The sequence below is a fragment of the Pseudonocardia oceanicola genome (genome assembly GCF_047200735.1).
Classification (GTDB): domain Bacteria; phylum Actinomycetota; class Actinomycetes; order Mycobacteriales; family Pseudonocardiaceae; genus Pseudonocardia.
Map to the genome: position 1 here is coordinate 1 of NZ_JBJZON010000030.1, position 57,382 is coordinate 57,382.

General features: G+C 67.7%; 55 protein-coding genes. 30 read left to right on the forward strand and 25 right to left on the reverse strand.

Features of this window, described 5'->3' with window-relative positions; all coding sequences use genetic code 11:
• From ACL02T_RS29700 to ACL02T_RS29710, 3 genes are all read left to right on the forward strand, one after another.
• Positions 1-481 (forward strand): hypothetical protein (locus ACL02T_RS29700; RefSeq protein WP_412834104.1); only part of this gene is annotated, 481 nt, incomplete at its 5' end.
• A 271-nt stretch (positions 482-752) separates the two neighbouring features.
• Positions 753-1,127 carry a histone-like nucleoid-structuring protein Lsr2 gene (locus ACL02T_RS29705; RefSeq protein ID WP_412834105.1) on the forward strand — a complete coding sequence of 125 codons (375 nt, stop codon included), beginning with the start codon at positions 753-755 and terminating at the stop codon, positions 1,125-1,127.
• A gap of 695 nt (positions 1,128-1,822) precedes the next feature.
• Entirely contained in the window at positions 1,823-2,563 is a 741-nt protein-coding gene (locus ACL02T_RS29710) for a phosphotransferase (RefSeq protein ID WP_412834106.1), read from the forward strand.
• Between the two features lie 205 nt (positions 2,564-2,768).
• Here ACL02T_RS29710 and ACL02T_RS29715 read toward each other — a convergent pair whose 3' ends face one another.
• Positions 2,769-3,329: a hypothetical protein gene (locus ACL02T_RS29715; protein ID WP_412834107.1), complete on the reverse strand. Its 561-nt coding sequence runs from the start codon at positions 3,327-3,329 to the stop codon at positions 2,769-2,771.
• A gap of 247 nt (positions 3,330-3,576) precedes the next feature.
• Here ACL02T_RS29715 and ACL02T_RS29720 point away from each other — a divergent pair, with 247 nt between their 5' ends.
• Positions 3,577-3,828 carry a hypothetical protein gene (locus ACL02T_RS29720; RefSeq protein ID WP_412834108.1) on the forward strand — a complete coding sequence of 84 codons (252 nt, stop codon included), beginning with the start codon at positions 3,577-3,579 and terminating at the stop codon, positions 3,826-3,828.
• A gap of 554 nt (positions 3,829-4,382) precedes the next feature.
• Here ACL02T_RS29720 and ACL02T_RS29725 read toward each other — a convergent pair.
• Complete coding sequence (locus ACL02T_RS29725) at positions 4,383-6,425, reverse strand: hypothetical protein (RefSeq protein WP_412834109.1); 2,043 nt, start codon at positions 6,423-6,425, stop codon at positions 4,383-4,385.
• Between the two features lie 675 nt (positions 6,426-7,100).
• On the opposite strand from ACL02T_RS29725, the gene ACL02T_RS29730 reads away from it, so the two are divergent.
• From ACL02T_RS29730 to ACL02T_RS29790, 13 genes are all read left to right on the forward strand, one after another.
• The gene (locus tag ACL02T_RS29730) at positions 7,101-7,271 is read left to right on the forward strand and encodes a hypothetical protein (protein ID WP_412834172.1); all 171 of its coding nucleotides are present in this window, start codon (positions 7,101-7,103) and stop codon (positions 7,269-7,271) included.
• Positions 7,220-7,711 (forward strand): response regulator transcription factor, encoded by a 492-nt coding sequence (locus ACL02T_RS29735; protein WP_412834169.1) that lies wholly within the window; start codon positions 7,220-7,222, stop codon positions 7,709-7,711. Before ACL02T_RS29730 ends, ACL02T_RS29735 begins: the two co-directional genes overlap by 52 nt.
• Complete coding sequence (locus ACL02T_RS29740) at positions 7,657-8,535, forward strand: NAD(P)/FAD-dependent oxidoreductase (protein ID WP_412834110.1); 879 nt, start codon at positions 7,657-7,659, stop codon at positions 8,533-8,535. The genes ACL02T_RS29735 and ACL02T_RS29740 overlap by 55 nt, the downstream gene beginning before the upstream one ends.
• 364 nt (positions 8,536-8,899) lie before the next feature.
• On the forward strand, positions 8,900-9,031 hold the full coding sequence (locus tag ACL02T_RS29745; protein WP_412834111.1) for a keywimysin-related RiPP: 132 nt from the start codon (positions 8,900-8,902) through the stop codon (positions 9,029-9,031).
• Positions 9,032-9,364: 333 nt separating this feature from the next.
• On the forward strand, positions 9,365-11,017 hold the full coding sequence (locus ACL02T_RS29750; protein ID WP_412834112.1) for an asparagine synthase-related protein: 1,653 nt from the start codon (positions 9,365-9,367) through the stop codon (positions 11,015-11,017).
• A gap of 34 nt (positions 11,018-11,051) precedes the next feature.
• A complete protein-coding gene (locus ACL02T_RS29755) occupies positions 11,052-11,312 on the forward strand; it encodes a lasso peptide biosynthesis PqqD family chaperone (RefSeq protein WP_412834113.1) in 261 nt (86 codons plus the stop codon).
• Positions 11,309-11,776, forward strand: coding sequence for a lasso peptide biosynthesis B2 protein (locus tag ACL02T_RS29760; RefSeq protein WP_412834114.1), 468 nt, complete (start codon positions 11,309-11,311; stop codon positions 11,774-11,776). Before ACL02T_RS29755 ends, ACL02T_RS29760 begins: the two co-directional genes overlap by 4 nt.
• A 575-nt stretch (positions 11,777-12,351) precedes the next feature.
• Complete coding sequence (locus tag ACL02T_RS29765; protein WP_412834115.1) at positions 12,352-13,104, forward strand: hypothetical protein; 753 nt, start codon at positions 12,352-12,354, stop codon at positions 13,102-13,104.
• 93 nt (positions 13,105-13,197) lie between these two features.
• A complete protein-coding gene (locus ACL02T_RS29770; RefSeq protein ID WP_412834116.1) occupies positions 13,198-15,168 on the forward strand; it encodes an ABC transporter ATP-binding protein in 1,971 nt (656 codons plus the stop codon).
• Between the two features lie 268 nt (positions 15,169-15,436).
• Positions 15,437-15,799 (forward strand): hypothetical protein, encoded by a 363-nt coding sequence (locus tag ACL02T_RS29775; RefSeq protein ID WP_412834117.1) that lies wholly within the window; start codon positions 15,437-15,439, stop codon positions 15,797-15,799.
• Positions 15,800-16,833: 1,034 nt separating this feature from the next.
• Entirely contained in the window at positions 16,834-17,193 is a 360-nt protein-coding gene (locus ACL02T_RS29780; RefSeq protein WP_412834170.1) for a pyridoxamine 5'-phosphate oxidase family protein, read from the forward strand.
• A 295-nt stretch (positions 17,194-17,488) separates the two neighbouring features.
• Complete coding sequence (locus tag ACL02T_RS29785) at positions 17,489-17,695, forward strand: hypothetical protein (RefSeq protein WP_412834118.1); 207 nt, start codon at positions 17,489-17,491, stop codon at positions 17,693-17,695.
• A gap of 890 nt (positions 17,696-18,585) precedes the next feature.
• Positions 18,586-18,840, forward strand: coding sequence for a hypothetical protein (locus tag ACL02T_RS29790; RefSeq protein WP_412834119.1), 255 nt, complete (start codon positions 18,586-18,588; stop codon positions 18,838-18,840).
• Positions 18,841-19,327: 487 nt separating this feature from the next.
• On the opposite strand, the gene ACL02T_RS29795 is transcribed toward ACL02T_RS29790, so the two are convergent.
• From ACL02T_RS29795 to ACL02T_RS29840, 10 genes are all read right to left on the reverse strand, one after another.
• Entirely contained in the window at positions 19,328-19,975 is a 648-nt protein-coding gene (locus ACL02T_RS29795; RefSeq protein ID WP_412834120.1) for a hypothetical protein, read from the reverse strand.
• On the reverse strand, positions 19,972-20,547 hold the full coding sequence (locus ACL02T_RS29800; RefSeq protein ID WP_412834121.1) for a hypothetical protein: 576 nt from the start codon (positions 20,545-20,547) through the stop codon (positions 19,972-19,974). The genes ACL02T_RS29795 and ACL02T_RS29800 overlap by 4 nt, the downstream gene beginning before the upstream one ends.
• Positions 20,547-25,361, reverse strand: a complete 4,815-nt coding sequence (locus ACL02T_RS29805) for a DUF8841 domain-containing protein (RefSeq protein WP_412834122.1) — start codon at positions 25,359-25,361, stop codon at positions 20,547-20,549. The genes ACL02T_RS29800 and ACL02T_RS29805 overlap by 1 nt, the downstream gene beginning before the upstream one ends.
• A 175-nt stretch (positions 25,362-25,536) precedes the next feature.
• Positions 25,537-25,773, reverse strand: a complete 237-nt coding sequence (locus ACL02T_RS29810; protein WP_412834123.1) for a hypothetical protein — start codon at positions 25,771-25,773, stop codon at positions 25,537-25,539.
• Positions 25,774-25,842: 69 nt separating this feature from the next.
• Entirely contained in the window at positions 25,843-26,718 is an 876-nt protein-coding gene (locus ACL02T_RS29815) for an HNH endonuclease family protein (RefSeq protein WP_412834124.1), read from the reverse strand.
• On the reverse strand, positions 26,657-28,729 hold the full coding sequence (locus tag ACL02T_RS29820) for an ATP-binding protein (RefSeq protein WP_412834125.1): 2,073 nt from the start codon (positions 28,727-28,729) through the stop codon (positions 26,657-26,659). Before ACL02T_RS29820 ends, ACL02T_RS29815 begins: the two co-directional genes overlap by 62 nt.
• 97 nt (positions 28,730-28,826) lie before the next feature.
• A complete protein-coding gene (locus ACL02T_RS29825) occupies positions 28,827-29,393 on the reverse strand; it encodes a hypothetical protein (RefSeq protein WP_412834126.1) in 567 nt (188 codons plus the stop codon).
• A complete protein-coding gene (locus ACL02T_RS29830) occupies positions 29,393-29,569 on the reverse strand; it encodes a hypothetical protein (RefSeq protein ID WP_412834127.1) in 177 nt (58 codons plus the stop codon). Before ACL02T_RS29830 ends, ACL02T_RS29825 begins: the two co-directional genes overlap by 1 nt.
• Positions 29,562-29,813 (reverse strand): hypothetical protein, encoded by a 252-nt coding sequence (locus ACL02T_RS29835; protein WP_412834128.1) that lies wholly within the window; start codon positions 29,811-29,813, stop codon positions 29,562-29,564. Before ACL02T_RS29835 ends, ACL02T_RS29830 begins: the two co-directional genes overlap by 8 nt.
• Positions 29,813-30,907 (reverse strand): DUF2637 domain-containing protein, encoded by a 1,095-nt coding sequence (locus ACL02T_RS29840; RefSeq protein WP_412834129.1) that lies wholly within the window; start codon positions 30,905-30,907, stop codon positions 29,813-29,815. Before ACL02T_RS29840 ends, ACL02T_RS29835 begins: the two co-directional genes overlap by 1 nt.
• Positions 30,908-31,095: 188 nt before the next feature.
• Here ACL02T_RS29840 and ACL02T_RS29845 point away from each other — a divergent pair, with 188 nt between their 5' ends.
• Positions 31,096-31,335, forward strand: a complete 240-nt coding sequence (locus ACL02T_RS29845) for a helix-turn-helix transcriptional regulator (RefSeq protein WP_412834130.1) — start codon at positions 31,096-31,098, stop codon at positions 31,333-31,335.
• A gap of 168 nt (positions 31,336-31,503) precedes the next feature.
• Positions 31,504-32,772 (forward strand): helix-turn-helix domain-containing protein, encoded by a 1,269-nt coding sequence (locus ACL02T_RS29850; protein ID WP_412834131.1) that lies wholly within the window; start codon positions 31,504-31,506, stop codon positions 32,770-32,772.
• Between the two features lie 11 nt (positions 32,773-32,783).
• Here ACL02T_RS29850 and ACL02T_RS29855 read toward each other — a convergent pair whose 3' ends face one another.
• From ACL02T_RS29855 to ACL02T_RS29880, 6 genes are all read right to left on the reverse strand, one after another.
• Complete coding sequence (locus ACL02T_RS29855; RefSeq protein WP_412834132.1) at positions 32,784-33,821, reverse strand: C40 family peptidase; 1,038 nt, start codon at positions 33,819-33,821, stop codon at positions 32,784-32,786.
• 4 nt (positions 33,822-33,825) lie between these two features.
• Positions 33,826-34,398 carry a hypothetical protein gene (locus tag ACL02T_RS29860; RefSeq protein ID WP_412834133.1) on the reverse strand — a complete coding sequence of 191 codons (573 nt, stop codon included), beginning with the start codon at positions 34,396-34,398 and terminating at the stop codon, positions 33,826-33,828.
• Positions 34,395-36,506 carry a hypothetical protein gene (locus ACL02T_RS29865; RefSeq protein WP_412834134.1) on the reverse strand — a complete coding sequence of 704 codons (2,112 nt, stop codon included), beginning with the start codon at positions 36,504-36,506 and terminating at the stop codon, positions 34,395-34,397. Before ACL02T_RS29865 ends, ACL02T_RS29860 begins: the two co-directional genes overlap by 4 nt.
• Before the next feature lie 119 nt (positions 36,507-36,625).
• Positions 36,626-39,427 (reverse strand): ATP-binding protein, encoded by a 2,802-nt coding sequence (locus ACL02T_RS29870; protein WP_412834135.1) that lies wholly within the window; start codon positions 39,425-39,427, stop codon positions 36,626-36,628.
• Positions 39,424-39,804 carry a hypothetical protein gene (locus ACL02T_RS29875; RefSeq protein ID WP_412834136.1) on the reverse strand — a complete coding sequence of 127 codons (381 nt, stop codon included), beginning with the start codon at positions 39,802-39,804 and terminating at the stop codon, positions 39,424-39,426. The genes ACL02T_RS29870 and ACL02T_RS29875 overlap by 4 nt, the downstream gene beginning before the upstream one ends.
• Before the next feature lie 7 nt (positions 39,805-39,811).
• Entirely contained in the window at positions 39,812-40,063 is a 252-nt protein-coding gene (locus ACL02T_RS29880; protein WP_412834137.1) for a hypothetical protein, read from the reverse strand.
• Between the two features lie 475 nt (positions 40,064-40,538).
• On the opposite strand from ACL02T_RS29880, the gene ACL02T_RS29885 reads away from it, so the two are divergent.
• The 5 genes from ACL02T_RS29885 (at position 40,539) to ACL02T_RS29905 (ending at position 46,466) form a co-directional block, all read left to right on the forward strand.
• Positions 40,539-41,027, forward strand: coding sequence for a helix-turn-helix domain-containing protein (locus ACL02T_RS29885; RefSeq protein WP_412834138.1), 489 nt, complete (start codon positions 40,539-40,541; stop codon positions 41,025-41,027).
• 683 nt (positions 41,028-41,710) lie between these two features.
• On the forward strand, positions 41,711-42,172 hold the full coding sequence (locus ACL02T_RS29890) for a hypothetical protein (RefSeq protein ID WP_412834139.1): 462 nt from the start codon (positions 41,711-41,713) through the stop codon (positions 42,170-42,172).
• A gap of 25 nt (positions 42,173-42,197) precedes the next feature.
• Positions 42,198-43,385 carry a glycoside hydrolase family 16 protein gene (locus ACL02T_RS29895; RefSeq protein ID WP_412834140.1) on the forward strand — a complete coding sequence of 396 codons (1,188 nt, stop codon included), beginning with the start codon at positions 42,198-42,200 and terminating at the stop codon, positions 43,383-43,385.
• 135 nt (positions 43,386-43,520) lie between these two features.
• The gene (locus ACL02T_RS29900; RefSeq protein ID WP_412834141.1) at positions 43,521-45,047 is read left to right on the forward strand and encodes a transglycosylase family protein; all 1,527 of its coding nucleotides are present in this window, start codon (positions 43,521-43,523) and stop codon (positions 45,045-45,047) included.
• A 51-nt stretch (positions 45,048-45,098) separates the two neighbouring features.
• Positions 45,099-46,466: a nucleotide-binding protein gene (locus tag ACL02T_RS29905; protein ID WP_412834142.1), complete on the forward strand. Its 1,368-nt coding sequence runs from the start codon at positions 45,099-45,101 to the stop codon at positions 46,464-46,466.
• A gap of 105 nt (positions 46,467-46,571) precedes the next feature.
• Here ACL02T_RS29905 and ACL02T_RS29910 read toward each other — a convergent pair whose 3' ends face one another.
• Entirely contained in the window at positions 46,572-47,726 is a 1,155-nt protein-coding gene (locus ACL02T_RS29910) for an MAB_1171c family putative transporter (RefSeq protein ID WP_412834143.1), read from the reverse strand.
• Positions 47,714-48,271 (reverse strand): hypothetical protein, encoded by a 558-nt coding sequence (locus tag ACL02T_RS29915; RefSeq protein ID WP_412834144.1) that lies wholly within the window; start codon positions 48,269-48,271, stop codon positions 47,714-47,716. The genes ACL02T_RS29910 and ACL02T_RS29915 overlap by 13 nt, the downstream gene beginning before the upstream one ends.
• A 161-nt stretch (positions 48,272-48,432) precedes the next feature.
• On the opposite strand from ACL02T_RS29915, the gene ACL02T_RS29920 reads away from it, so the two are divergent.
• Positions 48,433-48,825, forward strand: coding sequence for a nuclear transport factor 2 family protein (locus ACL02T_RS29920; protein ID WP_412834145.1), 393 nt, complete (start codon positions 48,433-48,435; stop codon positions 48,823-48,825).
• Positions 48,826-48,878: 53 nt separating this feature from the next.
• Here the strand turns inward: ACL02T_RS29920 and ACL02T_RS29925 are convergent, their stop codons facing one another.
• Both ACL02T_RS29925 and ACL02T_RS29930 read right to left on the reverse strand, forming a co-directional pair.
• Positions 48,879-49,343 (reverse strand): hypothetical protein, encoded by a 465-nt coding sequence (locus ACL02T_RS29925; protein WP_412834146.1) that lies wholly within the window; start codon positions 49,341-49,343, stop codon positions 48,879-48,881.
• A 67-nt stretch (positions 49,344-49,410) separates the two neighbouring features.
• The gene (locus ACL02T_RS29930; protein ID WP_412834147.1) at positions 49,411-49,839 is read right to left on the reverse strand and encodes an XRE family transcriptional regulator; all 429 of its coding nucleotides are present in this window, start codon (positions 49,837-49,839) and stop codon (positions 49,411-49,413) included.
• Positions 49,840-50,053: 214 nt separating this feature from the next.
• On the opposite strand from ACL02T_RS29930, the gene ACL02T_RS29935 reads away from it, so the two are divergent.
• Positions 50,054-50,392: a hypothetical protein gene (locus ACL02T_RS29935; protein ID WP_412834148.1), complete on the forward strand. Its 339-nt coding sequence runs from the start codon at positions 50,054-50,056 to the stop codon at positions 50,390-50,392.
• A 40-nt stretch (positions 50,393-50,432) separates the two neighbouring features.
• Here ACL02T_RS29935 and ACL02T_RS29940 read toward each other — a convergent pair whose 3' ends face one another.
• From ACL02T_RS29940 to ACL02T_RS29950, 3 genes are all read right to left on the reverse strand, one after another.
• On the reverse strand, positions 50,433-50,663 hold the full coding sequence (locus ACL02T_RS29940; protein ID WP_412834149.1) for a hypothetical protein: 231 nt from the start codon (positions 50,661-50,663) through the stop codon (positions 50,433-50,435).
• Positions 50,664-51,099: 436 nt separating this feature from the next.
• The gene (locus tag ACL02T_RS29945; protein ID WP_412834150.1) at positions 51,100-51,624 is read right to left on the reverse strand and encodes a pyridoxamine 5'-phosphate oxidase family protein; all 525 of its coding nucleotides are present in this window, start codon (positions 51,622-51,624) and stop codon (positions 51,100-51,102) included.
• Positions 51,625-51,904: 280 nt separating this feature from the next.
• The gene (locus ACL02T_RS29950) at positions 51,905-52,465 is read right to left on the reverse strand and encodes a hypothetical protein (RefSeq protein ID WP_412834151.1); all 561 of its coding nucleotides are present in this window, start codon (positions 52,463-52,465) and stop codon (positions 51,905-51,907) included.
• Between the two features lie 452 nt (positions 52,466-52,917).
• Between ACL02T_RS29950 and ACL02T_RS29955 the strand changes: the two genes are divergently transcribed.
• The 4 genes from ACL02T_RS29955 (at position 52,918) to ACL02T_RS29970 (ending at position 57,342) form a co-directional block, all read left to right on the forward strand.
• A complete protein-coding gene (locus ACL02T_RS29955; protein WP_412834152.1) occupies positions 52,918-53,673 on the forward strand; it encodes a ParA family protein in 756 nt (251 codons plus the stop codon).
• On the forward strand, positions 53,673-54,266 hold the full coding sequence (locus ACL02T_RS29960; protein WP_412834153.1) for a hypothetical protein: 594 nt from the start codon (positions 53,673-53,675) through the stop codon (positions 54,264-54,266). Before ACL02T_RS29955 ends, ACL02T_RS29960 begins: the two co-directional genes overlap by 1 nt.
• Before the next feature lie 1,247 nt (positions 54,267-55,513).
• Positions 55,514-56,536 (forward strand): MBL fold metallo-hydrolase, encoded by a 1,023-nt coding sequence (locus ACL02T_RS29965; protein ID WP_412834154.1) that lies wholly within the window; start codon positions 55,514-55,516, stop codon positions 56,534-56,536.
• Positions 56,533-57,342 carry a DUF2207 domain-containing protein gene (locus ACL02T_RS29970; protein WP_412834155.1) on the forward strand — a complete coding sequence of 270 codons (810 nt, stop codon included), beginning with the start codon at positions 56,533-56,535 and terminating at the stop codon, positions 57,340-57,342. The genes ACL02T_RS29965 and ACL02T_RS29970 overlap by 4 nt, the downstream gene beginning before the upstream one ends.
• The last annotated feature ends 40 nt before the right edge of the window (positions 57,343-57,382 follow it).

Consider the following 57,382-nt stretch of genomic DNA (forward strand, 5'->3'; position numbering starts at 1 on the left):
GGTGTGGATGCTGTCCCCGTCGAACCGGAACCAGCGGGTGCTGCGCTGCATGCAGCACATGGTCCGGGACGCCATCGACGGAGAGAACGCAGCGACCGGGATGGGGCTGACTACACAGAAGCCGTTGGAACAGCGGCGGGCGGAGATCAACAGGCGGGCCCGCGAGATCACCGGCGACCCGGAGCTCAAGGTCAATCCGGAATCCAGCACGAAGATCGTGAAGGACGCGGAGGCCGCTGCCGGTCTCCTGCTGGGCCCGCTCTCGGCATGGCAGACCTGTTCGGGCTTCGCCCACGGGCGGCTCTGGGCGACGTTGAGCGTGCTCGAGAAGCGGGAGTTGCCGGGTGCCGAGGAGGGCATGCATCGGCTCCTCGTGACGACGCCTCTCGACCGGGTGTTCTGGGCGGTGGTCGCCGCGACCGACTTGACGGACTACGGGTTCGACCTGCTGCGGAAGCGGTCGACGGCGCTCTACCGGTAGCGATCACGCTTGCCGTGAACGCCGGGCGCGCTCGACGACATTGGCCGCCCTCAGACCCTCGTGAGTCTCACCCTTGTAATCCCCGGCCTGCTCAGCTCACCATGGAGATTGACGGCGCTCAACGGTCCCCAGGCGGTCCAGCCCGTGTCCAACACTAGCCCCGCCGAGCGCGGATCCCTTCCGTCTCCACCGTCTTCCCTCCACGCACTGCGAACACGCACCCTATCGAGACCTTGAACGTGTCGATGGCGGATTTCCATTTCCCGCCAGCATGCGGTACAAATATCGTTGCTTGTTGAATACAGTAGAGGAGGTGCCCGAATTGCGGCAGACTCAGGTGACCCTCGTTGACGACCTGGACGGCGGCCAGGCCGACGAGACAGTGGTCTTTCAGCTCGACGGCAGGTCCTACGAGATTGACCTTTCAGCTGCTAACGGAACCCGACTGCGCGACTCACTAGCTCCATACATCGCCGCAGCTCGCGGTGCCCCGAGTGGGCGACGGGCGATTACACCTCGAGCCCCCGGGAACGATCGCGCACAGACCCAGGCAATCCGCGCATGGGCCCGCTCCCAGGGGCTCAAAATTGCAGATCGAGGCCGCATCCCGGACGAGATCCGAATCCGACACGCCAACCGGACCTGACAGACCTTGAGTTGTGCCGAGCTAAACGACTGACCCTCGCGAGGCCGACAACCCGGCGCACCTGGTCCTATACGACCGACGCCGCGCCAAGCGCTATGCCCCGGAGCAGAGCCAGTACCGGGGAGAGCTCCGCGGGGCCAAACACCCGACCGTCGCGCTGGCCGCCATCGGCGGCATCATCGGTCGCGTCCGGACCGCGATGACGGAGATGGTGGCCGAACTGCTCCGCCGCCGTCCCCGACAACGGAACGGCGCCGTCGAAAGCGCAGGTCGACGGCGCGGGTGGTGGGGGCTCTTGCGGGATGCGCGGGCGTCTACGTCGCCGCCGCGGCCATCCTCCGTTGGTGGCCGTTCTGACGGCTGGCGCCGCCGTTACGCCTCGCGCTCCGCTGCCCCATCCGCGAGTGACCAGCGTGGCCCTCGACGAGTGCTTGCCGGGCTCAACGACCTCCTGAGATCGCGACCGTGCACCGCAGCAGTCGCCGACGCCTCTCGCGCGGCGTCCTAACCAGCTTCCAACTCCCGCGGAGAAGGGGAGCGAGTGGTCTGCTCTCGAGAGCGGGCGACTCGCTAAACGTGATGCTGCGTTACGCGCTGGAGGGATTCGGCCGCGGCCGCCTCGGCGGACGCGACGGGCACCATAGGGGCATGGTCATCAACGCTCCCGCGATCATGCAGGGCCCCCGGACGACGACGTGCCGGTCCCCGAGGCCGTCAACCGGCTGGCCGCGGGCCATCCGCTTCGCCCCGTCTGGCAGAACATCCTTGGCGGTCTGACCTACGAAGTCCCTGGGCTCTGCTTCATCAAGTGGGCGCCACCCGGGATCGACCTCAACCCGGAGGCCGAACGGCTGGCATGGGCCGCCCAGTTCACGTCCGCGCCGCGGCTGCTCGACCACGGGGCCGACGACACCGGTTCCTGGTTGGTCACCAGACCGCTGGCCGGCACGAGCGCCGTCGAGGGGCGCTGGCAGGCTGAACCGGAGCGGACAGTCGAGGCGGTCGGTGAGGGTTTGCGTGCGCTACACGACTCGCTTCCGGTCGCCGATTGCCCCTTCACCTGGGACGTCCCTAGCCGTCGTGCCCGCATACAGGCACCCGAGGATCCGGGGCGGTGGCGAGACGAGCACGACGGGCTCACCCTCACCCAGGCCCTACGGATCCTCGAGGACCCACCCGAGCCGGACCGGCTCGTCGTGTGCCACGGCGACGCTTGCGTACCGAACACCCTCATCGCCGATGACGGCCGCTGCTGCGGGCACATCGACCTCGGCAGCCTCGGCGTCGCGGATCGCTGGGCAGACCTCGCAGCAGCGAGCTGGAGCACCGTCTGGAACTACGGGCCGGGACACGAGCGCCGCCTGCTCGACGCCTACGGCGTAGCGCCCGACCCCGAGCGCACCTACTTCTACCGGCTACTGTGGGATCTCACCTGACGCTCCCTGGATGTGCCAAGTTCAGTCACTTAGCCCGCGCCGTAGCGTTCCCCGCCGCCAATGGGACCGTCCACCCTCCAAACCGCCAGGCCCGCAGCCTCACTGCTGCCTTCCCCCAAGATGGGCAACATCACAGTCTCGCCGTTAGGGCCATTTTCCGCTATTTGAACTACTAGCGTGCCTGGCTCCTTTGGTTCTGATACGTCTAGTCGTACACTGCACAGGGGAGATCCTGGTAGTCAGTCGTCAGCGTTGTCGAATCATCGATAATTCCGACCAGGTCAACGTCGACGACGGTACGCCAGCTAGCCATGAAAGAAGTATCTTCGCAAGTGGCACGCGCCGTTGCACGCTTCCCGCGTCCGCCGCCTGACAGCACTGTAGCCTCTCCTTCGCTGATATCGTGCCACGTGCCATCGGCGAAATACTCTTGCAGAGTGACGGTTACGGTCGCATACTCCGTATCGCAATCTCCGTTGACCCACCATCCGTGGCCAGACGCATCACCAGAGGAGACGTGCACATAGTCACCGTTGGTGGTGAAGTTGCACAGCGCGGCGCGGGAGGCTGCCCCTTCTTCGGGCGACCCGGTATTTTGCAGGACCAGTCCTCCCGTCGTCTTCGCCGAATCAGGTGCGACAGTTGGACGTGGCTTGGCTGGCGGATTCGGTTGCGGCGTCGCCGACGCTGCCTTTTCCTCCACTGCAGGCGCAGCAGACGCAGCTACCTGCGGCACGAGCAACGACGTTGTCACGATTCCAGCCATGAGAAGGGGATAGATGGTTCGACGCAACGAAGCCTCCGGAGAACATGCAATCAGACTGTGAGCAGCCGCTCGCCAGACAAAGTCATGCTCGCCAACCATGACATCCTGTGCAATAAGACGTTCGTTGATCAGTCTTTTGTCTAAGTCTCGCCGAGACGGAATTCCGCGCCACCCCTCCTTGACTAGAGCACGTAGACTTGGTAGACGAAGCGCTCAGACCAGGTCTGTCGACAGAAGCGGAGGATGCATGGCTCAGCATGAAGGCGTTGGGCTCGAAGAAGGACCAACGGTGGTCGTCGTTGACGGGCAGGAATTCATCGTCCAACAACGCTCCATGGAGCAGGGCACCTACGACTTTAACTGGACCACGGGACCAAACCCGAACTATGGGTTCAGTTCATCTGGGTGGAACCGCAGGATCACGCTTGAAGATGCCACAAGGGCTATCCGTGACTTCCTTCGACAGGTAAATCCCCAAACGGGATACATCGAGGACTGAACATTTCGATGGCCGCTATAAGCTCCGCGGGACTGGCTGGCGATCTCCTCTCCAGCCCGTAGTCAGCCTGACAGTGGCCGGAACACAAGCAATGGTGCGAGCGACCCGATCCGGACCCGTCACATGCTTTCTTATCGTTGGTTGACTCCGCAAACTGTGAATTACCAGATGAGCACGCGTTCCGAGAGGCACTCGTAGGTGCTGGCGGACAACCAGGCTCTCGCGGGCGCCCACCGGTGGAAGAAGCGGGCGGCGAGCAGACCGAGAACCGACGCAAGCGAGGACCCGCACGGCGAGTACCACACCTCAAACGGGCTAGTGAAATCGTTCTGCAAGGACGGCAGCGGTCAACGCTCGCAGCTGGGACCTATCGAGCACGCGCCTGCCGGCGCTTCCTGCCACCTTTCTGCCTCTGACGTCTTGTGCCCTTGCAGGGTCCTCCCGCACTGGGGAGACCGGTATAGGAACCCGTGGTCTGGTGTCCAAAGCGGGTCACGAGGGTGACGCCCTCGTGACCCGCCTTTGATCCCCTGAGATCACCCCGATGCGCCTGCTCACCCCGGTGCCTCGGCTGCGGCTCCGGGTAGTACGGGCGCACCGACCTTACGGAGCACGTAGTCGAAGGGGTCGTCTGAGCTCTGATACCAGAAGTAGTATTTGCCCTGCTGGACCAGTGTGTTCGCAAGGTTTAGTGACCAGCCGTGGGGCTTTCCATTGAGAACGACGCCCTGGGCCTCGATAGAGCCGAAGTTCACGATGACGTCCGGGGCGATCTTTTCTGTGCAGCCGACAGGATCATCGGATGCTGCAAGCCGACCACAACCAGGCACGCCGCCCCCGCGCTCGAAAAGAGTGAGCCCCTCGATGGCGAACGGGCCCGGGTCCGAGACCGGCATAACATTCTGGCCCGGCGGAGTCGTGGCAACAACCGACCGGTACATTGCGGCGTCCTCCGGATACACGACCTGGTAGGCGTCGTTACCGCCTCGTAGAAATATGAGCGTACCGAACAGTACTGTCATGCCCACGGCAAGCACAGGACGCATCCACCGGCGCCGACGCACCAGCCAACGCAGAAGGTCTGTCCCGAGGATGGTCAGGATCGGCAGGCCGAACAGTACGATCCGGAGGAATCCCTCTCCGCCGTAGCCTTGCGCGGCAAACGCCATCGGCACCACAGCTAGTCCGATCGGCACGAGGTCTCGGCGGCGGCGCCAGTACACTATTGCGCCGAGAAAGCCGATGATGTAGGTCAGGCCCGCCATCACCATCCGGCCAGAGGTGCCTGCTAGATGCCCTGCATCCCCGGTGAGTCGGTCAGCGACTCCGGACTCGAGTGCCGCACCCGCACCTCCGTCTCCGATGAACAGGCCGATTTGGGTGGTCCAGATTGGGCGGGCTGCGATGAGGATGAACAGGATCAGCCCGACGATCCCGATCAACACCAGCCCCCGACCACGATAGCGGCCCACAACTGCGAGCAAGGCCAGCTGGCCCAGGATCGCGAACGGGGTGAGCTGGTGGGTGGGGATCACCGCGAGGATGCACAGCGCCGCACAAAAGTAGACCAGCAGCAGCTGCCGCGGAGGCAGCGTCGGCCGGTTCGGCGGCGTCATGGCGGAGATCAGCCAGCGGTGCAGCAGCGGCAGGCGCTTGGCACCGCGGTGTGGCGCGGGCCAGCCCGGGACCCCGCTCGGGTCGGTCCGACGGGTCGCCAGCGGGCCGAGGGCGAAGGTCAGCACCGTGAGCAACAGGCAGATACCGGTGGCCTGGGGCGAGAAGTAGTCCTGCTCGATCCAGTTGAGGCCGACGAACAGCCAGGCCGCGGCCCACGGGGCGCGGGTGCCGCCCAGCATCGAGCGGGCCAGCGCGTAGATGCCGATCGCCCACACCGTGACAACGGCCGGCGGGAACCAACGCAGCACCTCGTCGAGCTGGTCGGCGCCGCCGGCCTGGCGGAACCACGCCCACTGGGCGAAGAACGCGGGCCAGGAGAACCGGGCGTCCAGTCCTTGAGGTGGAATGCCGTTGGCGACTGCCACCGCGTCGACGAAGCCCGTGATGGTCCAAGCTGTTCCGAACCGAGCGGCGGGCTGGACCACCGACGGCAGCCCTGTTGAGCAGAGGATCAACACGCCGGTGGCGAAGCCCAGCATCGGGACCCGCGGACGCCGCGCGTGCAGCTCGGTTACGCAAGAGCTGATCGCGAACAACAGCGCTAGCCACGCCGGCAGGCCGAGTACTTTGACCAGGCCCCAGCCGTCGAGAGCTGACAGGTCTGTGGTGGCCACCGCGAGCGGCAGCATGACGAGCGCCAGCAACGTGAGCGCGGGGGCTAACCAGCGCTCGATCAGACTCCGGTGCCGGTCGAAAAACGACGACAGGAAGCCACCGGGGCGCGACACCGGGCCCGCCGCCGCCTGACCCGCGATCGGGTCGTCTCTCAGAACCGGAATTGACGTCGTCGGCGGGTCAAGTGGAACTTGCTCGGAAGCGGGCTGGCCCGGCAGCAACGCGCCGATCGGCTCCAGTATCTGCGTGCGTTCGGGATCGGCGGGGCTGCTCGAGCCGCTTCCGCGTGTCTCCTGCGATGTCACTTAGCGGCCACCTCCTGCCGGAACAGGAACCGAACTAAGTAGGCCACGCCGAGCACGAGGGTCGCACTCTGCCGTGTACGAGCTCGAGCCAGTCCCGCAGTAGCGGACATGCTCACCGCATCTACTCCATCCCCGTTCCTCGCCCACCGATGGCGTGGGCGCTAACCAGGAACCCTGTGGCAACGTCTGTCCTCCGCCTGCTCACCCTCCGTGGCCGAGCCGGACCGTGTCCGCCCACCCCATGGAACGACACGCGCACCGCCGACATGTACGCCGGCACACTCACCGAGTATGACCGGAGCCGATCTCCAGCAGGATCCGGCCCGCCGACAGGAGCACTTCCGCGCCGAGAGACTCCGGGACCCCGGAAGCGCGCGACGCACCGCTCAGTACATGCACGAACGGGCTGGCGGCTGGCACTCCCACGCTATCGCTGAGTGGCGCAAGCCACACGCAGAGGCCGGCCAGACGATCTCACGCTAGGTATTCAGCTGGACGCTCCTAGTAACCCACATGGCGCCTGCCACCTAATACTCCTGTTATCGAACCGCAATCTTCTACTACTTAGCGTGCTCATCGGCGAAGCAGCTGCGCGTCTTGATCACTCGATGTGATTACGTTGCGCGTTCACGTAGTTCGTCCGGATCATCTACTTGGCGGCTGCACCTTCCATGGATGGCCACCAGAATCGTCAGTCTCGACAATTGCGCGACGAGGCCGATGGAGGTTTTTGCGGCAACAACATCGCTGATCGATCTGCAATATCCAGTCTCGCTCCAGATTTGGCTGCCAAGATGCCCGAAAAAGGCTCCCCACAACACTCCGGCGGCGATTTTGCGTGGTTGATAAGCGCGCTCAGGAGGATCGGATCATTGAGTGACCGACAACGTGAGGTACTCCTACTCTTAGCTGGCGGCCGTGATACGCGATCCATTGGCAAGGCGCTGCGAATCTCCGAACATACGGTGAAGGTGCACACATCAGCCCTCATGCGAGCGCTCGGAGTGCGCTCACGACTGCAAGCTGGCATCGCTGGCTTTGCATACCTTACCGCTACTCCATCAGGAAGCCAGCCGAGCTTCCTGCACAGCACAAGTCCCATAGGTGCACCCGCTGCCGGGGCGCCTGATGGCTTGCCAATCACCGGTTCGCTGTTGGCGGATCCTTCGCCAGAAACCATACCTGCTGGGCCACAGCCTCTTACTAACACTGACGATACTTGGGAGAACTCATGCACACCATCACGATTGTCGGGGGCGGCCCCGCCGCCCTCGCGGCATCTCTAGTTCTGAGTCGATCCTGCCGTAAGCCCGTCGTCATATGCGGCGATCTCACCGTGGAGGCACCCGAGGTCTCTGCTCGCGAAAGGATAGCGGCGTCCTGGACAAAACTGAAGGATTTTGGAGCAGAAGTAATACCGGAACGAGCCATCGCCGTCTCACAACTGGAGTCCGGAGCGTTCTCACTTCGACTAAGCAGTGAAAGAATCCTACGCTCTCGAGCGTTGCTTCTGTGCACCGGCATTACCGAAAAACCCCCACAGATAGAGGGCATCCACGAATTGTGGGGCACTTTGGTCCATTCTTGTCTGTACTGTCATGGCTGGGAAGTCCAGGGAGAGCCACTAGCTGTAATCGGCCACGGTGATCGGGGTGCGCACCTTGCGATCCGCGCTCGCGGGTGGTCACACGACGTCACCTTGTACACCGACGGTGCTCAGCCGTCCGCAAGCCTGATCACAGACCTCACAAACTTAGGCATCAACCTTCAGTCTGCCCCGGTATTATCCGTTGACAAAGCCCCAACAGGTCTGAACGTCACTACTAAATCGTCAACAGCGGAGCACCGCTGCATGTTCGTCGTCCCGACCGTTCGGCAACAGAGCAATCTTGCCGAACAACTTGGCTGTCGGATGCGGCATGTGGAGGAACTCGACCTGGCAGAAGGCGCTGTCGCAACCGACACCGCAGGGCAAACCAGCGTCCGCATGGTATTTGCAGCTGGGACCTTGGTCGATCCAACTCTTCGAGTTGCAGGCGCAGAGGGCCAGGGCAATATAGTAGCCATCGCTACGAATGAGGAACTCATGCGCGCTGGCTTCCTCTACTGACAGCTCGCTCGTCCGCAGAGCCGGGCCTGCAGCCGAGCCTTGGCAGTAACGCTGTCATCACTTGCACGCCTTGGTTCGGCTATATCTCGAAGCTTGGGCAATCCGCCTGAAACAGACTCGGCAGAGCAACGTGAGTTGCTCCGCCACGTTTTGCTGGCTGTTTCCTCTCTCGCCCGCCCTCACTACCACACCTTCCATCATGATCACCAGGCCGAGCCTGCTTGGGCCTCAACAATAATACAAACGAGTAGGACGACTAGTACCAAAGCATGAGCCTCGTGAGAACCGCATCTCTTGCTTTGTGTCACCTTCTAGCGCAACGTAATAGTGGGCGATCAACGCCCCGAACAACGAGGAGGATGCAGTGAACAACGCGTTCGAGCAGGGCATGACCGACGTGTACGTGGCCCCTGCGCTCGCCGAGGTGGGCGAGTTCAGTGAGGACACCCTTGGCTGTTTCGGCGGCTGGGCCGACAACTTCCTCTGGCTGTGCTGAGGATTCAGCCTTAACGAATCCTAACCTCGATCCTCCTCGGCCCAAATATGCTCCGCGATGGTCCGGCGCCGAGTAATTGTCGGTGTCGGTCTGAAGGAATCCTTGGGAGCCGTGACAATGTTAGGTGGGTTCATTGTTCTGCCGGACATGCCCGTCGCGGAGGGTTTGAGTGCGCTGCTCCCCTTCGAGTCACCCACAGTACGCTCGCATTCTTCGGGGCGACCGTGGTTGATAAGTGAGCAGTCCGAGGAGCGGCTGACCACCGTCGCAGCCGGTCGGGCTCGACTGGCGGTGATCGGGCCCTGCCCGGTCACCGCCGGTCGGCTCGAGACCTTGGCCGAGCGCCTCACGACTCACGCCGACCTCGATGGGGTGTTCCAAGCACTTGCCGGCGCGGCCTACCTCATCGGCTCCGTCGATGGTCACGTCCGCATCCAGGGCAACGCCACGGGCCTTCGCACCGTTTTCCACACCAAGCTCAACGGAGTTCCAGTCGCAGCGGATCGCGCAGACATTCTCGCAACCCTGGCCCGAGCCGACATCGACGAGGAAGTTCTCGCACTTCGCGTCGTCTGTGGCGGTCAACTCCCGTCACCCGCTGCTGAACGGCCAATTTGGTCCGGCATCTCAGCAGTGCCAGCCGGCGACTGCTTGCTCTGGAACAGAAACAACGAACGAATCGCAAACCACTGGCGGCCACCGGCCGCCGAACTCTCCGTGGCAGAGGCCGCAGTTGGCCTACACGATGCATTAAAGGCAGCTACACGGCCACAATCGGCGACCGCCGGACGTCTGAGCACCGACCTTTCCGGCGGAATGGACTCAACTTCTCTGGCCTTCCTAGCTGCGCCCGACAGCCCAGATCTGTTGACGTTCCGACTCGGAGAGGCTGAAGCTGGCAACGACGACAGCATCTATGCCGCTCAAGCAATACAAGCACTGAAAAGCGCCGAGCATCTAGTCCTCTCACCGCAAGAGCTACCAGCGGTGTTCTCCGAGCCGGGCGCTTACTGGGACCCCGAGCAGCCATATCCCCTCACCCGTACCGCGGCCCGGACGCTACATTGCGTCAGAGTCCTTGTTGAGCATGGGTCCCGTCGACACCTAGCCGGCCACGGGGGCGATGAGCTCTTCTCTCCTCAACCCGGCTATCTCCATCACCTGCTGCGGCGGCGCCCCCTCACCGCGCTCCAGCATGCACGCGCACAGGCCGCAATGCGGCATTGGCCGCTGTTGTCGATGCTACGCGCCATCACCAGTCCGACCGGCCCCGCAGAATGGTGGCGTACCCAGGCAGAGCAACTGACCGAACCCTTGCCGCCCCTCCGACAGCCGATGATGGGCTGGGGGCTTGGTGCACTACGTGCCCTCGGGTGGGTCACCGATGCCGCGATAGAACTGAGCCGTACAGGCTTACGACGGGCAGCTGACGATGCCCGGCCACTCGGTAGCCATCCTGGCACCCACCAGCTGCTGCTCCTTACCAGAACGAATGCCTTGCACTACCGGATGCTCAGCAGGTTGTACTCCGCAGCAGGCGTGGAACTGGACCTGCCCTTCTACGACGATCGAGTACTCGACGCAGTGCTGAGGGTGCCGATCGAGGACTACGCCGGTCCGTGGCGCTACAAGCCGCTGCTCGTTGAAGCCATGCGAGGAATTGTCCCGCAAGGGATCTTAGGGAGATCAACGAAGGGAGAGTTCAGCGAGGAGATCCGAACCGGCTTGCGGGCCAACTTACCCGAAATCCTCGCGGTATTTAGCGACTCGACCTTAGCGGCACGGGGGCTGATCGATCCCGACCAACTGCGTATTCGCCTGACCGCGCCCCAGCAGGACAACCGAACAGTATTTGCTCTCGAGTACCTCCTCGGCTGTGAGAACTGGCTTCGCGCCGTCACCACCACTCCTCCTCCTGCTCATCCTCGGTCAGGCACCACCATACTTGCTAACGCCCAGGCCGATAATACGAACAGATACCGATAGGCCACCCCTGACCTAGTTCAATTTCAGGAAGAGGATGCTGATGCGTTTGCACCCCGATGTGCTATTAACTGACACCGATGACGGCGCGGTACTTCTACATCAGCAAACCGGCCGCTTCTGGCAGCTCAACCGGACCGGTAGCCGGCTCTTACATCGCCTCCTCGAGGGAGAAGCTCCCGAGGTAATTGCCGCCGATCTTGCTGCCCGGCACCAGGTCGATCCCGGGCAGGTCACTGAAGATGTCCGCACCGTCGTTACTCAGCTCGCCGATGCACAGTTGGTGACGAGCTCGTGAGCGTCCCCACTACGCTGGCGCCTCGCATCCAACTCCCGGCGCGGCAGCGCGGCGTACCGCTACTAGCGGTCGCAGTTGCGCGCCTCCTTGCCAAGTCCAAACCTGCCACGCTGCGCTCTGTACTCAAGCTTTTTCGCCGCGGCGCTCCACCCGCTACGCCCGGAGAGGCACTAGCTGCCCGCGAGGCTATCGTCGCCGTCAGCCTTCGCTGTGCGGGGCAGAATTGTCTACAACGCTCCATCGCCGCTGCGCTCCTTTGTCGGATACGCGGCAGCTGGCCAACGTGGTGCACCGGTGTACGCAGTCATCCATTCGCTGCGCATGCCTGGATCGAGTCTGAAGGCAGCCCGATTGGCGAGCCGCACCCGGCTGGCTACTACCGGGCGATACTCACGGTCCCGCCTAGTACGGGCGGTAGATCGCTTGATGCTTATCCACCTGCACCCAGCGCAATCCGACAATAAGGGAGTTGCAGATGGAGACATTCTTGCGGAGCAAGACGCCAATCAATCGGGCCGCGTTTGCTCAGGAGCCTCCGTTCGACCTCTTTGAAGCTGAGCCGAAGGCTCGATCTCGTGAATTACTTGCCTCCTACTTTGATCTGGAAAGCTCAGGAGGTCCCATCCATGCTCAATGTACCGCCGAGGTAGGCCGGCGTCTTCTCTCCGGCCACCCGGTTCCGATCTTTCAGACACCTCCCCTGCGTCTACTCCGCGAAACCTTGTGGAGTGAGGAACCAGAGGAGCCCAACCCGAGCGCCCCTCACGAGCTACCACTGGAGTATCGCTCAGATCCTTGGCAACACCTTTGCGATCTGATCGATAAATGGTCTCGACTGCCGAGCCCCGACCAATCCCGTGTGATCACAACACTAGCGAAGCTTGGGTTCTGGAGATCTGTCGTTGACCTCGCACCTCCGAGCCATGGTAAGGAGGATCGTCTCGACTACCTTCGGATGGCGTACCTCCGACACAACGCCGCAGCGCAGCTAGCTTCAGATCCGAGAGGTGCGACAGAGGGCCTCCTTAACGCTCGAACAGTGATGGAAAGCATTGCTGGGGCGGACTATTTTCCTCCGGCAGTGCGGTACGGCGCTGCCGCCCAGGTAATCGTTCTGTACGCAAAGGTAGAGAAGCAAAGCGCCCTGGCGAGCATGCGGCGGTGGCTCGATGTTGCCGATGAACTAATGAAAGCATCGAAGGCCGTTCTGGACCCGCTCCTTACTTCGGTATATTGGCGCGCCGCCGCCTTCATTCCGTTTTTCGAAGGAGATCATGCTGAGGTAGATCGACACCTGAAGTTAGCTCTGGCATGCGCTATGGAATCCTTGGGATCTGTTGACCCTGACGACCAACTGCGTGCATTGGAAAATGTACACCCTTTGCTAGAGACCTCCGGCCGCTCCGCTAAGGCCAGAGGGGACAAGGCTGGCGCGGAGCGCTTCTACAGAAGAATGCTCGAGTGGGACCCGCTTGATCCTAGGGGACACATACGCATGGGCGACTTCCTCAAGGGCGAAGGTCGCCTGATCGAGGCCCGACGTGCGTACCAGGCGGCGGCGTCCATAGGAGCTCCCTATACTGCATATTCGCACTATCAAGCCGCCCGCTGCTCGATTTGGCTAGAGCAGGCCGATGAAGCCTATGGGCCGTTAGTAGCCTCAGCGATGACTGATCGGCGCGCGCTATCTCCATTGATTGCACTGCGTGATTCGTGTACCGCGGAGAAGCTCCGACCCTTGAGGGAATGGGCCGTTAATGAGTTGGCTGCTCGCATGCAGGGAACTCCTTGAAGGAACTTGCTGCGGCTTCCCTGGCACACCCGAACAGCCCGTCACAAGTAGAAGTCCTTCACATTCCGCTACGATGATTACAGGATCCATCACTTGCGACAATCCAGGGCCGCAGGATCGAAAGTAAGAGCTGAGTCTGATACGGCATTCATCGGCGTCGAGGACTTGGAAACTCCCTACTACTTAAAGAGCCAGCTAAAAGCCGCACAAGCCAGTGTGTGGGCAGTTGCGCGCGAGACACCGCGGACAGCAGCAATCCTGGTCCAGTGGGCGTGGCGCGCTTCCCGTCCACTCACCATCGCCACTGGCCTAATTCAGCTAGTAGCGGCCGCGACCACCGCACTCGGCCTGTTAGCAACGACCGAAGTGTTTGCACAGCTCCTGTCTGAAGTGCCTAGCCCGGAGCGGATTGTTGCAGCGTTGCCGGCCCTAGTAGCAGTTGTGACCGCAGTAGCAGGTCGGGGCCTGCTCGACGCCGCAGCGGGTTTGCTTACCGCGGAACTAACACCAAGAATCGAACAGCGCGCGGAAGACGAGCTCTACAGCGGGCTCATCCACGTCGACCTCATCGCCTTTGACGACCCAGACTTCACAGAGCTTGTCCGCCGCAACGCCACACAAGCAGTGCTTCGAATCCGGGTCGGAGTGCAGATGTTAGGAAATTTGATATCCGCGGCCGTTACGCTTGTCGCCGCTGTCGTAACAGCCGGGGTCCTGCACCCGATTCTGGTGCCGCTCGTATTGCTTGCCGGACTTCCACATGCCTGGGCCAGCGTCCGCAGTCAGCAGGCAAACTTAGCTTCGATGGTTGCTCTCAACTCCGACTACCGTCGTCGCGCTGTCACCGGCCAGTTGATTTCAGAGCGAGACAACGCTGCTGAAGTTCGCGCCTTTACAGCTCAAACCCTGCTGCTCGGGGAGCATCGGCGGATCTCGGCCACAGTCACCCGCGGCGCCATTCAACTCGGCCGCCGGCAAAACCGCATCACGACGACGGGCCGCGCCCTGTCCGGCCTGGCCACGGGGATCGGCTTCATCGTCCTTGGGCTCCTGGTCTACACCGGCTGGCTTCCGCTGGCTTTAGCCGGCACTGCTGTAGTCTCGATGCAGAGATCCACCTTGGCGATCCTCAACAGCGTATTCGCCATCAACGGACTGTTCGAGGTCGGCGTACATGTGGACCTGTTTCGAGCGTGTCTTGACGACATACAAACCCGCCGACGGTCACGTGGCAACGAATCCCTGAACCACGACCCCGCTCAGATTCAGGTTAGTGCAGTTTCGTTCCGCTATCCAGGACAGGAAAGTGACGCCCTACACGAAATCAATCTGATGCTCCGTCGTGGAGAGATCGTCGCACTGGTCGGTGAAAACGGTTCCGGCAAAACAACTCTCGCCAAGTTGCTCACTGGGCTCTACCTGCCCACAGATGGCGAAGTGCTTTGGGACGGGATTCCTACTTCTGAGCTAGATGCCAACGACCTCCACGAGCGAGTTGCCGTCGTTATGCAAGATCCGCTCCGCTGGCCCGTCACGGCGGAGAACAACATCCGAATCGGCCGTTTCGGCCGCGATGATCCCAATGACGCAGTTTTTGCCGACTCTGCCTCCCGCTCGGGCGCCGATGCCGTACTGGCCCAACTCCCCCACGGCCGGGCCACCATCCTGTCCCGTGAGTTCCAGGGCGGCCGAGATCTCTCCGGCGGCCAATGGCAGCGCCTGAGCGTGGCGCGCGGGCTCTACCGCGATGCTGGCGTGGTAGTCGCCGACGAACCCACAGCCGCCATGGACGCCCGCGCCGAACACGCCGTTTTCGCCGCCCTCCGCTCCATCTCCACGGCTCGAGCCTCACAAGAGGGCCCTCAGGAACGGATCACCGTGCTTGTCACCCACCGCCTCGCCAACGTCCGTCATGCCGACCAAATCGTCGTCATGGAACACGGCCGGATCACTGAACTTGGTACACATGACCAGCTCATGAGGCGCGCAGGCACCTACCACGAGTTGTACACACTCCAAGCCCGCGCCTACACCAGCGACGCCTCTCCACGACTACCGGTTTAGGCCCAGCCCCGCGGGGAGAGGGACACGCCGGCAGCTTCGCCTGGCATGCGCATCCGCACGCCCGTCTGGTACCCGACCGGACGATCGGCCGTGGACGAGCCCCGCCACAAGCGCCCCAGCGATAGGGCTTCCCCTGCACCAGGCCGCCTCCGGACCCCGGGCCCAGCATCTGTCGGGGACACGCTCGTGAGCTCGTCCCCCGGATCGGGGCCTCCCGTCCGTCGACATCGCTGAGGGTCGCCGTGAGCGGTGGAAGCAAAATGATGGCATGGGCACTACCTCGGAAGAGGGCAGCCACACCTCCGTGACGTTCTCAGGCGGCGCCATGATCGCCCGCCCAAGCGGGCGCCTCGATGGAGTCAGCGATCTCGTGAGCTTGCTCATGCAGACGGCTGGATCGCCGATCAGCGTCGTGGTCTTCGACCTCCACGACGTCACGGAGGTCACGGCGGAGTCGGCCAAGACGATGGCGGAGTTCGCCGCCACCGCCTACGGGCGCGCTGTGCAGGTCAACGTGATCGGCAACGACGAACGAGTCCTTTCGCCGCTACGCAGCAGCCCCTTGATCTCGGTGTGGAACACCTCCGGCCCCAGCACGACCGCATCATCAGGTCCCGGCGCCGTTGAATAGTTGAGCCGCCGTGCGTGACCGAGCCCAGGGTTCGCCCCCATACCTCAACGCGGCGCCCCATCTGCGTGCGCGACGACCAAGACCTGCCCCAGCCACGGTCTGCCCACTGACTGCGGGTCGTCATGGCGTTGGTCGTGGCGCCGGCCGCGCGAAATCGGAGTCCGCGCCGGTCCCGGGACCGTGCCGGGCTTCTCGCCATCCCCACCGCTGAGCACAGTGGTGGGCATCACGTTCACGCAACTTCAAGCCGATGAGGACAGTTGCCACGATGGCCTGCGCCAGCGCAGGTACGACGTCACTGCAGCTGGTCGAATGCACGGAGGGAGAGAGGCCAGTGACCGCTACGCCGATCTTCACCGCGCTCGTCGAGGAGTTCTTCGGCTTGTCGGACGCCGACACCATCCCCTTAGAAGCCCTCCGAGACTCCGCAGCGCACGACGAGAGACCGCCCGGCCCCACGGGCTCACGCGCTGATCATTCGCTTGCGTACGGGGACCCGCACGCCATGCCACTGCACAGGCACCCAACGACGGTGCTCCCGCCCTGGCACAACACGGGACCCGGCCGCTGAACCGGCGGCGGCACCGACATAGCCCCCGGCACGACCCACCCGAGATCGGGAACTTCCGAGACGGACGGCCCGGGCGCTGACTCCGACCCGCAACTCGAGGTCCGCCATACACCAGCTCTGGGGTGCCCCAGCGAGGGTCGAGGGCGAGATCCATGGCCCGCGGGGGGCTGACCCGCGGGGAAGGGGTCACACTCCGCGGGCCAGCCACAATGGACGCTACAAGCAGCTCACCAGCAGCGTCGACTGTCAACGCGGCCTGCGGTGTAACGCCCCAGCAGCGCCACGAGCAGACCCGTCCGACATGCCCGATCTCGGTGTCCGGTCCGGGACCTAGGACCCTGCTTCGCGCTCTCTGCCTCACCTACCGTGCCGTGATCATCCGCGCGTCGCAGAATCCCATCGCTGGAGGTGACCGACTATTTGCCCGCAGCCGAGGCTCGTCGAGCTCGGGCGCCTTGAGTGCCTGACCCGTCTCGCCGGTGAGGGCGTGGGGCGGGTCGTCGTCACCCAGCAGAGCCTGCCCGCCGCGCATCCGGTCCACTACGTGCTCGACGGCGAAGAGGTCGTGTTCCGCACCCCGCGCGGGAGCACGCTCGCTGTCGCCGTCCTGGGGTCCGTTGTGGCGTTCCAGGCCGACGATATCGACCTGGACGCCCGCACCGGGTGGAGTGTCTACGGCGTGGGCGAGGCCTACGAGATCGCCGACCCGCAACGCCTACACGCGTTGCGCCAGGCGCTCTCCGCGTGGTGGGCCACCACCGACACCGCGCACACGATCTCGATCCCCCTGCAGATCCTGCACGGCCGCCTGACGCCCACCTGACGACAGCCCATCCGGTCGGGGCTGCTCAGCGCCAGGTGCTTCTTGCGGGCCCAGCCCGGGTATGCACCGCCCTGCCTGCTACCGGCCGCCGGAGGGGTCGCCGCCGGTGGCAGGCACCATCCGCGCAGCACCGCCTCTGCCCAGGCGCCTCCGGCGCCCCGGGAGCGCATGATCTTCGCCTCAACGCCGCAGCGCGATCCCGGCTCGGACGGTGATGATGCAGTGCCGTGAGCAACGGCCTGCCGCCCCTCCTGCTCGACCCCTGCCGTGAACCCTTGACGAAGGAGCCGGCTGAATGCTGGACCTCCACGCCCTTTTCGTGGACCCGCGGACCGAGGAAGGACGAGGACAGATCTACCGAGGCGTGGACCACAACCGGCCGCCCGCGACACTGGTCTACCTCGCCATGACCGGGGACACCACGGTCCGCCCGGGAACCTACGCCCTCACCGGCGAACAGTTCGACGGACACTGGGTCTACCGACGCCACGACGACAACTGAGACTCCGAGGCCCGTCGCCCCCGACGTGGGCCAGGCCCTGATACCTCTCAGCGGCACGTCCGCGACCGGACCGGCTACTGCCTAGCATCCGACCGGCCGCGGACCCCCCGCCTCGCCGGACGGGCTCCCCACACCGACGAGACACCCCCTTCAACGAGCGTTTCGCGCCGATGATCCGAAGTCCTCGTCACACCACCTGGTCGCCGTCGCGTTCTGCGGTGGGTAGTCGACGCGGCAGGTGCTAATGGGCTGACGGTCAGACCACGTTCATGTGAGCATGACAGGAGTCGATGGCAGCGGGGTTCGCCTGCCTCCTGCCTTCGGCAGGCCGCCACCAGCGGCGCTGGCGGGTCGGCTTCACCTTTGCCGGGGTCGACCCGCCAGTCCTGGCCACCGTGGTCCGACGGCCCCTGCGCCCACCACAGGAACCTGGCCCGTGACCGCCCGTGACGCTGTACGCGTAGCACCGCTACGTACCGGAAACAGCAGCAGACGTAACACGTTAGGCTGATCAGCCGACCATTCCTGTGGCGGTCCGTGCCCGGGCCGTCGCTCGGAGCATTGGCTGGTCCACCGCGGCCTCGGACTCCCCTCCCGGCTACGGTGACCGGCCGATGCCCGGGCCTGCGCCGAAACCCGCTCCGCCCCCACCAGACCATTCCAGTGGGGCACTGAGGTGGGGATCCGCCATTCACACTTGTTGAGCACGCAAGCAAACGGTATTGACCAGTGACCGCGTCCTGAGGTAGCGAGTAGGTACTGCTGGTGGCGGCGGGCTGCCCCCGCGTCTGCCGGTTTCCGGCCCGACGACAGGAGAGCGAATCGAGACAGCTCACCGCCCGCCTGACCCGCAAGAACTCTCCCGACCGCTCGACAGGAGCCATGGCCCCATGGCAACCCCCGCCCTGCTGCCGCCGCTGTTGTGCGTGTTGTGCATCAACCCTGCCCAGGACGACTTCCCCCTCTTCGGCGACGAGATGCCCCCGGTACGGCTATGCCGCCAGTGCCACCACAAGGTGGGCAACGACGAAGCCTCGGTGGGCTGGTGCGAGCTCGGCCAGCACTACGGACGCCCCCGAACCCACTGCCAGCGACACCACATCCAGTTCGCTCTCGCCAGCCAGACCGACATCCCCGCCAGTTAGTCACCCCGTCCACCGGCAACTCAACGGCTGCTCAGAAGTACTCGCCGAGCAGCTATCCGATGGCGGGACCGCTGCCGCAGCTTCGAGGTGGAGTCGGCTCATCCCCGCGACGCCATCGCCACCACCGAGACGGCGAGGGCCGATCGAGCGGGGCGACGATCACAACATCGGCCCAATCGGACCCGCTGCCAAGACCACCACGGGCGCGCAGCCGACGCCACTCGACGGCGAGGCGGCGCAGCTCGGGTAGACCGTGCGGAGCGTCGAGGGCGACGACCGTCTCCTCCAGCCACCGCAGGAGCTGCCGGTCGCAGTCACCACCGAGGGGCATGCAGTAACCCGAGGGTCCCCAGGTCGGACTGCATCCGCCACCGCAGCTCGGCCTGGTCGGTCAGTGGCGAGCAGGGGCGGCGCTGCGCCCGAGTCCGTCTGGTCAACTGGCTACGACGGACCGGCCCCGGGTCTGGCGGGCCTTCCCACTTGCGGTTCATGACTGCCCGTCCAGGTCGTCGAGCTGATCACGCCGGAGGCGAATGGCCTCCCGATAGCCGGCGCCAGCCGCGCATCCCGCGATGGTCACCATGTAGATGCCGAGCAGCCACGGTGGAAAGGAACCTTCGTCGAGCCAGACCCCGACAGTCCACGGCGCAACGATCAGCCCGGCGACGATCAAGGCAATCGAGACGACCCCGGCCACGAACACCCCCGCGAGCGCGCCAAGCACCGCGAGGATGCCCACCTGCCAGCGCACCGGCGACCCGGGCACCACGAGCGCGGCATCGCGCCGGACCGCGGCACAGGGCTCCCACCCGCGCAGCACACCGCCAACAAGCAGACCGGCGGCGCCAGCGAGCAGGGACGGGATGGCGAGCGTGACAACGAGCGGGGCCAGGGGCTCGAGGTCGAGGGCGCGGGCCCCAAACAGGACGACCCCGGCGGCGAGCAGCGCGAGGATCGACGCGAGCACGAGGACCCGGGTGACGTAGGCACTGCGGCGGGTGTCCTGTCGAGGCTGGCGGGTGCGCAGCCAACGGCGGGTGAACCACGCGGCGGACGCGACCAGCGCCACGGTGACCATGCAGCTGCCAAGCTGCCCGCCGGCCAGGTCGGCGCCGGTGATCGTCGAGGCGCTCACCACTCGCCCTCGTCGCCGTAGAGAGCCGAATCACCGAACTGGAACTCCTGCGGGTCGCTGAACTGCCAGTCCGCGTCGTGGTAGTGCTCGCGCATGGCATCGCGGAACGCGGCCTCCGCGCCAGCGGTGCCGTCCTCCACGTAGGCGTTCATGATCGCCTCAGCGGCCTCGGGGGGAAGGTCGGCGGTGATCGAGCGCAGCCGCCGGTAGTCCTTGCCCATCGCCACGGGCCCGGCGTTACCGGTGAACTTGACCCGGATGCCCTTGCGGCCGAGCCGGTTCATGCGGCGCCGGGGCGCCGTGGCGCGACGGACGTCGCGGGAGTCATGCTCGGCTCCGATCCGTCCCCGGTTGGCCTTGCTCGGGCTGCGGCGCTTGGACCGATCGGGGTGGACCCAAGTGCGCAGGGTGCGGGGCGAGACGCCGAGCCGTTCCGCGGCTCCCCGGTCGCCGTAAGTCTTGATCAGGTCCTTGACCTGCCGGTAGGTGGTGACGGTGCGGGGCGTGCGTTGGCCGCGGACGGCCTTGGTGATCGCCTCACTCATGTCCATGTCGCGGCGACGGCGGGCCATCAGCTCTCACCCCCAGCGATCTTGAAGCGGTCCATCAAGCCGGGCTCGGTGATCTCCGCTCCGTCGTAGGTGCTGGCCTTCGGGGTGTCCCCGTCGGCGAGCAGATCCGCGACCTCCTCCACCCGCAGCCGGCCCACATGCTTGACCTGGCCGAGCTGATCGCCCTCGGCCCAGCCCGCGGGGGGTGTGGGCGTCGGGTCATCGGAGGCGTAGAGCACGGCATCGGTGGCGATAGCCAGCGGGAACCGGCCGACCTCCGCCGCGGCGACCATGCGCCGGGTCAGGGCGTAGCGGCCCTGCGCGACGACGTGATGACGCCAGTCAGGGCGATGCAGCGAGTAGTCCGAGCCGCGCCAGGTTGAGGCGTCGAGGCGCCCGATGCCGGCGCGGTAGGTCGCCTTGACCGCGTCGAGGACGGCCCGGTCATCGGAGCCGGTACCGGCGAGCAGGCCCTTGCGGGCGTTGCGCAGGTCGCGGGCCCACTTGTCCAGCACCCGCACCGAGTTGCCGCGCGGCCACACGTAAGCCTTGCTGATCTCCGGGGTCAGCCCGTACAGCTCGGTCAGGATCTTCATGGTCGGCGTGGTGACCCACAGATAGTCGCCGCCGCGGCGTCGGCCGGCCACCTGCAGCGGGTCGGGCAGGCGGGCGTGCTCCCAGGTCAGGGTGCGGATCCGCCAGTACCCGGGGGTGCTCTGGTCGAACTCGGGGTCCTCGGTGATCTCCTCGGGAGCCCCAATGCCCAGCGGCAGCGACGTCGCCGCACCCAAGAACAGACCGTTGACGTCCCACGCATCGACGTAGGGCAACGCCAGCTCGTCAGGCTGCATCGCCCGCTGCCAGATGTAGTCGCCCTCCAACGTGGGCAGCTCGGAGGGCTTGGGCAGCTCGGGGCGATCGGCCTTGGCGATCTCCGGGCGGGTCGTCGCGACGAGCGAGACGCCGGTGACACCCGGGGAGTAGCGGTAGGCGATGCCGGTGGCTGCGGCGTAGGCCCCTAGCCGAGAGGCAAGGACCTGCGCGGGCACCTCCAGCTCCCCGAACGGGGACGGCTCGATCTGCCACTCGGGGAACACGAGGTGCAACCGTCGCCCGCCCTTGCGGTACACGACGTTCCACCCGGAAATCGAGCGGCTGCCGACCTCCCAGCCGGCCTTAGTGATCGCCTCGCGCACGGCGCGCTGCTCGGCGGGCTCGGTCTCGCCGGTGCGCGGGGGCAGCTCGGCGGGCAGACCGAGCTTCTCCCGGGCCGCGGGCAGGATCCAGAGCTGGCCGTAGGCATGCGCGGCCCCGCGGTACTGCCCGCGCCCGTCCCGATGGCCCAGGCCCAGGGCCTCGGCCCTAGCGAGCAGCCCCGCAAGCGAGCCGCTGTCCTCGCTCAGGTCGATCGCGGCGGGCTCGTCGTCGGAGCGGGCGAGCCAGCCAACCGCCGCGGCAGCGACGAGCGCGAGCCCGGCGTAGCCGGCACGGGGCTCACGGGCCGCCGCCGGGGCCGCTGCTGCGCCCGCCTCCCCCGCGGGCTCGGTCTCGGGTGCCTCGGCCACGGCCACGGCCACCGCCGCCGGGCCGGGAGCGGGACGCTCAGCGCCCGCGGGGGACGGAGCCGCGGCCGGGCGGGCGTTCAGGACATGTTCATCTCTGGCGGGAAGAACATGTACTCCACCCTGGTCCGCGCCGGCCGCGGCGTCTTCGTCCGCAACAAGCGGGACCTGCGCGGGCGCCGGAGGCTCGGGGATCTCGTCGAGCGTGGGCGGGGTCTGCGGGTCCGGAGCGGGCCCGTCCGGGCCCTCGGGGCCGCCGCCGGAGTCCGGCAGGGTCGGGTCGTCGTCGTGACCGTCCTCGCCGTCGTCGGTGGGCCACAGCCACGACCAGGCCGTCTCCCAGACTGTCGCCTGGGGGCCGGGCCCACCGCCGGGCCGGCCGAGGCGGATCTTGACGGTGGTCCGGCGTCCGTGCGCGGTCTCGCGGGTACGCAGGATCCCGGCGTCGGCGAGGGCCGCGCCCAGGCCGTCACGGGTCAGGTTCAGCGGCATTCCCGCCGCGCGGGAATGGCGGGTGATCTCGTCGGTCACCGCGGACGGGTCGAGCCAGACCCGGTCGCCGTCGGTCCAGCCGACCGGGGAGCCGACGCGCCGCCAGCTCGTGTCGAGTGCGCCGGGCAGCGGCTCCCAACCACACAGCTCGGCGTGCGCGGGGTGCTGTCCGGTCTGGCGGTCGATCAGCGCGGCGGACTGGCGCACGAACGCCGAGCGCAGCGCGGACGCCGCGATCTCGGTGGGGCGGCGCTCCACGGAGCCGGCCATCATTCGATCCCTTGCCTCGATCAGGGCCGCCCAGACGCGCGTCCAGCGCTGCGCGGCCTCCTCGTCGGTGAGCGCGCCCCGCGCCACGGCCATGTCCAGCAGTGCCCGCCAGCCGACCGCGAGGTCCGCGACGGCCTCGGAGCGGCGGGCCTCCACGCCGGGGTCCGGGGAGTTGGGGCGGACCATCGCGTCGGTGAACACAGTGCGGGTCTCGCGAAGCCATGTCGTGAGCGGCATCCGGTCGGCGTAGTGCTGCACCATCGTCGCGATCAGGCGGGCCCGCAGCTCCGGGGCGCCGTCGCGGTCGAGCGGGGCGAAGGCCTCGCGTGGGTCCAGCTCGCCCCGGCGCATGTCGAGCGCGACCACGCGGGTCTCGGCGGACTCGATGCCGACCCACTGCTCCGCGGTGACGCCGAGCAGGCCGCGGGGCTTGTGCTCGGGGCGGATCCCGCCGGTGCGCGCGCCGCGGTCTTTGCCGCGCTGCTCGGCCTGCGAGCGGGCCAGGACGTTGAGCCTCCGCCCGAGGGCCTCGGTGCCGCGGTCCGGTGCGCCGTCATCGACGATCGTGAGCATGTCGCCGACGGTGAACCGGTGTTCCTCGAGGGAGGTCAGCGTGGCGGCGTCCTCCCCGGCGCCGAACGGCAGATGGTCGTAGCGCGCCGCGGGGCAGTAGTGCTGCTGGCCGACCGCAGCCAGGCCGGTCTTGCCGGAGCTCGGGCCGCCCACGGGCAGGATCGTCACCCGGCTGTAGCCCAGGCATGCCCGGTAGGCCGCGCCCAGCATGGGCACGGCCAGGCGGTCGGGGATGGTGTCCATCAGTGCGAACGAGGCGGCCAGGGCCTCGCCGAGCCCGTCCCGATCGCCCGCGGGGAGAGGGGCCGGGAGCGTGAAGTCGCGGTACTTCTCGGAGGTCTCGATCCGGACGTCCGGGCGGGCGCCGTGGGCGTCGATCCCGCCGCCGGCGTGCAGGTACACCCAGCGGTCGGCGATCTTGCGCCAGCCGAACGTGCCGTAGAGCGTCTCGACCGGCGTCGGGCCGGACACCGCGACGATCCCAGCCCGGACCTTCGAGCGGCCCGACTGCGTGTCGTCGATCGGGCAGGGCCAGGGCAGGTCCGCGACCCAGGTCAGCTTCTGCCAGTCCTCCTCGCCGATGGCCGGGAGGTCGACCGTCTCTCCCTCGCGGGTCACCGCGAGGTCGTAGTGGGTGACCCGGGGGGGTGCTCCGTCGCCCAGGTCGTAGCGCAGCCGGCGGAGCAGCTGCGGGGCTGCGGGGAGCAGGACCCGCGCGACCGTGTTGCGGTCCTCGCCGCGGCCCTTCGTCTCGATCTTGCACAGCTCGCCGTCGACCAGCGCGTACTCGTCGCGGATCTTGGGCAGGTTCCGGCGCGGGGGCGGCGGGAGGTCGTCTGAGCCGCGGCGGCGCTGCCGCTCGCGGGTCAGGTCGACCGGGCCGGCGGACTCGGCGGGGGTGGGCTCGGCGGGGGTCGGGGATCCGCCCGGGGCCGGGGCCGGCGCGGCGACCGAGGCCGCCGCGTCCGCCGCGGGCCCGGGCTCGGTCTCCGGCTGCTCGGCGGGCTCGTCATCCTGGTCGGCGGCGTCGGCATCGGCCAGGGTCGCGGGGTCGACCGGCTCGAACTCGTCGAGGCGGTGCCCGGCGGCCAAATGGTTAGAGGCGTCCTTGCCGGTGATCGGGCGCACGACCGTCACCGAGGCGGCCACCCCGGTGAGCTGGTCGAGCAGGTGTGCGGCGTGCTGCCGGCCGGCGTCGTCGAGGTCCTGGACGATGACGACGTGCGCACCGCGCAGCGTCTCGGTGTACTGCGGCAGCCAGCGATCGTGCTGGGCTCCCTCGGCGGCGGCGCCGCCGGCGTTGCAGGTGCCGACCGCCCCGACGGCGGCGAGCGCGTCGGCGTCCTTCTCCCCCTCGGCGATCCACACCCGCTCGCCCGCGGCGACCGCGGCGAGGACGGTGGGCAGCCGGTAGAGGACCCGGCGGTCCTTGACCGGCCAGCGCGGCTGACGGCGGCCCGCGGTGTCGACCACGCGGACGGTGAACTCCTTGGGCTCCCAGCGGGAGACCTCGTAGATCACGCGCCCGTCGGCGTCGCAGTACGGGTAGGTCGCGACGAGCCGCTGACGAGCCTTGCCCGGGGGCTTCTTCCTGGACTTGGGGCGGGGCCTGGCCTTGGGGCGCTCGGAGGACCAACGGCCCCGGTCACTGTTCGCCGGACGGGCCGGGGGCTCGTCGTAGAGGTCCGACAGCGACAGACCCAGAGCGTCCACGACGTCACGGGTGTCGCAGCCGGTGTGGCAGCGCACGAAGGTCCGGCCCGCGCCGGTGCGCGAGTCGGTCCGCCAGGTCACCGAGAGCGAGGCGTTGCCGTCGTCGTGAGCGGGGCAGCGCGCGTAGAGCTGATCGCCCCGGTGCGTCGACACCCGGTCCCGTTGGGCCAGGGCATCGGCCACACGGACGAACGAGCTGCGGTCCGCTGCGGCGGGCATGGTCATGTCGACCACCCGCCGACGTCCAGCGGGGGCGCGTCACGCATGCCCCAAGAAGCGTTCTGCGGGTACGATGACACCCGCAACCTCCTGTCAGAGGTGTTTGGACGCGGGCCCCCCGGAAGCAGGCCGCCAAGCAGACTTCGGGGGGCTTTCGCGTGTTCAGGGTTCGTTGCGGTGCTTAGGCACCGAGCCTGAGCTGTACCGGCTCCGCCTCCGTCGTGTCCGGCTCGATAAGTCCGTGCAGCTCGCCCATCCGCCTGATGACGTACTCGTTCAGGCTGATGCCCTGTCGCGCTGCCTCGCGCTCGTACCGTTCGCGGTGCGCCTTCGGCCACTTGATCGACACCGGGCTGCGCTCGCCCCACATCGACTTGCGGCCGGCTCGGCTCCGGCCACCGGGTTGGTTCGCTGGCATGGCGCGATCTTGGCGCACCGGATTCCGGAATCCGGTTAGACACGCCGGGCGACGGTCGAACGGTCTTCCTCATGCGCTGACCGCCCTCTCCCCGCGGGCAGGCACCGGCAGCCACCGCTGATCCGCCGGCTGCGCGGCGGACAGACCCGCGGGAAGGGAGGCCGAGGCTGCGGCCGGGCAGGCATTGAGCGCGCGGGCCAGGGCGTCACGCTCGGCCTCGGTCACCCAGAGCCGGTAACGCGCCTTGACCTCCACCTGCCGCGAGGCGTAGGAGCACCAGAACTCACGCCGCGGGGGGAGCCAGCTCGCGGCGTCGCCGTCGCCCTTGCCCGCGTTCGTCGGCCCGTCGACCGCCAGCAGGTTGCCCGGGTCGTTCGCCAGCCGCTCGCGGGTCGCGGCGTCGAGCTGCTGGGCTCCGGTCTGCCAGGCGTCGGACAGCGAGACGACGTGGTCGATCTGCACCGCCGAGCTGGTCGCCTCCCCGCGCAGGAAGTGGATCACCTTGCCGCTGTACGGGTCGGCGAGCGTGCCGCTGACTACCACGCAATTCTGCGTGCCCGGCTTGAAAGTGACCCCGGCCAGGTCGCGGGCGAGCACATCGTTTCGCTGATCGCAGCCGTTCCGGTCGATATCCGCCCAGGGCTGCCCGAACTCGTCTCGACTGTATCCAGTTTTCGGTGCCCGCCATTTTACCGGAAGGGTGGCCAGATCGGCCGCTGCGCCGGAACCGGCGCGGGTGACGACGATCGTGGAATCCGGGGAAGCGACCGAGTTGACTCCACATCCGGAGATGAGAGCCAGGACCCCGATACCGGCCCCTGCTAGAGCCAGACCCAGACGTGACGACGTGTTCGCGTGAAAGCAAGATCGGGACATCGCGTAATCACCCGTTCCCGTTCGCTGCTGGGCTTGCGGGGGCCGAGGAGTCGGCGGAGGAATCGGCATCTGCAGTGTTTGCCATTCGCCGATTACGTGCCCACTTACCCAGCTCGTCGGAGTCGTAGAGCTTTTCCGATCCACGCTGGCCGGCGACGGACGGAAAGTGGACGTCGCGCTGCGACTGCTTGCGCAGATTTGCCAGCTTGATTCCCTCGACGATGCCCTCATCGACCGCCTCGCGGAGCCCGACAAGGCGAACACCCTCTAGGACATCGTCGTTTTCCTGGGATTCCGCAGGTCCGGCGTCCACGACCTCCGGCTCGACCGGTGCCCCTGGGACAGTCTCAGCCTGGTGTCCCAGGTCAAGACGATCATGAGACGGCTGGGACGGTGCGACCGGGGCGGACCGGAAGGCGTCGCGAGAATCCGCGGGGACACCGAGCTGGGCCAATTCCCGAGCCTCGCGAGGAGTGAAGAATGCGACCTGAGTTTCTGTCGCAACTCCCGCGGTGACGATCTGCCAGCGGCCGAGCTGCTTGGGCTTCTTCGGCATCGGCCAAACCTCAGGGCAAAGCATCCTCCAGGCATTCATCGTGTAGCGCGAGAGGCAGCGAGTTGCATAGTTCTCGCGAGCCTCGGGGCCACCCATAGTGCGGGCGGACGCCATCTGCGCAACGGACACGACGTGAATCTTGATCTGTCGTCCCATGAAGAGCAGATCGAGCAGCGCCTCAACGGCCGGAGAGGTGTTAGGATCGCCCTTCTCCTTGATCTCTCGCCAATACTTGTTCAGGCGATTGATCGTGGCGTTCATTTCCTCCGCCATGACCCAGATACGCGGACCGACATCGACGTGATCAGTGTTTCCGTCGATATCGGCGTACCGCTCGACCAGGTCGTTTCGCCGGTCCACCTCCGAGCGCAGGGAGATCAGGCGGTCGTGAATCGCCTCGGCGGTCCGATGGTATTCGCAGTTCCGAAGGTTGTTCGCCCACATATGCGAGACCTTCTTAACGTCGAAAATGATTCCATAGCCGCCCTTTGCGAGTCCCTGGGAAAGGATCGCGCGCAGCAGCACAGACTTTCCGGCGCCCGAGCCTGCGGAGACGAGGACGTGCGGGGAGTCGGATTCCAGGTCGACCGTGACCGTCTTGTTCCCGGCCGCCAGGCCGATGATCGGAGCGGTCTCCTTGGCCCTGCTGAGCAGGGGGAGAATGTCGGCGTAGGTGACCTTCGCCGGCGGCCGAACCGGCTCCCGGAACGTGACGTAGGGCTCATTTCCCTCGGTGTGGAACGAGAACACGGTGTCCGATTCGAGCCCGAGCTTGTTCCGGACGACGGTCTTGACGTGGTTCGCGATGCCGTCGGACCCGTCGTACTTGGCTGGTAGGTCCAGGCGCATGTCCGCGCCGGGGTTGCTCTTGAAGTCCGGGGGCACGTGGATCCACTGCTCCGGCCGGGTCGCGGTCTGCCCGACAGCGCCGCTCAGGGCGTCGTGCAGCGGCCCGAGGTAGCGGGTCCGGTGTCCGTGGGTCTGGACGCCCCGGTGGGCCCCGTAGCCGCCCCACAGCAACGTCAGCGCCCCGAACACGCAGGCGAGCACCAGCACCAGCTCCGGGACGACCAGGTAGGCGAGCCCGGTGACGGCCAGGATCCCGGCCAGGCGGATCGCCGCGCGTCGCCACCCGGCGAGGTAGGACCACTTGCCCGTCTCGCCCTCGATCTCGAGCGGTTGGCGGCGGCCATTGCGCCAGAACGTGGCGTCGGTTCGCCGCTCCCCCGACATCGGGCGGCCGGCTATGAAGCGCCCCACCGTGCGCACCACCCGCGGGGCAGGGGCGCTGACCGTGGCGGTGAACACCGCACGCGAGGTGACCCGGGCCGCAGTACCCGCGTGACCGGCCACCGTGCGCGCCGCGCTCATCGTCCGCGCGGCCGCGGGAGTGGCCGCCAGCCGCGCGAGCGCGCCCTCAGGCCGCACGACCAGCTCCGCACCACTGCCCCGCAGGGGCACGATCTCCGTCGACGGGGACTGCCGGACCTCGCTGGCGTCGGTCCGCTCTGCCTCGATCGTCATCCCTGCCACCCCCTCACGCCGCACCCAGCGTGTTCACGCGAAAACGTCTTAACCGCAATTTGTGGTGTCTGCGCTGCTGTTCGGCCTGCTGTACTCATCAGGCCACCTGCGCCGCCTCAGCTGCGCCGAGCTGCGTCTGAGAGCCCTGGACGCGACCGGTCAGCTCGTCGATCCGCTGGCGCACGGTCCGGGTCGACTCCCCCAGCCGGTCACTGATCGTCCAGGGCCCGCACCCCTGGGCGCGCATCCGTCGGATCACCTCGTCGCGTTCGTTCGATCCGAGCGGCAGGTACTCCCCCTCAATCACCCGCTCGACCGCGACCACGTCGATGTAGCCCGGATCCGGCCTCTCGTCCTTTGCGGTCAGACCGAACTCCACGACCACCCGCTCATCCGCACGGATCGCGTGCTCCCAGCACCGTCCGCACGCGACCGCATCGGTGTGCAGGGTCTGGTGGCCGAACTCGCGGCAGGACTGGCGAGCGACCGGGGCCACCGGATGGCCCGCGGGGAGGAGAGACAGGGCCACGCGCACCGCACGCAGCTCCGGCAACTCATCCCGGACCACACCGGGTGTGGCCAGGGCCCGGCGCTCGTCCTCGCGGATGAGGCCCTCAGCCTGAACGGCGGAGACCCGGCTCCCGTTCTGCGTCCTGATCTCCATCAGATCTTCCCCTCTCGCAGGGCGGCACTCAGCCGCTCCAAGTGCTCCCGCACCTCGGCGACGACATCGGCCGCCGCGCCATAGGTCTTGCCGCTGTACTCGCCGTCCGGCAGCTCACCGGCACCGGTTTGACGCTTTGACGTGTTCGCCGCAAAACGCGGCGTCTGGTCAGTCATTGCCGCTCTCCGCTCCGACCTTGGCGGGCGTGGTGGCGGACCGGTTGTCCAGCCTGGCCCGCTGCTCGGCGATCTCCGTGAGCAGGGAGCCGACCTCGGCGTTGTGGCGCTGCTCCTGGCGGTCCCACAGGTCCCGGAACCGGACCCGACCGCCGTTGTGTTCGGACGCCACCCAGCCGGCCACGAACCCGCCGCACCCGGCCAGTGCTGCCACGATCAAAGCGGCCAGGATCAGGGTGCCCATCAGGAGCCCACCGCCCTCAGCGTCCGGGCCGGCTGCTCGGTCCGGCCCAACTCGACGCGGCGGCGGACCTCGCGGGCGTACTTTGGCGTGACCTCCACGCCCTCGCGGCCGAGCAGCTCCACCGCGCGGTCGATGTGCTCGCGGGTGGGGGTCTCGTCCTCGGCGACCCCGATCATTCGCCAGGCCTCACGGACCGCACCGGCCTTGCTGTGCTGGGCCAGCTCCGAGAGCGACGTCCGCCGCTGCTGGTCCGGAATCGCCTCGATGCCCTGCGGCTCGGTCTCGACCTCCACGGAGCCGGTCGCAGCCACCGTCTCGACGGTCTCCGCGTCGCCCTGCTCGGCCGCCGGCACCGTCTCCTCGAGGTGGGCGACCGGGCCAGGGAGCTCGCCCGCGGGCCGGTCGGCGGGCGCGGCCCCCGTCTGCTCCACGGCCTGTGCCGCGGACTGGCTCGTGCCGGCACGCTTGCGCTCGGCCTCGGCCTCGACAAGCGCCAGCGCCTCGTCCGGGGTGCTCAGGCCGCGCATGACCGACAGCCGGAACGCTCGGAAAGTCTCGGCGGGTGCAAGTACCCAGCGCAGGGCCCGGAAGCGCGGCAGCGGACGCTCCAGCGCGCCGATCTCGCGGAGCTGGTCCCGTCGCCAGGCCCGGAGGGTGCGGTCCCACAGCAGCGCTGCCGACAGCGAGGCACCGCCGAAGAACAGCGCCGCGGCGGGCTCATGCTGCACGTGGTCGGCGTGCCAGAAGTTGAAGCCGGCCCCTGCTGCGGCGTAGAGCCACGTCAGGACGCGCTCAGTCATCGCGGAGTCACCGCGGAGCACGTACCGCTGCGCGAGCAGCGCCACGTAGAACGCCGCCGCGCCGAACAGCAGCGGCACCAGGTAGGCGAGGTGGCCGTCCATGTGGAACGTGTCGCGAGCCAGCGCCAGGAGGCCCTGCCACGCGGCAGCCTCGGGGGCGAGCACCACGACACCGAGCAGCAACCCCCGGCCACCGCCTACTGCCTTCTGCCAGTTCCATCGGGACCGCGGCGTGTCCCCCACTGCGACCTCAGCCGCAGCCTGCACCTTCCGGTGCCTCACCAGTGACCTCATGCCTGTGTCCTCCCGACCTCATCGCGCCTCATTGGCTGATCGGAAGTTACCAACTGAGTTGGTACTCGTCTACCCACAGAGTTGGTATTCATGGGTGACGTCTCGTCCTGGCACCCGCTCCCAGGCCGCCCGGGAACTACAGACCTTGTTGGTAGAGTCCGGCGATCTACCTGGGAGGATGCGCGTCGGTGACCACGGAGAGCCCCAACCCCGCTGCTGAGTGGTGGACCACCACGGAGGTCGCGGCGTATCTCGACGTGAGCGTGTCGACCGTGTCCGGATATCGACGCCGCGGCCAGATGCCCGAGCCCGACAGCAAGCTCGGTTCGCGCACCTGGCTCTGGCGTCCCGGAACGATCATCAACTGGCAGCAGAACCGACCCCGAGTAGGAGCCCGCGGGGAAGAGGGCCAGGCGTCGGACAGCTAGCCAGCAAAACGCACTGCCCCTGCTCCGCCCGGACCGATCGGCCACCGAGCCACTCGCGGTCCGGCCCGCAGGTGCCAGCAAAATTTCTCGGTGACCCATGTGCCCAGCGTGTGGCCTGATGGGCGTGTGGAGAAGATCCGTGGTGTCTCCGCCGCGCACAATGGACAGATGGAGACAGCCGACGAGCCCGCTCCCGAGGTCGGCGCTGCTACCTCGTTGAGTATGACTCCCGACCGTGTGGGGCCGCTGCTCGGCGAGCTGCGCCGGGCGCGTGGGCTCTCCCTCGCCGACCTCGCGGCCTCGACCGGCGGCGGGCGCGGGTGGATCAGCAACGTGGAGGCCGGCCGGCGCTGGCCCACCGATCGCCGCTGGGTGTTGCTGGCCGATGACGCCCTGCAGGCCGGCGGCGAGCTCGTCGCTGCCTGGGATCGCGCCAGGGTCGAGCGAGACGCCGCCGAGCAGACCCGGCGGGATCTCGTCGCCTCTGCCGCGAGCGCCCGCGAGCTGCTTGGAGCCCCGGACCTCGGCGACGTGGACGATCTGCACACCCAGACCGCCGAGCTGGCCGTGGAGTACCTGTCCGTCCCGCCCGCACCGATGCTGGCCGCGGCGTTGCGGGTGCAGCGCGAGGCGGTTCGCCGGCTGCGCGCGAACGCCCACCGCCGCACCGAACGCGCGGACCTGCACCTGATCGCCGGCCGAGCCGCCGGCGTGCTCGCCTACGCCGCACTCGACCTCGGACAGCCCGACGTCGCCGCGCTGCACGCCCAGACAGCAGCCACCCTCGGCGAGCGCGCCGGAGACGACTCGCTGCGAGCGTGGGCCCGCGGCACCCAGTCCCTCGTGGCCCGGTTCAGCGAGCGCTTCGACCAAGCGGCGGCGTTCATCGCCGACGGGATGCAGTACGCCACGACCGGGACGTCCGCGCTGCGTCTGCTGTGCGGCGGGGCTCAGTGCGCCGCCAACCGCGGCGACGCCGCGACCGCTCTGGCGTTGCTCGACCAGGCCGCCGTCGAGCGCGAGAACGCCGGCGCGGACCCGATCGACGGCCTGTTCGGCTTCTCCCCAGCCAAACAGAGCTACTACGGGGCATCGTCGCTGATGTGGCTGTCCGATCGGGCCGCCCTCGACCGCGCCTGCCGCAACGCCCAGACCGCGATCGCGACGTGGGAACTCGAGCCCGTGGAACAGCGCAGTCTCGACGACGAGGCCCTGGCGCATGTCTACCTCGCGACCGCACGGCTGCGCCTGGGGGAGGTCGACGCGGCAATGGCTGCGGTGCGCCCGGTGCTCGATCTGCCCGAGGAGCGGCTGATCTCTTGGATCCGCCGCCGGGTCGGCGGGCTCGCCGAGCTGCTCAACGCTCCCCGCTTCGCCGGCTCGCAGACCGCCGACGACGCCCGGGACGAACTGGTCGCGTTCGGCACCGTGGCCTGATCGCGGACCAGTCATGCCGGGGCCCCCGGCCGGATCGCAAACGGCAGCATTTCGCGCTCGTCGTAGGCGCCGCCCAACGCCCTGTCGCGCACCGGGATCCCGGTCGTCGGAGCCTCCCGGATCTGCCCATTGCCCAGGTAGAGCGCCACGTGGTGCACCCCGGAGACGGCTCCGTTGCTCGACCAGAACAGAAGGTCGCCGGGTTGCGCCTGGGCGCGCGGGATCTGCTGGCCGGCGCTCGCCTGGTCCCGGGAGACGCGCGGGAGCTGCACCCCGGCGGCCTGCCAGGCCCGCATCGTCAGCCCCGAGCAGTCGAACCGGTCCGGTCCGGTCGCACCCCACTGATAGGGCTTGCCGAGCTGACCGCCGGCCCAGTTGATCGCCGTGGCGGCGCCGTCGCTGGCCGCGACGTTCGCCCCGGTGCACGCGAGGTTCGCACCGCCGCCGAGCTGCCCGAGCAGGTCGGCCGCGGGCTGCTCCCACTTGGTGTAGGCGTCGGGAAACGCGCTGCGCTGTACTACCTGGGCTGCCTCGGCGAGCGGCATCGAGTCCCACCCGGGAATCGCGAGCAGCCGCGCGTAGAACTGACGGGACGCGTAGTCCGGATCGGTCACCTGGCCGTGGTCACCCCAGCCCTGCGACGGGCGCTGCTGGAACAGCCCCGCGGAGTCCCGGTCCCCGCCGGGCAGATTGTTCAGCGTGGACTCCTGCATCGCCGTGGCGAGGGCGATCCACTGCGCACGAGCCGGAGCACCGACGGCCTGACCGGCTGCGACGATCGCCGCAGCGTTGCTGCGCTGCTGCTCGTCCCACTGCCCGACGCCGGGCTGTCCGGCGGGCGGGGCGAGCGCGGCGACGCAACCGCCGGCGCCGTACCCGGTATCGGAGGCGTCCCCGATCATCCCGGCGACGATCGTCCCGGCACCGAGCATGGCGAACCCGGCGAGCACGAGCGCCACGACCACGCGTCGGCCCGTGCGCCGCGGTCGCAGCGGCGGGGGCACGTGGTGCTGCCCGAAGCCGGGAGGCAGCAGCGTGGGCGTGCTCATCGGCTCAGGCGCCCGAGAGCGGCTTGACGTCCGACACCCGCCAGGTGCCGCCGCCGATGTCGACCAGCTCGACGCGCAGTGTCATGGTGTCCATCGGCACCGCAACGTCCGTGGTCCCCTGCGCCTGCGAGATCACCCGGGGCGAGCCGGCGACAGCGCGCGCGGGCACGTTCTGCGGGTCGATCTGCGCGAGCACGACCGACCCGTATTCGTCGGTCGACAGCGGCAGCAGCCGCCCGAGCCACTCCCCCGCGGGCAGGTCCGGAGCGGCCCAGAGCTTCGCGAATTGCTCTGCGACCGCCCGCGGGGAAGAGGGCTCGGCCGGGGCATCGCTCGTGGTCGTCGGGGCCGGGGTCAGCGGCGCCGGGTCGCTGGTCACCGACGGCGCTGGGGGCGTGGCGGGCTCGGTCGTCGGGGTCGCCGCGGCGGGCTCCCCGTGCGGGGTCAGGGCCCGTGTGATCTCCCCGCCGTGGCTGAGCGCGAGCGCCGCCACGACCACGACGGCCAGGACCGCGACGAACCGCCGCCGTGACCAGAGCAGCCAGCGCGCGATCCCCCGCCAGGTCTGTCCGTTCACCACCGGGGGCCACCGCCCTCCGGACGGCGCCGCCGCGCGGCGCCCGTATCGCCGCGGCCGGACGTGGGCCGGTAGAGCCCGACGCGGAGCACCCGGGGGCCGCGGCGTTCCTGCGTGCTCACCCGAGCCGCGGTGGACTCACGCTGCACGGTTCCGGGTCGCGGCGGCGTCGATCGCGCCGCCGAGCTCGTCGACGAGGCTGTGGCCGAGCTGCTCGACGGCCAGGGCGCCGCGCCGCTCCGTGAGCCGGGAGCCGAACCGTTCCGCGGGGCGAGTGTCGAGCTATTCACGGGGGCGGGCCGGAGCGGTGTGGCGGTCGGGAACGGGTGGTGCGGGTCTGCGCCGTCGCCTCCAGGGCGGGGGCGTCCGGATCCGGGGATCACTGGCAGCGGACCCGTGCGCGGGCCACCGCGGTCTCCTGAGCCCGCACCGCCGTCCGGACCGGTGCGCGGTCGCGCGGGCGAGCCGGCCCCGGCCGGGCCGCCGTCCGGGCCGCGGCGCGGGCCCCGGGGACCATCACCGATCGGACCGCCGTCGGAGGGGCCGCCGCCGGTTGGTCCACTGCCGTTCGGGCCGCCACCGCGCGGGCCGCTACCGGGCCGCCCTCGGCCGCCTCGTGACGAGGGCTCCTGCTCGCCTTGCAGGGTGCCGATCAGCTCCCGGTGCCTGCGGGCCCCGATCCGCTCGGCCTGCCGGATCCGGGTCTCCTGTCGCGACCAGCGAGCGAAACGGCCGAATGCCGAGCCCGTGCGCGCGGACATCGCGGACACCCGCTGCGTGCCGCGGATCGCGTGGTACACCCCGAGCAGAGACACGATCGGGCGCATGACGGTGATCAGGATCAGCGCCAGGACCCAGGACACCGCCAACCCGGAGATCGAGTCCAGGCCGAACGAGGAGGCGGTCAGCAGGACCACGCAGGAATGCACTAGCGCGCACACGGTGGCGGTGATCCCGCCGAACACGACCGCCCCGAGCACCTTGACCGACTTCTCGGGGACGTCCTGTTTCATGATCCCGAGCAGCCCGACCAGCGGGGCAAATACTGGGACGAACGCCAGGAACATGTACATGGCGAATTGCACGAGTAGTGCAAATATCTGCACCAGTGCGATCGGTGCCATTTGGGCGAACGCGAAGAATCCGACGGCAGTCCGGGAGTCGCCGCGGCCCTGTATCGACATGTACTCGTTCGGCATGACGCCTGGATCGTCAGCCGCCTTTTTCCAGTTCTCCGCCTTCGCCTTGTAGAGATCGGAGAAATTTCCCGCACCGGGCTTCTGGTCGGCGATACCCCACCACTCCGTGTAAGAGATCGCCTGATTCTGAAAGAGATTCCAGGCTAGGTCATCGCGACCCGTCTGGCCCACCTCGCCGTTCTTCCACGAGCTGTAGATGATCTGCTGATAGACGACATCGCGCATCGGGTTCGGCCCCTGCGTCGCCTGGCCGGCGTAGATCTGTCCGGCTACGTCGGTCTGCACCTGGCGGAGAGCCTGGCGGACGTTGTCACTCAGCTCCTTGGACAGCTGAGCTCCTGATCCGAAGGACAGCGCGGCGATGGCGATGGACACCAGGATCAGCGTCGCCCGAGTGAGGGCGGCCCCGACCTCGGCACGGTGGGCAGTGATCAGGATGGCCGTCGCCCCGATCATCAAAGCAGCACCCGCCCAGGGCGAGAATAGGGCGTTGTAGAGCGCGCCGGCCGTGGTGTTGGAAACGTCCGCGACCGTGCCGCGGGTGTCCTGGTCGTCGGAGTAGACCAAGCGGGCGAGGCCGTTGTTAGCCGCAAACAGTGCTCGGGCCGCGTAGAGGAATTGGTCACCAATCCAGGTGTCTGTGGACGCGCCAGGATCGCGGATTGAGCCGCCACAGCCGAGGTCGTAGGTGGACCATTCGATGCCGGCGTATCCGTAGTAGGTGATCAGTTCTTTCTGTGCGGCCGCGGCATCCGCGGGCGGTATGGAGTCGTAATCACCTTTGATGTAGTCGTCAAGGGTGCTCAGCAGCCAGCCGCCGAAGGGCTCCGTGGCGATGGGCGCGGATTTGCAGTCGGTGAAGAAGTCCGGGGCGGCCAGGGCCGGCGTCGCCGAGAGCAGGAACAGCACTGAGACGACTCCCGCGAGCGTGCGCATGCGACGAGCCAGTCGCAGGCCCGGCAGCCTGGCCCGCCAACCGCGTCGAGACCGGGCCCGCGGGGAGGGAGGCTCGCCCGGGGTCAAGCCTCTCACCGTCGGTCCCGGGAGGCGTTGGTATCCAGGGCTTCCCGCAGCCCCGCGAGGTGATCGCCAGACACATCGAGGCGGACGTCTTCGCACCAGTCGCCCGAGCGCCAGACGAACTCGCGGGGGGCGTCCGCGGCGAGCCCGCTACCGAGCACCCCGACGCCGCTGCTCAGCTCGCCCAGGCGGGGCTCGTAGCCCTCCCCGACCGGGATCCTCAGCAGCCGCAGCGCGTCCCGCTGCGCGGTCTCGTCGGTGGTCCGGCCAACGAACGCGTCGTGGCACAGCGCCGCGAGGCCGGACTCCTGGCCGTCGAGGCGGAGCACGTCGGAGGCGAGCTGTCCGGCGATCAGCACGCGGGCCCGGTACTTCCGGTTGTCGCGGGCGAGCTGGTTGATCAGGGTCAGCCCGGCCCCGGTCATCGAGAGCCAGCGCAGCTCGTCGAGGCCGACGAGCTTGGGCGCCGAGCGCGGCAGCTCGTAGACCCGGCGGTAGGCCAGCCAGGCGGCCAGGTGCATCAGCGGCAGTGACAGCTGCTCGTCGAGGCTCCAGTCCTGCTGATCCACCCCGTCTCGGGGCAGCGCGAGCCCGCGCGTGGACAGCACGAGCAGCCGGTCATCGTCGGAGGCCCAGCCGTGCTGGTCCGGGTGCCCGAGCAGCAGCCGCGCCGGCCCGGTCGGGGACAGGATCGGGCCGAGCGAGTCGGCGAGACGCTGGCCGTCCTCCCCGGAGTGCGCGAGCGCGCCGAGCACCTCGCCTAGATCGTGACCGACCCCGGTACCCACCCGGTGCACCGCCTGCAGCAGCAGTTGTTGGGTTGCTGAGCTGCGCCGGATCGAGGCCGGGAGCAGTTGGGTCAAGACGCTGATCACCAGCGTTGTGCGCTGCGCCTGCGCGGCGTCGAACTCGCGTTGGTACTGCTCGTCCCCGGCTGGGCCGGGCTCGAAGTCCGCCAGCCGGGGATCCGCGATCATCGCGTACGGGTTCAGCGTGCCAGGCGGGGCGTCGAGCAGCTCGACGCTGCGCGCGTAGCCCCGCAGCTCCGGTAGCTCGGTCAGGCGCACCAACGGTCCGGAGGGGTCCAGCAGCGTTGCGTACGCGCCCTGCGCGCGGACTACCTGTGCGGCGATCACGCCCATGAGGAACGTCTTGCCCGAGCCCAGCCCGCCGATGATCGGGGTGAGCCCGGAGACCTGCCGGGTGTCCATGTCGTGCCAGGGGTCCCAGGGGACGACCCGGCCCGAGGCGCGGGCGGTGAACAGCAGCGGGCCGTGGGCGTCGCCGATGATCTCGCTCGCGGTCGGGACTGCCATCGCCATGTGCCGCAGGCTCATCCGGCGCCGATAGGCGGTGGTCGCCAGTGGCTCGCCCGGGATGAACTCGCGTGCCATCGCGTACTGCGCTTCGCTGCGTTCGAGCGCGATGGACGGGTGGTAGGCGTGGCGGAGCTGGTCGAAAAGCTCGAGCGCCTCCCTTTCGCTGCGGCCGGGGATCGCGAGCCGCCACCAGCCCTCGCAGCGCGCGGACAGGCCCGTGTGGTCGGTGTCCAGTTCGTCGCGGACCTGCGCGGCCAAGTCGATCTGTCGGCCTAGCACCGCGGGTGGGTTCACCTCGTGGTCGTAGGCGTAGTGGCGGGCCTGCGCGTCGACTCGATCGGCGACGTAGCGCAGGCTGCGCGCTGCCTGCTCCTGCGGCAGGACCCGCATACGCGCGGACCACTCCACCGGGACCGGCATGGCATCGGGGACGGTCATCCACGGCAGGTCCTCTGCCGGGACGTTCAGCTCGCCCATGCGCCCGAGTGAGGCGATCAGCACGTGGCGGGACTCGCGACGACCCGCGGTCACGCCGTCGACCCGCAGCGTCGGGGCGTAGGGATCCGCTGTCCAGCGGGCGAGCCCGTCGAGCGCGGCCATGTCCTCGGACTCCCAGTCCCCGGCCGGGGCGGCGGGCATGACGGCTTCCGGAGGCAGGCCCAGCGCGCACGAGCGGTACAGCAGGTGCAGCAGGTCACCGGGACCGGCGGGCTCTCCGCCCAGCGCTGAGTGCGCCATCAGGGAGTCGATCCGCTCGATCTCCTCGTCGAGCGCGGACAGCTCGGCGTCGACCCAGCGGCCGGCGAGGCGCCCGAGCGCGCCGATCGGGGAGGCGGCGAGCTGGTCGCCGAGGGTGCCGAGCTTGCTGCGGCGCCCTCGGAGCTCCACCCCGAGGTACACCTCCTTGATCGCCTTTTCGCTGGTCAAGGCGCGCTCTTGCTCGGCGACCAGATGATCGGCCCAGGACGGAGCGTCGAGCTGGTCAGGCAGCGGGCGGGCCCACTCGTCGTGTGCCTGCGCCCAGGCGGCAGCGGGAAAGGGTTTCCACGTGACCCGCCAGTGCAGCCAGCGGCCGGGCAGCTCGGCGGCGGCCAGGCCGATCGCGGCCATCATCGCTTCGCGGTCGTAGTCCGGGCGCATCGACCATGGCCGGGGCGTCAGCCGGTACCAGGCCATCGTTCCGCCCTCCGTGCGCGCGAGGTGCCCGGAGATCCCGCGCAGCGCGAGGCGCGGCCGGTACTCGCGCACCTTGGGTGCCGCGCCGGTCTCGGAGCGGTCCCGGCGGCCCTTCCTGTCGCTCTTGCCCTTGCCTCTCGGCCGGGAGGGGCGCTCCTCACGGGGCGGGCTGTCGCGGCGCGGGCGGGCGGTGCTGATCTGCGCTTCCCAGTCCGAGCCGCTCGACCAGCCGCCGGACGGGGACTCGGGGCTCAGCTCGGGGATGCCCAGGTCCGGGTTCGTGAACAGGGCGGGTTCGTTGTGCCAGGTCGTCATCGAGGCTCCGGACGGGGGCGGGTCACGGACACGAGCACGTGACGCGGGTCGGAGACGGTCACCACCGGGGCGGCGGCGTTGGCGCGGGGCGTGTTCAGCTCGGCGAGGAACATGCGGAGCACCCCGAGCACGGGCCGCTCCGGGGTGATCACGCGCATGGTCAGCTTCGTCGCGACCACAGCGAGGATGACGACCATGAGGTAGCCGTCGAATCCGGGCATGAGGCCGAGTTGGGCCCGCAGGATCAGCAGGATGAACACCCAGCCGACCCAGAGGGCGTAGGCGATGTAGCGGGCCTTGAACGGCAGGGTTCGACCGGGCGGGCCCAGGTAGACGTTCTGGAAGCTGTACAGCTCGTCATCGGAGCGGGACCGCATACTCAGCTCAGCCCTGCGAGACCAGGCCGATGAAGAACCGGCCGATCGCGGCGTAGTCGCCGTTGAGCGCGATCCCCGCGACCGCCAGGCCCACAACCACAATCACGACGGTCCCCATCGCCTTGCCGAACTCCTGCTTGTGCGCAACCGCGGCGAGCAGCACCGCGATACACAGCAGGACCACGGACAGGACGTTGCTACTGATCCAGTCACGGAGCCCGCTGGTCCCGTAGTTCTGCGCCAGGCCGATCACTGTCATCGCGCTGTCCATGGGTGTGCGCCCCCTCGGTGTTGTCCCCGGCCGGGTGGCGGTCCGGCCGTGAAAGCGGCGGGGGGTGCCGCCCCGGGTCCATGAGGGGGCTCGCGGACACCGGAGGCAGCACCCCCCGTTGGTGCGGCGGCCCCTGCCGAGCCACCGCGGTCTATGTCCCGGCGCGAGCCACAGCCCCCTACGGCCCGTCCGGTACAACAGCATGTGCGCGAATATTTGCTGGCATATGGCCCGGATGTCAACCGAGAGCAGGCTCTTGTGACGCACAGTCGTCGCAACGGTTCGAGATGATCCAAAAGGCTGAGTGATGGCACGTGTCACGAGGGCAGGGGGGCCTCAGTGCTGCGATACTTGGACGCAGCTTCACCCAGACAGCGCAGTGGGACGCGATTCGGGTTTGTCGCGCGAGGGAGTCGCGGGGTTGACTAGCACTGCTTTTGCTGGCGGAACGAGGGAGCGTGGCATGACGGCAGCAGCCGGCGGCGACGGTCGGCCGACACTGAAAGACCGTCTTGACCACCTGATTCGGAACGTCCACCCCGAGGGCCGCGGGCCCTACACGCTCGACGAGATCTCCCAAGGGATCAAGGAGTCGACCGGGGTGACGATCAGTGTCGCCTACCTCAGCCAGCTCGCCAACGGGCGTCGCGACAACCCCACGATGGCGCACCTGCACGGCATCGCAACCTTCTTCGGCGTACCTGTCGGCTACTTCTTCGACGCCGCGACCAGCCGCGCGACCGATGAGGAACTGGCGTTGCTGCGTGCGATCCGCGACGAGGGGATCCGGGATCTGACCCTGGCCGCTCTCGATCTCACGCCCGAGACCAGGGCGGCCGTTGGTCGGATCATGAGCGAGATGAGCACCCTCGATCACCGCTCGGCCAGCGAGAACCGGCCGCAGCGCAGCAGGCGTGGCCGCAAACTCAAGGATGACCCCGCGGGCGAGTAGCTCACGGCGGACATTTACAGGAACAAATTTTTGCTGGTATAACCGGCGGGTCCGCAGGGGCCCGCTGCTGCCGCGTTGGCGCGCCCCACCGACGAGTCGGGGGATCCGCCAATGCCCTCTGTGCCAGCACACTGTGACGGCCTCGCCGTCGGCATGCCTTCTTCATCGCGCGGTGCGTGATGGGTCTGCTCCGCAGCCGACGAGCGGCCAGCCCAGCCGCCTCTCGTCTGGATGAGCAGCACCGCGACGTCCTGCTCACCGCCACGACGATCTACCGACCGCCAGCGTCCCGCGCTCCGGCCAGGCGCACCCCGCCGCCCGCAATCCCGGCGCCCGCTCGTCTCGCCCTGCCCTCCGCGGGTTCAGCACCGGCTGCTCCGATCGCCGCACCGCAACCTCCGCGGTCGGAGCCCAGGTACCGGTTGCGCATGTCCGTGGACGTCCCTCCCGAGACAGCAGCCGAGATCACTGCTCCCCTACCGGCCATCCCGCCGGGTGCGTCGTCGGAACCGAGCCCGCGGGGGGACGGATCCCGGCGACGGCAGCAGCGGAGAGCGCCGCACGCAGGAGCCAACGAGCAGCCGGCCACCGACTGGCAGGCGCCACCGCCGCGCCGTCCTCGCGCGATCGGTGGTGGTCGTCATGCGAAGCCCGAGCCAGAGCCTGAGCCGGGCAGGGAGCCCGTGCAGGACGGCGAGGCCGCATCCCTCGCGGCGGCGTTCGCGCTCGACCTGGCCTCGTGGGACGAGGACCACCCGCAACGGCGCGCAGCGGTGCTTGCGCGCTACCTGCCCGACGCCGAAGTCGATCAACTCTGGTGGGACGGGACCGGGCGCCAGCGTGCGGACACCGCGCTGCCGGGGCGCGTCGACCGTCTCGACGACACGCACGTGGTGGTGGACGTCCGGGTGCGGGTGACCCCGTTCGTCCGCGTGACCGCCATCGTTCGGCCGCTGCACCCACCGCCCGAGCACACCCCGGCCGGCGGCGCGGTGCCTGCGGTCGCACCGGCGCTCGAGGCGCCCGGGTGGGCGTCGTGCGCCGCCGAGTGGACCCGCCTGCGCATCCCGATCAGCCGCAACGAGGCCGGGGGCCTGGTCGTCACCCTCGACGGCTCCCCGTCTCGCGCTCGCGGCACCGGCTGAGCCTCCCCGTTCGGAAGGAACCCCGATGCCTCTCCCCGCTACCGCGCTGGCCTTGGCCATCTCGGCGGCCGTGAGCCTGCTCCCCGCCGCAGCCGGCGACTCGTCCGGCAACAGCCGAGCCGTGCAGGAGTGCGCCTGGAAACTCTCGGCCGCGCGGCTCTACCAGGAGTTGAAGGCCGAGCAGAACCCGAGCACGACCCAACAGCGACTCCTCGCGATGCTCGACGAGCGGGGGGCCGGGGCCACCAGGTTCGTCCCGCAGCGTTGCCAGGACGGCGGAGGCAACGGCAACGCAGTCGGCCAGATCGGATCTTCCGGCGAGGGCAGCCCAACCGGGGGCAACTCGACCGGCGATCGCTCAACCGCCGGCACTGCCGGGAGCGGCGGGACCACGGCCGGCTCCATCGGTGCTGCCACAGCCGACGGGAATTGCCCCACTACAGCAGCGAACAAGTTCGGGTGGGGGACACCCAACCGCGAAGACAGCTTCGATAGCGCATCATCCATTGACGACTGGGGAGTCTATGACGGAGCGGGCCACGCCGGAAACGGAACCCGATCCCCCAAGGCGATCAGCATCAACGATGGCCTCCTGACAATCACCGGAACACCGGACGGCCAAAGCGGCGGGATGGCCTGGAACCCAGGACAAAAATACGGCCGGTGGGAAGGCTGTGCGCAGTCTCCGCCGGGCGACGAAGATCTCCATTCACTGCTCTTGCTCTGGCCGGACGCCGAGAACTGGCCGGTGGGCGGCGAAACCGACTTCATGGAGATTTCCGACCCAACCCGCCAAGAGGTGCAGGGGTTCTTTCACTACGGGGAGGACAACTCCCAGGAAAGCGCCTCGGTCAACATCGACGCCACTCAGTGGCACGCATGGGCGGTGGAGTGGACCCCGCAGGGTGCCACGTACTTCGTCGACGGCGAGGAGTGGTGGAACACCACCAACACGTCGATTCTCCCGCCCGGCCCCCAACATCTGACTATTCAGCTCGACAACTTCGGAAGTCCGAGCAAGGAAACGCAAATGCACGTCGACTGGGTGCGGCAATACTCGCTTGATGGCGCTACTGGCGACGCCTCGCAAATCGCGAATGGCGACGACAGTGCGGGCCCCGGCAATGGGAGCGACGACAGTAGGAACGACGACGGAAACGGGCAAGACGGTGACCGAGGCGACGCGCAGAACGGCGACAACGGCAACAGGTGAAGACGGCGGCGACAACAACGGTTGACCCGTAGGTAGCCCCACCTCATCGGACGGACATGCAGGAGCGCAGCAATGCCACTCGGAAGTGCCGCCGCCGCGGCAACAATCGCAGCCGCAATGTCGATAAATCCGCTCATGGCGGTAAACGCCGCGGACTCCGGTAACGGGACGTCCGGCAACAACGTGCAATGTTCGATCACCAGTAACAACAACAGCAGCACGGACGCCGCCACCAAGACCGGCGACGTGTTCGGCACCGCCCAGGTCCAGCCGACCACCGAGCAGCTCCAACGGGCCGCGGAGATCCTCGACCAGGCTCGCGCACTGCTGGGCGAGCTCCCCCTGACCGGCGGGGATGGCACCGCAACCGCGCTGCAGGCCCGGTTGCAGGCCCGAGGGATCACCCCGGCCCTCGGAACCGGTGTTGCTCAGGCAGCGCGGGACGCCTCGGATGCCCTGCTGGCCGTGCCGGGGACGCGGCCTGCCTCCATCGCGACCGCGCTTGCCCGGGCCGGATACGGCCCGACCCCGGCCGACGTCGTGCCGCGCGTGGTCACCCCGGTTGCGGTACCAGGGCAGCCGACCCCCCCGACGGTCAGCGCCGTCTACACCCCCGACGTCGCTCCAGGCGCGGGCCCGGTGAGCGCGCTCGCCAACCTGGTCGACCAGCAGCCCGCGATCCAGCGCCAGATGCTCACCGCGGCCGACAGCCATGGATCCCAGGCTGACTGCCTCGCGTGGCTGAGCAAGGTCCAGAAGCTCGTGGAGCAGGCCCTTGCCGATCCCAACGATCCGGCGACGGCCCGCGTTCTGCAGGAGCTACAGAACAGCGACGGCGCTGACCTGCTCCGCCAGGGCAACGGGCAGCAGAGCGGGGGCACGACCAGCACCCCGTCGAGCGGTAGCGGGGATGGCACCTCGAGCCCGCGGGGAGAGGGAGCCGGAACCAGCGGCGGCCCGGATACCGCGGGCGGTGGCGGGAGCGGCTCGACCGGCAGCGGCTCGACGAGCCAAGGCACCGGCGACAACGCCGGGAACGGCTCGACCGGAGACCGCTCGACCGATGGGGCCGAGGGCGACTGGCAGTCCGCGACACAAGACCTGCTGTCCAAGCTTGACGCTGCGGCGCCGGACGACCCGACCGCGGGCGAGTGGGCCAACGACATCCGCGGAGTCATCGGGCAGGAAGGCCAGAGCGCTAACGAAGCCAGCGGCAGCGGGCAGGGCAGCAGCTCCGAGAGCAGCTCGTCCGGCGACAGCTCCTCCGGCGACGCCTCATGGGGCAACGGCCAGGGCAGCGATGACAACGACCAGGGCGAGCAGGACAGCAGCCGAGGTGACCAAGGCAGCAGCGACAAGCCCGAACAGCCCGCCGCTACTCCGCCGGCCGCCGCGGCAGCGCCGACGGCCTCGAATTCCTGGGAACCACTCGCGAATTGCGAGTCGAGCGGCAAATGGGACACCAATACGGGCAACGGATACTACGGTGGGCTCCAATTTGATAATGCGACCTGGAGTGCCTACGGCGGCACGAAATTCGCGCCGTCCGCCGATAAAGCCACGAAGGAACAGCAAATCGAGATTGCCGAGAAGGTCCGCCAGGATCGCGGCGGTTTCGGAGCTTGGCCAGCTTGCTCGTCAAAGCTCGGTCTCAGCAAGTAGATAAATCGCGCGCCGCCACCACGCGAGACAACAACCAAGGGGGCAACACCGATGGGCACGACGACCAACCCGTTTCAGGAGCAGTGGGACGAGCAGGGCACGCCGCCGGCACCGCCGGTGCGGCCCCGCCCGCACCCCCGGCCAGGCGAGACGCGCCCGGCGCTCTACCCGCTGCACTGGCCGCCCAAGGACGAGCCCGCCGACGCCGTGAGCCCGGACGAGCACGCCGCGACGACGCCACAGGACGAACGGCCCGCCCACCAAGGCGTCGACGAGAGCCAGGACCTCGAGGCCGCTCCGGTGCCCCAGCCGAGCTCCAATCCGGGCGCCATCGTCACCGCAATGGCCGAAGCCCCCGCCCTCCCGGCCGAGAACGGCCAGGAGCGGGCCCCCTCCGCGGCCCACCTGGCGGCCGAGGCTCCGCGTCCCGAGGCCTCCCGAGAGGCGCCCAGCAAGCCGCAGCAAGGCCGGGAGCACCGCGCGGGGTTGTCGGACGAGACGCTGCGCCGCCACCGCGGGGACATCCCGACCCGCGGTTGGCGGCGGGCGGTCTACACCGCGAGCGGGCACCTGATCAATCCCGGCCCGGGGCCGACGGAGATCCGGAGGAGCGCGCTGCGAGACCGAGTCACGGCGCCGCTGCGCAGCAGCTACCGCGTCGCCACCATCTCGATCAAGGGCGGCGTTGGCAAGACGACCGTGACCGCGTGCAGCGGGTTCGCGCTCGCCGAGATCCGCGGGGATCAGGTCGCCGTGGTCGACGCCAACCCCGACGCCGGCACCCTCGCCGACAGGCTCACCGGAGAGACCTCGGTGACGATTCGCGACCTGCTCGCAAATATGAATGACGTCACAAATCTGACGAGCGTGCAGGGATACATGAGCCTGTCCGGACGACTCAAGATTCTCGCCTCAGATCAGGACCCCGCAATCAGCGAATCACTCGGCGGCGATGAGTACGCGAGCGCGGTTGACAAGTTGTGCCAGTTCTTCAACCTCGTCATCACGGACTGTGGGACGGGAATGGTGCACCCGACGATGCGCCCGACACTCGATATGGCCGACCGATTCGTCATTGTCGGTGGCATCACTATCGACTCTGCGTCACGTGCGGGGAAGACGTTGGATTGGTTGAAACTCCACGGGTACGAGCAGAAGGCCCGGGATGCGGTGATCGTGCTCAACCAGGACCGCAAGTCCAGCGAGGTCGATGTGAGCCGGATCGTGGGCCACTTCGCAGACGAGGTGTCTCGCCACGGTTGCCACGGCGGTGTCGTACTCGTCCCGCACGATCCACACCTGGCGACGGGAGGGCGGATCGAGTTCGGCCGGTTGAAGCTCGCCACGCAGGACGCCTTCACCGAGGTCGCCGCGCTCATCGCGGACGGGTTCGCTGACGGCGGCCGAACCGGCTACTAACCCGGGCTCTCGGGGCTCGACTCGGTGGCGGCAGTCGAGTCGGGTCCCCCCTTCCCGAGAGGGACCCGGCAAGCAAGGCCGGGCGGCCCATTCGCCGGGTCCCTCTCACCCTCGTTGGCTCTTCAGCCCGCGGGACAGCTCGACGAGCTCGGCTGCGTCGTCCGCCAGCGTGCGCGGGCCCTCGGCCAGCACAACGGCCCGCGGGGAGTAGGAGCGGGCGTCTGGGGTGCTACTGCGGTACCGCTCGATCGCCACGAGCACCGCGCTCGGATCGGGCGTGCCGGCAGAGCCATCGCCCATGTAAGGCCCCAGGCGGAGCAGGCCGTCCCGGCACTCGATCACGCGTCGGTAGTAGCGCCGCGTCGTCCGGCGACCGAGCGGGAAGGCTCCTGCCAGCCCGCCGCGCTCAGCGGGCAGCTCGTGCTCCGGCAGCACCTCGTGGATCAGGGACCAGAGCCGCTCCAGCTCACGGATAGCCCGCTGTTGGCTCCGCACCACCCGCCACCGCGCATGCGCCGCGGCGACCGAGGGATAGGCCAGCCCGACGACCAGCAGCACCAGACCGACGGTCATCCCGACCAACCCGAGCACTAGCAGCCCCGGGGCCTGCCGCTGCGCCACGCCTGCAATCACCGATGCGGCGGTCAGCAGGGCGGTAGCTGCCACGAGGATGGCCGACGCAATCTCAACGACCCCAATGCCGACCCTCAGATTTCGGGCCATCTGTAGCTGGCGGCGCTTCTCCGCCCAGCGGCCGATCACCACGAAGACGTAGATGTAGAAGAGGTTTTCTGTGCCGAAGTAGACTATCCGGGCGATGCTCGAATGGGGGTTCATCGCCGCCGAGGCCGAACCCCCCTCGACTTGGGAGACAGCATCCCGGACCGGCGACGGCAGAACGATCGTGACGCTGACCAGCGTCGCAACCACCACGAGCAGCGGCGCGAGTTGCGTTCGCGCGGCGTTCCTCATGCGCTGGCCACTGTCGCCGGCCGTGATGAACAGCAGCAGGAAGTACACGGCGACGAGCCTCAGGACATGCTCGACCGTACGCAGGGTCAGCGAATCGACTCCGAAGACCGGGGACCCCTGATTGGCCGCTAGAGCGGCAGGGATGGAAAGGACCCAACAGAGCAGCACACCAACCAGGGCGTAGAGCCTCGGGTTTTTCGGTTGCCGGATGAGCAGGCGAATCATCCACGCGAGGGCCGCGGCGTCAGCGGTTCCAATAGCAGCGTAGAGAACAGTCACAGCAACCATCGCCGATCGTTTCGCAGGGTATCATCGAGATCGGTCAAGCGAGTGTCGATCGGAGCGGTTCCGTAAACTGCCTCGTGAAGTCCCGCCTTCTCCCTGATGATCGTTGCGACCGTCTCGGCTTCCCACTCTTTCGCGTCGCCGTAGTGACTCCGGTGCATCTCATCAGGATTGGCGTTCGCCTCGATCGAGGCCCGGAGTTCCTCCAGGCCCTCCTGCTCGCCGCGACAAAGCGCACTCACTGCGCCCCGACCTATCGGGACGTTATCGTGCCCGCAAATGATATGGCCTATCTCGTGCAAAATTATGTGCTCTTGGTGGAGCGGCGTGGTGTCCTTCTGGTAGGTGACCAGGTCCATTTCAGCACCTGGAACCCATTGTCCGGACGGACCGGGCACCGGGAGCGAAACGGCTACGAAGACGAGCGGTTTTCCCCGGACGACAGACAGCCGCTCTCGCAGCGAATCGAGGTCGAGCGGCGGGCACAGCTCCAGCTTCCGCACGAGCGCCCGGTGACGCCGGCTCAGTTCCCGCTCTCGCATGCTCATGCTCCCCACCTGCACATCCGGGACGTCCATCGCTCCCAACGATCTTGACACAGGACCGGGCAGGATACGGCATCCTCAGCAAAAATACGCCCATCGGCAGCAGGTTCCACCGATTGTGGCAACCCCCTGTGACCGATTGTCGGTCTGGCAGGATGTCTTGCATGGTTGAAACGACCGCCACCGCTAAATCCCCTGCCGACGTGTTCCGGAAGCTCGCCGAGCTGCTCGCCGCAAAGAAGTTTGCCGACGCGGCCCAGCTCTACGCCGAGGACGTCGAGGTCCGTAACCCCTTCGCTCCCGACGGCCCGACCGCCAGTCGCGGCCGGGAAGCCGTTGCCGCGTTCTTCTCGAATTCCACGGTCAAGTCGCTCGAATTCACCGACGTCAGTCTGATCGAGGGGATCGACGGCGAGACCGTCGTGGCCGAGTTCGACATGTCGATGATGGGGGCCGAAGGGACTCCGTTCAAGCTCCCCTCGGTTTTCGTCCTGCGAGTGCGAGACGGTCTGATCGTCGAGTCGCGCGATTACGTTGGACCGCGGCGGGCCGGCTGACGAGTTGCCCGACACAAAGAATGGGCCCGTAGCGCGGGCTACGGGCCCGTTCTCTATGTGGCGTTCTCGTCGGTCCCGCCGGGTGGGCTCTCGCGCATGATGTGCAGGAGTGACGCGAGGGCATTTGCTGCAGCCACGGGAGTGATCGGCCCCCGGCAGAGGCGGATGCTCTCCACCCCGCAGTCCTTCAACGCCGCCTCGTACAACTCGACGTCGACCCGTGCGGCGATGCTGGCGTTGTCGAAGTAGTCGGCGGGGACCTCGAAGTAGGAAGTCAGTGCCGACGACAGGCCCGCGGGGATCGCGGCCCGTCGGCCGTCAAGGATCTCGGCGAGCTGCTCGCGCATCCGCAGCTCGGCCCCGTCCGCGTCCCGGTCCACGAGAGCCGCGGCGAGCCGGCCGGCCAGGTCCGGAGGGTGATCGTCGTCAGCGGCTGTCCCCGCTGAAGGGTCGCGCAACTCCCAGAGCCGCCGCAGCCGATCCCCGGCCGACGCTCCCTCTCCGACGATCACTGCCATCGCGCGGTCAGCCCTGCGCTGCCCAGGCGACACCGGCCGCCCAGTTCGCTGATGTGAACGCCGATCATCATTCAGCCGGCCTCAGCATGTTGTCCCGAATGATCTGCGCTAGCACTCTGTTCAGCTCGGTCTGCTGCTGCGGGCTCAGGTCCGAATGGGCCCGGTGCGCGATGTCCGCGACCTTGGCCTCACGCATCGCCTCACGTAGCTCCAGCTCCGAATCGACCAGCGCCACCACGTCGCGGTCGTCCTGGAAGAAGTAGGCGACCGGGATCCGGAACACGCCCGCCAGGGCCTCCAGGACCCGGATCGTCGGGTTCGTCTTGACGCCGCGCCGCAGCTCAGAGAGGTGACTCTCCGAGATCTCCGTGCCAGCCTCGCGGATCCGAGCAACGGCTTCCTTGCTCGTGAGCCGCCCGCCGTCATCCGCCCGGACCATCTCGAACAAGTAGTTGATCTTCTCGCTCAGGGTCCGCTGCGGAGCATCACCGATCACCGGTGCTGCACCTCCCTCCGCTCGTGCCGCCCAGGGTCTGCGGGCGGGTGCCGATCGCGCGCTCAGAGGGGGAGCATAGCGCCGATCTTCCCCTTCGGATTCGCTCAGGTGTACCGTTCCCGTCACAGAGGTCGCAGAAACGACTACCGAGGGAGACCGCGCTATGCCTAGTGGCAGCCCCCGAACCCCCCGGGCCACTGCCCAGACAGACGTCGTGGCCCAGCTCCTCGCGCAGCGTCGTCAGCGCAGGACAGAACACGACCGCGCGGCCACCATGCGGGCCGCGAAACTGATCAGCGACAGCCATGGCTCCAGCGAGCAGCTCCGCCGGGAAGTCACCCGCGCCCTCGAGTCCACAGCCAAGGAGATCACCGCCGCGCTCAGCACCGTGAACGGAGACGGGCAAACCGGCAGCGACCAGCTATCCGCATGGGCACTCGACACCTGCGCCGACATGATCAGCCGGGCGGCGGAGTCACTGAACCTCGCCGACGTGCTCGCCACGGTGCTAACCGGTGCCGAGGCCCTCGAACATCCCCGAGCGGCCTCCTAACAACTACAGAGCCCGCGGGGAAGGCGGCCCCTCCTCCTGCTTAGGAGCGGCTGAACGGCAGGAAGATGAGGACCAACGCGCCAGCCACCGCGAGGATGAACGCGGCGGTTGAGGTACCGGCACGGAGGTCGGGCTGCTGGCCGCGGGCCATCCCGACGATGCCCAGAATTGCTCCGATGGCCAGCACCGCGAGAGCCGGACCGCCCCCGCCCCACCAGTCAACGAGGCCGCCCATCGCCGCCATCAGCATGCCGAGAACGGCGACGCTCAACGCGACCGCACCAACGGCGTTAGGACGACGGGGCGCAGGACGCATCACGATCACGTGTCGCGAGAGACACGTCCGGTGTTACCTGCGACCCGGCCGTGTACCGCTGCTGCAGTTGTCAGCACCCCGTACCGCCGGCCAGATGGCGCGGCGAGAAGGTCGCCCGGGAGGACCGGGACGACATTAGCCCCTCGGCGACCGTGTCAACTAGCGACGGGAACAGCGTTCCGTCGTGATCTGCCTAGACTAAGCGGGGTTCGTAGTCTGCGGTCGTGGCGTACGTGCGCACGGTACGAACCCGGTCCGCAGCGATCGCGGTGCAGATCGTGCACGGTTCCAGGCGCGGGGCGCGGGACATCGAACATCTGGGCTCTGCGCACGACGAGCAAGCGGTAGTCCTGTGACTTATCCCCGGGTGGGCCCCGCCTGGCCGCGGGCGCTACGAGGCCTGCGCGAGCAGCCGGTCCGGCTCGGTCGCGTAGACCGTCATCCAGGTCGGCCGCAGCCTGTAGTAGACGACATCGTCCCAGTCGAACGACGTGTCGCCGTAGAACCCGCGCAGGTGCTCGTGGATCGGGGGCCAATCGGGGTGGGTGGACCCGTCCGCCGCGACGAGCTCCTCGACCGTGCCGTGGACGAACACCCCCAGCTCTTCGCCGCGCACGTGCGCGACGCTCGCTGCGGGCCGCGCGCTCAGATGCCGCGCCTTCGCGGCGCCGCGTGCCGTTCCGAACACCCAGCGGCCGTGCAGGAAGTGCCCGTCGACGGCGCTGACGCGCGGCTCGCCCTTCGCGGTGACCGTGGACAGCACGAGGACACACATCCCGGTGAGCACCCGCGTCAGCTGCTCGGCGGTCAGGCTGCGCTCACCGGTGATGATCGACTGCAGGTGCGCGGTCGACCGGCCGAGCGAGGCGTCGATGAGGGTCTGCAGCTCCCGGGTCTCCGGTTCGGTTTCGTACACGCCACCACGATGACACCGAAACCTGACACCTCCTGTACACAAATCGCTGGCGCTTGTACGTCCGTCGTAGCGATCAGGGATTAGCTAGTTCGTCGTGAAGCCTCCGCCGATCACCGAGCACGAGCGCCCCGGGCTGCTCGCCCGCCCTTGGTTTGCAACCCTGCACCGGAGGTGGCAGTCTCTAAGGCGTAGCCAGTGCTTTGCGGAGCATCTGGAAGTGAGCCCGAGAAGTTCCCGCCGGACGACGGGGTCTCGGGCTCGCGCCATGTCTGCGCCCTGTTCAGGCCTCGTAGAAGGTAGTCAGCCCCGAGAGCCTGTCCAGATAGGAAGGCTCTCCCGCGCGCTCTGAACCAACTGCGCCAGCCACGACGTCTGGCACCCACAGAAGCGGATTCGCCGGACCCGGCTGGTGGTAGAGCCGCAGCTGCGCGCCGACCTGCCGCTGAGCGCGCATGGCGTCGAGGATCTTCATGTCCCGTTGGTTCTGCTTTCGCTCTCGCGATTCGAGGTACACCTCAAGCACCCCGTGACGATCCAGCTCAGGTAGCAGCCGAGCCAGGCAGAGCCGCCGGCGGCGTTCCGACGTCGCGCTCTGATCGACCTTCACCACGATCAAGTGCAGTGCAGGAAGCTCCGCGATGGTCTCGGTGAGCAGCTTGCGGCGAGGCGCATCCTCATCATGCCAGTGCAGCTTCCGCTGCCCCTTCAACCGCAGCGCGGCAACCGCGGCCTGAGCCGTCTCGTGATCACGCTGGTCGATCAACGCCGCTGCGAGCACGTACGTCCCTGCTCCGAACCTGGGGTCAGGCTCGGACTCATCGACGTAGGCGTACCAGCTCATCGGGTGAATCTTTCCCGACAGCCCCGACGGAACCGGGCGGGGGCGCGCCTGGCCCAGCCTTCTCAATGCATCCGCCGAGGAGAACCCGCGCTAACCCCGAAGCGGTGGCTAAGACACGTGTCAGGGGCATCGCGCGCTCGACCGTCCGAACCACTCGCCCCCAGCAGATCGCCGGCCACCTGGCGGCGACCCTCCCCAGACACTCGGCCAGGCCGACCTTCTCGCCACGATGTTCACCGTCGCCGTTGCCGAGAGGCCGCGCGTAGCTTTCCTGAGTAGCGGAAGCGAGGACATTGCTCGGCCAGGTCGGGCGGCGCGTGATCGAGCCTCCAGAGGTGCCGGCCCCAGAAACATGTCGGGGCCGGTCCTCGTTTCACGCTAAATCGCTAACTTGCCCACAGGTGCGGCGAGCCGACGTTTTCACGTCAACGCGCTAGCGCTACCCTGCGCCTATGAGCCGGTCGTCCAGCAGTTCCACCCAGCGCCCGAAGGTGCTCGGCGTAGGTTCGCCCAAGGGCGGTGTCGGTAAGACGCAGAGTGCAGTAACCCTCGCCGTCCTCGCTGCGAACGAGGGCTACAACGTCCTGTTGATCGATGCCGACGACAACCGGTCCGCCTACGACTGGACCATGCGCGCCGGCGAGCTGATGCCGATCGACGTCGACATGGTTGAGGACTCGGCGAAAGCGCTCACGCGACTGCGTGAGCTGGTCGACTACGACCTGGTGATCGTCGACCTCCCCGGGGCGAAGTCCTCCGACGCCTGGACCGCGCTGCTCAACGGAGCCGACGGTTCGCCCGTGGTGGACGCCCTGCTCGTCCCGTCCGGCGTGCGAGTCATGGACCTCCGCCCGGTCGTCGAGGTCCTGCGCAAGGCCGTCATGCCAGCCGGAGTGCCGTATCTACTGGTCGGAACGCTGGTCAAGACGCCGAGCGTGCCCAACGCACTGCACGACCTCACCGAGATCGCGAGCACCGGCGTCACCGTGGCCCGCACGATGATCCGGGATCTCTCGGTGCACGCCGAGGCTGTGGCAGCCAACCGACCCATCACCGCCATGCCCGGCGGCAAGCACTCCACCGCGCGCGCAGGCGAACGGGAGTTCCGGCTCCTGGCCGGCGAGGTGTTCGCCGGGCTACTGGGCATGAAGTGGCCGGAGCCCGAACTGAGCAAGGACAGCAGCACTGACGAAAGGGTGGCGCAGTGATGGCACGGCGGCGATCGATCCTGGGATCCCTCGGCGAGGTCGACGAGCAGGCCGACGCCAGCAGCTCGGCGAACCCGACCAAGGAGGGACAGCAGAGCGAGACGGCGGCGAACACGGTGCCCGCGCAAGCCGCGGCACCGGCAGTCGAGGCCCCGGCAGCGCCAGTAGAACAACCCGCCGAGAGCAGGCCGACGAAGCGCCGCAGCGCCCCGCGCAAGTCGACCCGCGGGGAAGGGAGCACCGCCGGGGGCTCGAGGTCGGGTTCGGCGAGCGGGCGGGGCAGCAGCACCGCGAAGGCCGCAACGAAGAAGCCTGCGGCGGGCGGCTCGTCCCGATCCAGCTCGTCATCGAGCAAGGCGGAGCCGGCGCCGGGCCCGCACGTGCTTATCCCGACGACGGCGGAGTCCAAGCGTGTCGGGCTCTACCTGCATCCCGACGACTACCGGGAGCTGGGCCTGGCCAAGCTCGACGACGGCGCGGATTCCAACGCCCGCGTCCGGGCCATGATCGCGTTGTGGCGCAGCAACGAGCGGTTCCGCAACGCCGTCGACAAGCTCGCCCGCACCTCCCCCCGCGGGCCCGGTCGAGGCTGACCCTCTGCAGGGCGGGGGCGGGTCGTTCCACGGAACGATCCGCCCCAGGTCAGAGGGTCCGGCCCCGGTTGTTGCGGTGCCAGACTGGCTACCCTGTAGGTAGCGCAACGCCGTGGGCGTTGAGCGAGTCGCAAGGCCGTGTGACCTGGGGCAGAACCGGGAGCGCGGCCTTCTGCATGTCAGGGGCTCACTACGCACCACTGAGAGCCAGCGTGGCAGGCGCTACTCAGCAGGGGGACCCCGATGACCTGGACCACCCCGGCGAGGGTCTCTCGGTAGGCGGTACGACCCTCACGCTCGGCCCGGATCGCGCCGGCCACGATGTCAGCCACCCAAACAGCGGCTCGTAAGCCCCGCGCTGGTGATCCACCCGCAACCGGGTGCCCTTGGGCAAGTCGTGCCGCGACGCCGAGATCAGGGCCACGTCGGCGCGATCGAGGGTGTCCTGGCGGCTCTCCATCATGATCTTGGCGACGCCCAGGCCGTGGAGCTCGAAGGCCAGGCGGCGCAGGCTCGTCCGCCGCCTGGCGCCGTCGTGGGACTGGGGTGCCGACAGTGACCAGGTGCATCCCGTCGAGCCCGGCGACGGTGGCCGCGGCGTTCTGCTGGTCGCGGGTGTCCATCTCGTTCCAGTGCAGCTTGTTCCGTGCGGCGCGGCCCGCGCAGCCGCAGCATCGCCTCGCGCGCCTCGGCGGCTCCTGTGTCGAACACGGCGAAGGCGAGCACGTAGACGCCCTCGATGGGGTGCTCGTGGAATGACTCGTCCACGAAGGCTGTCCGCTCGGGCATCTGGCAAGCGCATGGACCGGCACCGACAGGACCGGACCGGGCGACACCCGGGATCACGACCCCCCGCTTTGCAAAATCAACTTTGAAGGACTCAGGTCCTCAGTTCAAGGCTTGTCGGGCACGAACGTTTGGGATCGGGGGCCTGGCTACACGCTTGGCAACACCACACAGTCGCCGGTAGGTCACGACGTCTGCGAGTCCATCCTTCACTACTCAACCGACCAGCTCCCCGGTCTAATTGCCGGACCTCGTGGCGGCGCGTCCAACGGCTCTCAGCAGACCCTCCGCAACCAGACAGCTCACGTAGATCGCCCGTTCGCGTCATACGAGGGCCCTCTGGGCGCAGCCGAGCGGCAGACACGGCGTTGAACCAGCACGGAGAGCGATCACGCTGCAACACTTGTCGGTGAGGGCTCGCTCCCCGGCCCTCAGGAGCTGATGCCGTAGGGCGGTGTGCAGTGATCGAGATCGACTTCCTCCGCGTCGGAGAGGAATCGAACAGTGGTGATGCCATCACAGGCCGTCTGACGCGGCCCGACACGGGCGACTATGCGGTCTTCGTGGTTGACGGTGGCTTTGAATCCGTGGGACACGAGATCGTCGAGTTCGTTCAAACCCGATACAACACCGATGTTGTTGACCTTGTTATCTCAACACATCCCGACCAAGATCACATTAGTGGACTCTACGTCGTTGTCGAGGAACTACGGGTTGCCGAACTCCTCCTCCATCGCCCCAGCCTATATGGCTACACGGACTCAGACGAGGTAAAGGCGGCCGAGGCCGACAAGCTGGCTGCGCTTGCACGCTCGTTCGGCACCATCGTGACCTCACCATTCGCTAGGCAAACATATCTTGGTGGCGCTCTGACCATTGCTGGCCCGACTGAGGACTTCTACCGAGAGCAGCTTGCCGAACAAGCTAGCACTCGATCTAAGATCGAATTAGCGGTTCGAAAGTACGCCCACAAGGCCGCAGAGGCCATTCGCGCCAGCTTGACACCGATATTTGGCGAGCCCCCCGAAACGCTGTTGACTGACCACGGTGGAACTACACCGCGGAACAATATGAGCGTCGTCACGGAGATTCAGGTCGACGATAATCGGATCTTGCTCACGGGGGATGCCGGTGTTCCCGCGCTGAATGGCGCGATGGAGACCCTAGACCTCATTCGGGTGTATCCGAGCGACTTCGACGTTGTCCAGATGCCGCATCATGGGTCTCGGCACAACGTCGACCGCGACACCTTAGATCGCCTCTTGGGACAAAAGACCACGATACGACGCGGGTCAGCCGTCGCAAGTGTGGCCGCCAAAGCCGACGACTATCCCCGCGCCGAGGTGGCCAACGCGTTCAAGCGGCGCGGCTATCCTGTCTTCCGCACAGCAGGCTCGAACTTCTGGTGGCAGCGTGGGGCACCTGCACGTAGCGACTATTCGCCAGCCACGGAGCTTCCCTGGCTGGAGGAAAACGAAAATTGAGCGCGCCGGAGACCGCCGCCAAGGTCGGCAGCGCTTTCGACCTTTACAACGTCAAGACCCGGCTCGCTCCGGCCGCCCTGGTTTCTGCACCCTTGATAGCACTCGGGCTAGCTGCACTACCGCTTGTTCCACCGAGCCAGCGCTACTGGTCCCTTGTCAGCCTCGGATTGCTATCGTGGGTAGCCCTGACAGCACGAGATAAGGGCAATGATGCTCAGCGCAAGCTGTGGGAGGACTGGGGAGGAGCACCGACGACTCATCGTCTGCGGTACCGGTCGAATGCGAGCGAGCGCGAGGTGGCTAGGCGCCACCGCGAAATAGAAAAGGCAATCAATGCGCCTAATCGCCTTCCAAGCAAAAATCGCGAGGTAAACGAACCTCATGCGGCCGACGCCGAATATATAGCAGCTACACGCAGACTTATCGACAAGTGTCGGGAGGTAGGGGGATTTTCCCTCCTAGATAAGGAAAATCGTAACTATGGATTCGCCCGAAACCTCTATAGCTTCAAGCGGTGGGGCATAGTCGCGGCGCTTCTCGGCACGCTCGGTGGAATCATCGCACTAGTTACATCGATCGCGTTTAACGTTCGAGTAGTCGGGGCTGGTGCAGCGGTGGCTACCATCATTATTTCGGTTCTGATGCTTGCCCTTTGGCGCACCGTGACTCCTAAGTGGGTGAAGCCTTCGGCCGACGCCTACGCAGACCGATTGATGGCGGCTGCAGCGAGACTATCTGAGGATTGGCATAAGGAGTTGGGCACCACCAGTCCTCCTGATGCATCCGCAACCCCTTCGAGCGAGTAGGCCCCTCGTCAACACACCGAAAGGTTCGTTTGGGACTACT

Bases quoted from the DNA above. Each gene is read 5' to 3' on its own strand.
- ACL02T_RS29825 (WP_412834126.1), bottom strand. From the start codon at position 29,393: ATGGAGATCAGGACGCAGAACGGGAGCCGGGTCTCCGCCGTTCAGGCT.
- ACL02T_RS29950 (WP_412834151.1), bottom strand. From the start codon at position 52,465: ATGAGCTGGTACGCCTACGTCGATGAGTCCGAGCCTGACCCCAGGTTC.
- ACL02T_RS29905 (WP_412834142.1), top strand. From the start codon at position 45,099: ATGGGCACGACGACCAACCCGTTTCAGGAGCAGTGGGACGAGCAGGGC.
- ACL02T_RS29835 (WP_412834128.1), bottom strand. From the start codon at position 29,813: ATGGGCACCCTGATCCTGGCCGCTTTGATCGTGGCAGCACTGGCCGGG.
- ACL02T_RS29815 (WP_412834124.1), bottom strand. From the start codon at position 26,718: ATGCCGATTCCTCCGCCGACTCCTCGGCCCCCGCAAGCCCAGCAGCGA.
- ACL02T_RS29735 (WP_412834169.1), top strand. From the start codon at position 7,220: ATGCCCGAAAAAGGCTCCCCACAACACTCCGGCGGCGATTTTGCGTGG.
- ACL02T_RS29800 (WP_412834121.1), bottom strand. From the start codon at position 20,547: ATGGCCCGCCGTCGCCGCGACATGGACATGAGTGAGGCGATCACCAAG.
- ACL02T_RS29805 (WP_412834122.1), bottom strand. From the start codon at position 25,361: ATGACCATGCCCGCCGCAGCGGACCGCAGCTCGTTCGTCCGTGTGGCC.
- ACL02T_RS29720 (WP_412834108.1), top strand. From the start codon at position 3,577: ATGGCTCAGCATGAAGGCGTTGGGCTCGAAGAAGGACCAACGGTGGTC.
- ACL02T_RS29715 (WP_412834107.1), bottom strand. From the start codon at position 3,329: ATGGCTGGAATCGTGACAACGTCGTTGCTCGTGCCGCAGGTAGCTGCG.
- ACL02T_RS29820 (WP_412834125.1), bottom strand. From the start codon at position 28,729: ATGACGATCGAGGCAGAGCGGACCGACGCCAGCGAGGTCCGGCAGTCC.
- ACL02T_RS29785 (WP_412834118.1), top strand. From the start codon at position 17,489: ATGCTGGACCTCCACGCCCTTTTCGTGGACCCGCGGACCGAGGAAGGA.
- ACL02T_RS29925 (WP_412834146.1), bottom strand. From the start codon at position 49,343: ATGGCAGTGATCGTCGGAGAGGGAGCGTCGGCCGGGGATCGGCTGCGG.
- ACL02T_RS29840 (WP_412834129.1), bottom strand. From the start codon at position 30,907: ATGAGGTCACTGGTGAGGCACCGGAAGGTGCAGGCTGCGGCTGAGGTC.
- ACL02T_RS29895 (WP_412834140.1), top strand. From the start codon at position 42,198: ATGCCTCTCCCCGCTACCGCGCTGGCCTTGGCCATCTCGGCGGCCGTG.
- ACL02T_RS29910 (WP_412834143.1), bottom strand. From the start codon at position 47,726: ATGGTTGCTGTGACTGTTCTCTACGCTGCTATTGGAACCGCTGACGCC.
- ACL02T_RS29880 (WP_412834137.1), bottom strand. From the start codon at position 40,063: ATGACAGTGATCGGCCTGGCGCAGAACTACGGGACCAGCGGGCTCCGT.
- ACL02T_RS29705 (WP_412834105.1), top strand. From the start codon at position 753: ATGCGGTACAAATATCGTTGCTTGTTGAATACAGTAGAGGAGGTGCCC.
- ACL02T_RS29810 (WP_412834123.1), bottom strand. From the start codon at position 25,773: ATGCCAGCGAACCAACCCGGTGGCCGGAGCCGAGCCGGCCGCAAGTCG.
- ACL02T_RS29730 (WP_412834172.1), top strand. From the start codon at position 7,101: ATGGCCACCAGAATCGTCAGTCTCGACAATTGCGCGACGAGGCCGATG.
- ACL02T_RS29855 (WP_412834132.1), bottom strand. From the start codon at position 33,821: ATGAGCACGCCCACGCTGCTGCCTCCCGGCTTCGGGCAGCACCACGTG.
- ACL02T_RS29960 (WP_412834153.1), top strand. From the start codon at position 53,673: ATGGCACGGCGGCGATCGATCCTGGGATCCCTCGGCGAGGTCGACGAG.
- ACL02T_RS29870 (WP_412834135.1), bottom strand. From the start codon at position 39,427: ATGACGACCTGGCACAACGAACCCGCCCTGTTCACGAACCCGGACCTG.
- ACL02T_RS29740 (WP_412834110.1), top strand. From the start codon at position 7,657: ATGCACACCATCACGATTGTCGGGGGCGGCCCCGCCGCCCTCGCGGCA.
- ACL02T_RS29790 (WP_412834119.1), top strand. From the start codon at position 18,586: ATGGCAACCCCCGCCCTGCTGCCGCCGCTGTTGTGCGTGTTGTGCATC.
- ACL02T_RS29920 (WP_412834145.1), top strand. From the start codon at position 48,433: ATGGTTGAAACGACCGCCACCGCTAAATCCCCTGCCGACGTGTTCCGG.
- ACL02T_RS29755 (WP_412834113.1), top strand. From the start codon at position 11,052: ATGCTGATGCGTTTGCACCCCGATGTGCTATTAACTGACACCGATGAC.
- ACL02T_RS29955 (WP_412834152.1), top strand. From the start codon at position 52,918: ATGAGCCGGTCGTCCAGCAGTTCCACCCAGCGCCCGAAGGTGCTCGGC.
- ACL02T_RS29875 (WP_412834136.1), bottom strand. From the start codon at position 39,804: ATGCGGTCCCGCTCCGATGACGAGCTGTACAGCTTCCAGAACGTCTAC.
- ACL02T_RS29885 (WP_412834138.1), top strand. From the start codon at position 40,539: ATGACGGCAGCAGCCGGCGGCGACGGTCGGCCGACACTGAAAGACCGT.
- ACL02T_RS29915 (WP_412834144.1), bottom strand. From the start codon at position 48,271: ATGAGCATGCGAGAGCGGGAACTGAGCCGGCGTCACCGGGCGCTCGTG.
- ACL02T_RS29830 (WP_412834127.1), bottom strand. From the start codon at position 29,569: ATGACTGACCAGACGCCGCGTTTTGCGGCGAACACGTCAAAGCGTCAA.
- ACL02T_RS29775 (WP_412834117.1), top strand. From the start codon at position 15,437: ATGGGCACTACCTCGGAAGAGGGCAGCCACACCTCCGTGACGTTCTCA.
- ACL02T_RS29850 (WP_412834131.1), top strand. From the start codon at position 31,504: ATGGAGACAGCCGACGAGCCCGCTCCCGAGGTCGGCGCTGCTACCTCG.
- ACL02T_RS29900 (WP_412834141.1), top strand. From the start codon at position 43,521: ATGGCGGTAAACGCCGCGGACTCCGGTAACGGGACGTCCGGCAACAAC.